Origin of the sequence: Micromonospora sp. DT63 (genome assembly GCF_049841615.1) — a bacterium.
Taxonomy (GTDB): Bacteria; Actinomycetota; Actinomycetes; order Mycobacteriales; family Micromonosporaceae; genus Micromonospora.
On sequence record NZ_JBNCKQ010000013.1, the window covers coordinates 1 to 54645 of the forward strand.

The 54645-nt window shown below is 71.9% G+C and carries 61 protein-coding genes and 1 riboswitch; of the genes, 24 read left to right on the forward strand and 37 right to left on the reverse strand.

The window, feature by feature from the left end:
- Positions 1-609: 609 nt before the first annotated feature.
- The 4 genes from dusB to ACLQ27_RS30635 form a co-directional block, all read right to left on the reverse strand.
- Positions 610-1782, reverse strand: a complete 1173-nt coding sequence (gene dusB / locus ACLQ27_RS30620; RefSeq protein WP_425870014.1) for a tRNA dihydrouridine synthase DusB — start codon at positions 1780-1782, stop codon at positions 610-612.
- A 64-nt stretch (positions 1783-1846) separates the two neighbouring features.
- Positions 1847-3226, reverse strand: a complete 1380-nt coding sequence (locus ACLQ27_RS30625) for a glycine--tRNA ligase (RefSeq protein WP_357498458.1) — start codon at positions 3224-3226, stop codon at positions 1847-1849.
- Between the two features lie 114 nt (positions 3227-3340).
- Entirely contained in the window at positions 3341-3820 is a 480-nt protein-coding gene (locus ACLQ27_RS30630; RefSeq protein WP_234587280.1) for a hypothetical protein, read from the reverse strand.
- 24 nt (positions 3821-3844) lie between these two features.
- The gene (locus ACLQ27_RS30635; protein WP_357498456.1) at positions 3845-4186 is read right to left on the reverse strand and encodes an antibiotic biosynthesis monooxygenase family protein; all 342 of its coding nucleotides are present in this window, start codon (positions 4184-4186) and stop codon (positions 3845-3847) included.
- Between the two features lie 29 nt (positions 4187-4215).
- On the opposite strand from ACLQ27_RS30635, the gene ACLQ27_RS30640 reads away from it, so the two are divergent.
- The 9 genes from ACLQ27_RS30640 to ACLQ27_RS30680 all read left to right on the forward strand — a co-directional run bounded on the left by ACLQ27_RS30640 (position 4216) and on the right by ACLQ27_RS30680 (position 9446).
- Positions 4216-4473 (forward strand): hypothetical protein, encoded by a 258-nt coding sequence (locus tag ACLQ27_RS30640; RefSeq protein WP_234587274.1) that lies wholly within the window; start codon positions 4216-4218, stop codon positions 4471-4473.
- A gap of 54 nt (positions 4474-4527) precedes the next feature.
- Positions 4528-5478 carry a metal ABC transporter substrate-binding protein gene (locus ACLQ27_RS30645; protein WP_357498454.1) on the forward strand — a complete coding sequence of 317 codons (951 nt, stop codon included), beginning with the start codon at positions 4528-4530 and terminating at the stop codon, positions 5476-5478.
- Positions 5475-6236 carry a metal ABC transporter ATP-binding protein gene (locus ACLQ27_RS30650; RefSeq protein ID WP_425870018.1) on the forward strand — a complete coding sequence of 254 codons (762 nt, stop codon included), beginning with the start codon at positions 5475-5477 and terminating at the stop codon, positions 6234-6236. The genes ACLQ27_RS30645 and ACLQ27_RS30650 overlap by 4 nt, the downstream gene beginning before the upstream one ends.
- A gap of 2 nt (positions 6237-6238) precedes the next feature.
- The gene (locus ACLQ27_RS30655; RefSeq protein ID WP_425870019.1) at positions 6239-7105 is read left to right on the forward strand and encodes a metal ABC transporter permease; all 867 of its coding nucleotides are present in this window, start codon (positions 6239-6241) and stop codon (positions 7103-7105) included.
- Positions 7106-7147: 42 nt separating this feature from the next.
- Positions 7148-7447: an ArsR/SmtB family transcription factor gene (locus tag ACLQ27_RS30660; RefSeq protein ID WP_007463903.1), complete on the forward strand. Its 300-nt coding sequence runs from the start codon at positions 7148-7150 to the stop codon at positions 7445-7447.
- The gene (locus tag ACLQ27_RS30665; protein WP_203150761.1) at positions 7444-7842 is read left to right on the forward strand and encodes a Fur family transcriptional regulator; all 399 of its coding nucleotides are present in this window, start codon (positions 7444-7446) and stop codon (positions 7840-7842) included. Before ACLQ27_RS30660 ends, ACLQ27_RS30665 begins: the two co-directional genes overlap by 4 nt.
- Before the next feature lie 13 nt (positions 7843-7855).
- On the forward strand, positions 7856-8305 hold the full coding sequence (locus tag ACLQ27_RS30670; protein ID WP_357498450.1) for a GNAT family N-acetyltransferase: 450 nt from the start codon (positions 7856-7858) through the stop codon (positions 8303-8305).
- A gap of 97 nt (positions 8306-8402) precedes the next feature.
- On the forward strand, positions 8403-9011 hold the full coding sequence (locus tag ACLQ27_RS30675; protein WP_357498448.1) for a hypothetical protein: 609 nt from the start codon (positions 8403-8405) through the stop codon (positions 9009-9011).
- A 267-nt stretch (positions 9012-9278) separates the two neighbouring features.
- Entirely contained in the window at positions 9279-9446 is a 168-nt protein-coding gene (locus ACLQ27_RS30680; RefSeq protein ID WP_234587259.1) for a hypothetical protein, read from the forward strand.
- A gap of 226 nt (positions 9447-9672) precedes the next feature.
- Here ACLQ27_RS30680 and ACLQ27_RS30685 read toward each other — a convergent pair whose 3' ends face one another.
- From ACLQ27_RS30685 to ACLQ27_RS30705, 5 genes are all read right to left on the reverse strand, one after another.
- On the reverse strand, positions 9673-11715 hold the full coding sequence (locus ACLQ27_RS30685) for an acyl-CoA dehydrogenase family protein (protein ID WP_425870023.1): 2043 nt from the start codon (positions 11713-11715) through the stop codon (positions 9673-9675).
- A gap of 120 nt (positions 11716-11835) precedes the next feature.
- On the reverse strand, positions 11836-12339 hold the full coding sequence (locus ACLQ27_RS30690; protein WP_357498444.1) for a DUF6328 family protein: 504 nt from the start codon (positions 12337-12339) through the stop codon (positions 11836-11838).
- A 263-nt stretch (positions 12340-12602) separates the two neighbouring features.
- Positions 12603-13352: a sugar isomerase domain-containing protein gene (locus ACLQ27_RS30695; protein WP_425870025.1), complete on the reverse strand. Its 750-nt coding sequence runs from the start codon at positions 13350-13352 to the stop codon at positions 12603-12605.
- Complete coding sequence (locus tag ACLQ27_RS30700) at positions 13349-14155, reverse strand: aminoglycoside N(3)-acetyltransferase (protein WP_425870027.1); 807 nt, start codon at positions 14153-14155, stop codon at positions 13349-13351. Before ACLQ27_RS30700 ends, ACLQ27_RS30695 begins: the two co-directional genes overlap by 4 nt.
- 53 nt (positions 14156-14208) lie before the next feature.
- On the reverse strand, positions 14209-15039 hold the full coding sequence (locus ACLQ27_RS30705; RefSeq protein WP_357576060.1) for an alpha/beta fold hydrolase: 831 nt from the start codon (positions 15037-15039) through the stop codon (positions 14209-14211).
- Positions 15040-15146: 107 nt separating this feature from the next.
- A riboswitch (TPP riboswitch) is annotated at positions 15147-15251 on the forward strand.
- A gap of 77 nt (positions 15252-15328) precedes the next feature.
- On the opposite strand from ACLQ27_RS30705, the gene ACLQ27_RS30710 reads away from it, so the two are divergent.
- From ACLQ27_RS30710 to ACLQ27_RS30720, 3 genes are all read left to right on the forward strand, one after another.
- Positions 15329-15916, forward strand: coding sequence for an ECF transporter S component (locus tag ACLQ27_RS30710; RefSeq protein WP_234587245.1), 588 nt, complete (start codon positions 15329-15331; stop codon positions 15914-15916).
- 138 nt (positions 15917-16054) lie between these two features.
- Positions 16055-17470 carry an ABC transporter ATP-binding protein gene (locus tag ACLQ27_RS30715; protein ID WP_357498436.1) on the forward strand — a complete coding sequence of 472 codons (1416 nt, stop codon included), beginning with the start codon at positions 16055-16057 and terminating at the stop codon, positions 17468-17470.
- A 70-nt stretch (positions 17471-17540) separates the two neighbouring features.
- Complete coding sequence (locus ACLQ27_RS30720) at positions 17541-18341, forward strand: energy-coupling factor transporter transmembrane component T family protein (RefSeq protein ID WP_357498434.1); 801 nt, start codon at positions 17541-17543, stop codon at positions 18339-18341.
- A 111-nt stretch (positions 18342-18452) separates the two neighbouring features.
- Here ACLQ27_RS30720 and ACLQ27_RS30725 read toward each other — a convergent pair whose 3' ends face one another.
- Positions 18453-18821, reverse strand: a complete 369-nt coding sequence (locus ACLQ27_RS30725; RefSeq protein WP_425870031.1) for a hypothetical protein — start codon at positions 18819-18821, stop codon at positions 18453-18455.
- A 290-nt stretch (positions 18822-19111) separates the two neighbouring features.
- Between ACLQ27_RS30725 and ACLQ27_RS30730 the strand changes: the two genes are divergently transcribed.
- Together ACLQ27_RS30730 and gndA are read left to right on the forward strand one after the other, a co-directional pair.
- The gene (locus tag ACLQ27_RS30730) at positions 19112-19408 is read left to right on the forward strand and encodes an MTH1187 family thiamine-binding protein (RefSeq protein WP_357498432.1); all 297 of its coding nucleotides are present in this window, start codon (positions 19112-19114) and stop codon (positions 19406-19408) included.
- Between the two features lie 145 nt (positions 19409-19553).
- Positions 19554-20996, forward strand: a complete 1443-nt coding sequence (gene gndA, locus ACLQ27_RS30735; protein WP_234587233.1) for an NADP-dependent phosphogluconate dehydrogenase — start codon at positions 19554-19556, stop codon at positions 20994-20996.
- 126 nt (positions 20997-21122) lie between these two features.
- Here the strand turns inward: gndA and ACLQ27_RS30740 are convergent, their stop codons facing one another.
- The 5 genes from ACLQ27_RS30740 to recO all read right to left on the reverse strand — a co-directional run bounded on the left by ACLQ27_RS30740 (position 21123) and on the right by recO (position 24367).
- Positions 21123-21884: a pirin family protein gene (locus ACLQ27_RS30740; protein ID WP_425870033.1), complete on the reverse strand. Its 762-nt coding sequence runs from the start codon at positions 21882-21884 to the stop codon at positions 21123-21125.
- Positions 21885-21912: 28 nt separating this feature from the next.
- A complete protein-coding gene (locus ACLQ27_RS30745; protein WP_234587228.1) occupies positions 21913-22113 on the reverse strand; it encodes a thioredoxin reductase in 201 nt (66 codons plus the stop codon).
- A 314-nt stretch (positions 22114-22427) separates the two neighbouring features.
- On the reverse strand, positions 22428-22613 hold the full coding sequence (locus ACLQ27_RS30750; RefSeq protein WP_234587226.1) for a hypothetical protein: 186 nt from the start codon (positions 22611-22613) through the stop codon (positions 22428-22430).
- Positions 22614-22682: 69 nt separating this feature from the next.
- On the reverse strand, positions 22683-23483 hold the full coding sequence (locus tag ACLQ27_RS30755; RefSeq protein ID WP_234587293.1) for an isoprenyl transferase: 801 nt from the start codon (positions 23481-23483) through the stop codon (positions 22683-22685).
- 8 nt (positions 23484-23491) lie between these two features.
- Entirely contained in the window at positions 23492-24367 is an 876-nt protein-coding gene (gene recO, locus ACLQ27_RS30760) for a DNA repair protein RecO (RefSeq protein ID WP_355067065.1), read from the reverse strand.
- A 102-nt stretch (positions 24368-24469) separates the two neighbouring features.
- Here recO and ACLQ27_RS30765 point away from each other — a divergent pair, with 102 nt between their 5' ends.
- The gene (locus tag ACLQ27_RS30765; RefSeq protein WP_234587222.1) at positions 24470-25276 is read left to right on the forward strand and encodes a DUF4097 family beta strand repeat-containing protein; all 807 of its coding nucleotides are present in this window, start codon (positions 24470-24472) and stop codon (positions 25274-25276) included.
- On the opposite strand, the gene ACLQ27_RS30770 is transcribed toward ACLQ27_RS30765, so the two are convergent.
- The 8 genes from ACLQ27_RS30770 to ACLQ27_RS30805 all read right to left on the reverse strand — a co-directional run bounded on the left by ACLQ27_RS30770 (position 25263) and on the right by ACLQ27_RS30805 (position 32652).
- Positions 25263-26399, reverse strand: a complete 1137-nt coding sequence (locus ACLQ27_RS30770) for an acyltransferase family protein (protein WP_357576055.1) — start codon at positions 26397-26399, stop codon at positions 25263-25265. The two genes, ACLQ27_RS30765 and ACLQ27_RS30770, sit on opposite strands and share 14 nt — an antisense overlap.
- Positions 26400-26553: 154 nt before the next feature.
- Entirely contained in the window at positions 26554-27459 is a 906-nt protein-coding gene (era, locus tag ACLQ27_RS30775) for a GTPase Era (RefSeq protein WP_234587218.1), read from the reverse strand.
- Complete coding sequence (locus ACLQ27_RS30780; RefSeq protein ID WP_234587216.1) at positions 27456-27842, reverse strand: cytidine deaminase; 387 nt, start codon at positions 27840-27842, stop codon at positions 27456-27458. The genes era and ACLQ27_RS30780 overlap by 4 nt, the downstream gene beginning before the upstream one ends.
- A complete protein-coding gene (locus tag ACLQ27_RS30785; RefSeq protein WP_357498473.1) occupies positions 27835-29259 on the reverse strand; it encodes a hemolysin family protein in 1425 nt (474 codons plus the stop codon). The genes ACLQ27_RS30780 and ACLQ27_RS30785 overlap by 8 nt, the downstream gene beginning before the upstream one ends.
- The gene (ybeY, locus tag ACLQ27_RS30790) at positions 29235-29708 is read right to left on the reverse strand and encodes an rRNA maturation RNase YbeY (RefSeq protein ID WP_007463954.1); all 474 of its coding nucleotides are present in this window, start codon (positions 29706-29708) and stop codon (positions 29235-29237) included. The genes ACLQ27_RS30785 and ybeY overlap by 25 nt, the downstream gene beginning before the upstream one ends.
- 15 nt (positions 29709-29723) lie before the next feature.
- Complete coding sequence (locus ACLQ27_RS30795; protein ID WP_234587214.1) at positions 29724-30779, reverse strand: PhoH family protein; 1056 nt, start codon at positions 30777-30779, stop codon at positions 29724-29726.
- Positions 30780-30910: 131 nt separating this feature from the next.
- Positions 30911-32296 carry a serine hydrolase domain-containing protein gene (locus ACLQ27_RS30800; protein ID WP_425870038.1) on the reverse strand — a complete coding sequence of 462 codons (1386 nt, stop codon included), beginning with the start codon at positions 32294-32296 and terminating at the stop codon, positions 30911-30913.
- On the reverse strand, positions 32293-32652 hold the full coding sequence (locus ACLQ27_RS30805; RefSeq protein WP_007463963.1) for a histidine triad nucleotide-binding protein: 360 nt from the start codon (positions 32650-32652) through the stop codon (positions 32293-32295). Before ACLQ27_RS30805 ends, ACLQ27_RS30800 begins: the two co-directional genes overlap by 4 nt.
- Positions 32653-32699: 47 nt before the next feature.
- On the opposite strand from ACLQ27_RS30805, the gene ACLQ27_RS30810 reads away from it, so the two are divergent.
- A complete protein-coding gene (locus tag ACLQ27_RS30810; RefSeq protein ID WP_234587209.1) occupies positions 32700-33461 on the forward strand; it encodes an SDR family NAD(P)-dependent oxidoreductase in 762 nt (253 codons plus the stop codon).
- 220 nt (positions 33462-33681) lie between these two features.
- On the opposite strand, the gene ACLQ27_RS30815 is transcribed toward ACLQ27_RS30810, so the two are convergent.
- The 3 genes from ACLQ27_RS30815 to hrcA all read right to left on the reverse strand — a co-directional run bounded on the left by ACLQ27_RS30815 (position 33682) and on the right by hrcA (position 36659).
- A complete protein-coding gene (locus tag ACLQ27_RS30815) occupies positions 33682-34416 on the reverse strand; it encodes a 16S rRNA (uracil(1498)-N(3))-methyltransferase (RefSeq protein WP_357498414.1) in 735 nt (244 codons plus the stop codon).
- A 1-nt stretch (position 34417) separates the two neighbouring features.
- A complete protein-coding gene (dnaJ, locus tag ACLQ27_RS30820; RefSeq protein WP_172899204.1) occupies positions 34418-35563 on the reverse strand; it encodes a molecular chaperone DnaJ in 1146 nt (381 codons plus the stop codon).
- 73 nt (positions 35564-35636) lie between these two features.
- Positions 35637-36659, reverse strand: a complete 1023-nt coding sequence (hrcA, locus tag ACLQ27_RS30825; RefSeq protein WP_234587205.1) for a heat-inducible transcriptional repressor HrcA — start codon at positions 36657-36659, stop codon at positions 35637-35639.
- Between the two features lie 225 nt (positions 36660-36884).
- On the opposite strand from hrcA, the gene ACLQ27_RS30830 reads away from it, so the two are divergent.
- Positions 36885-37523 carry a DUF4870 domain-containing protein gene (locus ACLQ27_RS30830; protein WP_357498411.1) on the forward strand — a complete coding sequence of 213 codons (639 nt, stop codon included), beginning with the start codon at positions 36885-36887 and terminating at the stop codon, positions 37521-37523.
- A 108-nt stretch (positions 37524-37631) separates the two neighbouring features.
- On the opposite strand, the gene hemW is transcribed toward ACLQ27_RS30830, so the two are convergent.
- Positions 37632-38855: a radical SAM family heme chaperone HemW gene (hemW, locus tag ACLQ27_RS30835; RefSeq protein WP_425870109.1), complete on the reverse strand. Its 1224-nt coding sequence runs from the start codon at positions 38853-38855 to the stop codon at positions 37632-37634.
- A 19-nt stretch (positions 38856-38874) separates the two neighbouring features.
- On the opposite strand from hemW, the gene ACLQ27_RS30840 reads away from it, so the two are divergent.
- Positions 38875-39684, forward strand: a complete 810-nt coding sequence (locus ACLQ27_RS30840; RefSeq protein ID WP_357576051.1) for an enoyl-CoA hydratase-related protein — start codon at positions 38875-38877, stop codon at positions 39682-39684.
- Positions 39685-39735: 51 nt separating this feature from the next.
- On the opposite strand, the gene ACLQ27_RS30845 is transcribed toward ACLQ27_RS30840, so the two are convergent.
- Positions 39736-40500, reverse strand: coding sequence for an SDR family NAD(P)-dependent oxidoreductase (locus ACLQ27_RS30845; RefSeq protein ID WP_357498409.1), 765 nt, complete (start codon positions 40498-40500; stop codon positions 39736-39738).
- A 269-nt stretch (positions 40501-40769) separates the two neighbouring features.
- Between ACLQ27_RS30845 and ACLQ27_RS30850 the strand changes: the two genes are divergently transcribed.
- The 3 genes from ACLQ27_RS30850 to ACLQ27_RS30860 all read left to right on the forward strand — a co-directional run bounded on the left by ACLQ27_RS30850 (position 40770) and on the right by ACLQ27_RS30860 (position 44117).
- Positions 40770-41630, forward strand: a complete 861-nt coding sequence (locus tag ACLQ27_RS30850) for a hypothetical protein (RefSeq protein ID WP_357498407.1) — start codon at positions 40770-40772, stop codon at positions 41628-41630.
- Between the two features lie 221 nt (positions 41631-41851).
- On the forward strand, positions 41852-42754 hold the full coding sequence (locus tag ACLQ27_RS30855; RefSeq protein ID WP_357576050.1) for a phytanoyl-CoA dioxygenase family protein: 903 nt from the start codon (positions 41852-41854) through the stop codon (positions 42752-42754).
- Between the two features lie 160 nt (positions 42755-42914).
- On the forward strand, positions 42915-44117 hold the full coding sequence (locus ACLQ27_RS30860; RefSeq protein ID WP_357498404.1) for a low temperature requirement protein A: 1203 nt from the start codon (positions 42915-42917) through the stop codon (positions 44115-44117).
- A 29-nt stretch (positions 44118-44146) separates the two neighbouring features.
- Here ACLQ27_RS30860 and ACLQ27_RS30865 read toward each other — a convergent pair whose 3' ends face one another.
- The 6 genes from ACLQ27_RS30865 to ACLQ27_RS30890 form a co-directional block, all read right to left on the reverse strand.
- Complete coding sequence (locus tag ACLQ27_RS30865) at positions 44147-45340, reverse strand: low temperature requirement protein A (protein ID WP_425870043.1); 1194 nt, start codon at positions 45338-45340, stop codon at positions 44147-44149.
- Positions 45341-45495: 155 nt separating this feature from the next.
- On the reverse strand, positions 45496-46293 hold the full coding sequence (locus tag ACLQ27_RS30870) for an ABC transporter permease (protein ID WP_425870045.1): 798 nt from the start codon (positions 46291-46293) through the stop codon (positions 45496-45498).
- Positions 46293-47213, reverse strand: a complete 921-nt coding sequence (locus ACLQ27_RS30875; RefSeq protein ID WP_357576048.1) for an ABC transporter ATP-binding protein — start codon at positions 47211-47213, stop codon at positions 46293-46295. The genes ACLQ27_RS30870 and ACLQ27_RS30875 overlap by 1 nt, the downstream gene beginning before the upstream one ends.
- Positions 47210-47581, reverse strand: a complete 372-nt coding sequence (locus tag ACLQ27_RS30880; RefSeq protein ID WP_425870047.1) for a hypothetical protein — start codon at positions 47579-47581, stop codon at positions 47210-47212. The genes ACLQ27_RS30875 and ACLQ27_RS30880 overlap by 4 nt, the downstream gene beginning before the upstream one ends.
- A complete protein-coding gene (locus ACLQ27_RS30885) occupies positions 47581-48177 on the reverse strand; it encodes a helix-turn-helix domain-containing protein (RefSeq protein ID WP_425870111.1) in 597 nt (198 codons plus the stop codon). The genes ACLQ27_RS30880 and ACLQ27_RS30885 overlap by 1 nt, the downstream gene beginning before the upstream one ends.
- Positions 48178-48268: 91 nt before the next feature.
- Positions 48269-48907: an MOSC domain-containing protein gene (locus tag ACLQ27_RS30890; RefSeq protein WP_425870049.1), complete on the reverse strand. Its 639-nt coding sequence runs from the start codon at positions 48905-48907 to the stop codon at positions 48269-48271.
- A 72-nt stretch (positions 48908-48979) separates the two neighbouring features.
- Here ACLQ27_RS30890 and ACLQ27_RS30895 point away from each other — a divergent pair, with 72 nt between their 5' ends.
- Genes ACLQ27_RS30895 through ACLQ27_RS30905 form a run of 3 tightly spaced genes read left to right on the forward strand, consistent with a single transcriptional unit; the run spans position 48980 to position 51363 of the window.
- Positions 48980-49777: an ABC transporter ATP-binding protein gene (locus ACLQ27_RS30895; RefSeq protein WP_425870051.1), complete on the forward strand. Its 798-nt coding sequence runs from the start codon at positions 48980-48982 to the stop codon at positions 49775-49777.
- Entirely contained in the window at positions 49774-50535 is a 762-nt protein-coding gene (locus ACLQ27_RS30900) for an ABC transporter permease (RefSeq protein WP_425870053.1), read from the forward strand. The genes ACLQ27_RS30895 and ACLQ27_RS30900 overlap by 4 nt, the downstream gene beginning before the upstream one ends.
- Before the next feature lie 45 nt (positions 50536-50580).
- Positions 50581-51363: a MerR family transcriptional regulator gene (locus ACLQ27_RS30905; RefSeq protein ID WP_357498390.1), complete on the forward strand. Its 783-nt coding sequence runs from the start codon at positions 50581-50583 to the stop codon at positions 51361-51363.
- Positions 51364-51379: 16 nt separating this feature from the next.
- On the opposite strand, the gene ACLQ27_RS30910 is transcribed toward ACLQ27_RS30905, so the two are convergent.
- Genes ACLQ27_RS30910 through ACLQ27_RS30920 form a run of 3 tightly spaced genes read right to left on the reverse strand, consistent with a single transcriptional unit; the run spans position 51380 to position 54476 of the window.
- Complete coding sequence (locus tag ACLQ27_RS30910) at positions 51380-52210, reverse strand: carbohydrate ABC transporter permease (RefSeq protein ID WP_234587171.1); 831 nt, start codon at positions 52208-52210, stop codon at positions 51380-51382.
- A complete protein-coding gene (locus tag ACLQ27_RS30915; RefSeq protein WP_234587169.1) occupies positions 52207-53193 on the reverse strand; it encodes a carbohydrate ABC transporter permease in 987 nt (328 codons plus the stop codon). Before ACLQ27_RS30915 ends, ACLQ27_RS30910 begins: the two co-directional genes overlap by 4 nt.
- Positions 53190-54476, reverse strand: a complete 1287-nt coding sequence (locus ACLQ27_RS30920; RefSeq protein ID WP_425870056.1) for a sugar ABC transporter substrate-binding protein — start codon at positions 54474-54476, stop codon at positions 53190-53192. The genes ACLQ27_RS30915 and ACLQ27_RS30920 overlap by 4 nt, the downstream gene beginning before the upstream one ends.
- Between the last annotated feature and the right edge of the window lie 169 nt (positions 54477-54645).

The window sequence follows — 54645 nt, forward strand, 5'->3', positions numbered from 1 at the left end:
CTACCAGGTCACCGTCGACCACCTCGCCGACTGGATCGCCACCCGCGGCTACGCCACCAGCTGACCCACACACCAACGCACCAACCGACAAGGGCCGGACCCCGATCGTGGGGTCCGGCCCTTTCGGTGTGCCCGGGGGTCATTCGGGCGCGAAGCGCGCCTCCGCCCCGCGCCGAACGGCCCGGTTCCTCAGCCCACTTACCCAGGGCATGAGCAGATCTTGGACAGTTTCCGTTAGCGCTAACGGAAACTGTCCAAGATCTGCGGCGTTACGGTTGGACGACCGAGCCGACCCGAGGCGGCCGCGGGTAGGGAAGTCCCCCTTGGCCACCGGAGCCAGATCAGCGCCGGCGTCGGCACGCACGACCGGTGGCTCGTGGCGCATGGCCCGACCGGGGCTTCGGTAGGCCACCCGCGGCCACGGCCCAGCCCGTGCGACGCAGCCCGTGCGGCCCAACCGGTAGGCCACTCGCGGCCACGGCCCAGCCCGTGCGGCCCAGCCCATGCGGCCCAGCCCATGCGGCCCAGCCGGTAGGCCACTCACGGCCACGGCGCAGCCCGTGCCGCCCAGCCCGCGCGGCGCAGCCCGCGCGGCCCAGCCCGTGCGGGTCAGCCGCCGGAGTCGTCCATCTCGGCGCCCTCGGGGACGGTGTCGTCGTCGCGGCTGGCCAGCCAGCCGTCCGGCAGGGCGACCTTGCCCGGCGAGTTGGTACGCCCGCGCGGCTGACCCAGGGCGGCCACCGGGAACGGCTCGGTCGGGTCGAGCTTGCCGAGCAGGTCGTCGAGTTGGGCCAGGCTCTCGATCATCGCCAGCGAACGGCGCAGCTCGCCGCCCACGGGGAAGCCCTTCAGGTACCAGGCGACGTGCTTGCGGAAGTCGGTGCAGCCGTCGCGCTCACCCCGCGCGGGGTTGCGGGCGCCGGCCACGAATTGGTCGACGAGCAGTTCGGCGTGCCGGCGCATGGTCACCGCCACCTCGCCGAGGGTGGGCAGACGCCGTTCGGGCCGGCCGGTGAAGGCGGCTTCCAGGTCGGCGAAGAGCCACGGCCGGCCGAGGCAGCCCCGACCGATCACCACGCCGTCGACCCCGGTGTGCGCGACCATCCGGAGCGCGTCGTCGGCCTCCCAGATGTCGCCGTTGCCGAGGACCGGCACGTCGAGGGCCTGCTTCAGGGTGGCGATCGCGTCCCAGTCGGCGGTGCCCGAGTAGCGCTGCGCGGCCGTACGCCCGTGCAGGGCCACCGCGGCGACGCCGGCGTCCTGGGCGGCGAGCCCCGCTTCGACGTACGTCAGGTGGTCGTCGTCGATGCCCTTGCGCATCTTCACGGTGACCGGCACCCCGGAGGGTGCGGCGGCGTCCACCGCGGCCCGCACCAGGCGGGCGAAGAGCCGGCGTCGCCACGGGAGCGCGGCGCCGCCGCCCCGCCGGGTGACCTTGGGGACCGGGCAGCCGAAGTTGAGGTCGATGTGGTCGGCCAGGTTGCGCTCGACGACGATCCGCACGGCGGCGGCGGTGACCTCCGGGTCGGTGCCGTAGAGCTGGAGGCTGCGCGGCTGCTCGTCGTCGCCGAACGCGATCATGCGGAGCGTCTTCGGGTTGCGCTCGACAAGAGCACGGGTCGTGATCATCTCGCAGACGTAGATGCCGCCGCCCTGCTCGCGGCAGAGCCGGCGGAACCCGACGTTCGTGATGCCTGCCATCGGCGCGAGCACCACCGGTGGCGACACCTGGTACGGCCCGAGGGCCAACGGGCGCAGCACGGGAACGGTCGAGGCGGTCACCGCACAAGTGTACGGGGCCCCGACCGGCGCTTTCCGCGTCGGCCGGGGCCCCGTGCCCACCGTCTCAGCAGCCGGGGAGGCGCTCGATCAGGTAGCGCTCGACCTGGTCCAGCGAGACGCGCTCCTGGCCCATGGTGTCCCGGTTCCGCACCGTCACGGCGTTGTCGTCAAGCGTGTCGAAGTCGACTGTCACGCAGAACGGGGTGCCGATCTCGTCCTGCCGGCGGTAGCGGCGGCCGATCGCCTGCGAGTCGTCGAACTCGACCACCCAGCGCTTGCGCAGCAGCGCGGCGAGGTCCTTGGCCTTGGGCGACAGCGCCTCGTTACGCGACAGCGGCAGCACTGCCACCTTCACCGGGGCGAGCCGCGGGTCGAACCGCATCACGGTGCGCTTGTCCACGCCGCCCTTGGTGTTCGGCGCCTCGTCCTCGTCGTACGCCTCCAGCAGGAAGGCGAGCACCGCCCGGGTCAGACCGGCGGCCGGCTCGATGACGTACGGCATCCAGCGCTCGCCCTTGGTCTGGTCGAAGTACGACAGGTCGACGCCGGAGTGCTTGCTGTGCGTGGAGAGGTCGAAGTCGGTGCGGTTGGCGACACCCTCCAGCTCGGCGAACTCGGTGCCGCCGAACTGGAAGCGGTACTCGATGTCGACAGTGCGCTTCGAGTAGTGCGAGAGCTTCTCGGCAGGGTGCTCGTACAGGCGCAGGTTGTCCGCCGAGAGCCCGAGGTCGAGGTACCAGTTCCAGCGCTCCTGGAGCCAGTACTCGTGCCACTCTTCGTCGGTGCCCGGCTCGACGAAGAACTCCATCTCCATCTGCTCGAACTCGCGGGTCCGGAAGATGAAGTTGCCCGGGGTGATCTCGTTGCGGAACGACTTGCCGGTCTGCGCGATGCCGAACGGCGGCTTCTTGCGGGCGACCGTCTCGACGTTCTTGTAGTTGACGAAGATGCCCTGCGCGGTCTCCGGGCGCAGGTAGTGCAGCCCCTCGTCGCTCTCCACCGGGCCCAGGTACGTCTTCATCAGGCCGTTGAACATCTTCGGCTCGGTGAAGGTGCCCTTGTTGCCGCAGTTGGGGCAGTTGACCTCGGCGAGCGAGGTGGGCGCGTGGCCGTGCTTGGCCTCGTACGCCTCCTCGATGTGGTCGGCCCGGAACCGCTTGTGGCAGAACTGGCACTCGGTGAGCGGGTCGACGAACTCGGCGATGTGGCCGGACGCCTCCCACACCTTGCGGGCCAGGATCACGGCGGAGTCGAGGCCGACGACGTCGTCGCGCTGCTGGACCATGGTCTTCCACCACTGCCGGCGGACGTTCTCCTTCAGCTCCACGCCGAGCGGACCGTAGTCCCACGCCGATCGGGTGCCTCCGTAGATCTCGCTGGAGGGGAAGACGAAGCCTCGGCGCTTGGCGAGGCTGACGACGGCGTCGATACGGTCGGCTGGCATGTTTCCTCCTACGCCGGCTGGCGGTCGGCGGGGGCGAGATGTGGATGGATCGGTCGGTTCGGGCCAACGGTACGACCACCGGCGTCCCGAGCCCAGCAGAATACCGGTGGCGGGTCAGCTCACCCCGCAGACCTCCATGCCGCCGGTCTGACCGTCCTGGCCCAGGCTGACCTGCTGCCGCTCCCGGTCGCCGCCGTCGAGGGTCACGTCGACCGGGACCGTCAGGTTGGTGGTGTCCACCTCACCCACCCGGAACGCGGTGACCTGCGGCTCGGCGGCTGCCCGCCGCTCGAACTCGGGGCGGGACTCGCGCCGCTGCGCGTCGTCGCAGAGCTGGTCGTACGCCCGGCCGTAGTTTCGCTCGACGAGCGCCTGGTAGTAGTCGCCGGTCACCGTGCGGCCCTGCTCGCGTACCGCCTGCACGCCGCTCACGGCCAGGCCGACGACTGCCGTGCCTCCGCCGCCGCAGCAGAGCAGCACGGCGAGGGCGCCGACGCCGAGGCCGATCCAGAGCCGGGTCCGGCGGCCCTCGGTGGGCGGCGCGGCGAACGGCGGAGCCACACCGGGACCGGGCGGCGGGGCGGGTGCGGTCATAGGAGCAGGGTAGTGCCCGGCGGCTCAGCGGTAAGGACCAGCGGCCCGATCACTCTCGGCTACCACCACTGCTCCCCCGGGCGCGGCAGTGGCCAGCGCCTCGTACGCGGACGGCTCGTCGACCGACTGGGCGAGCAACGGCACCGCGCTGACCTTGACTTCGAAGGCGCCGAGCGCCCGCCGGTAGGTGCCTACCGACTCCCACTCGGTGAGCAGCGTCCAGTACCGGGGGTCGTCCAGGGCCCGGACCAGTTGGCCGCGCAGGTAGCCGGGGCAGGCGGCCAGCGCGGTGAGGGCGGCGTGCGCCCGTTCGGTGAAGCCGTCGGCGACATCGACGTCGACCACGAACCGGTTGGTCACCAGCACCGGGGGTTCCTCCTCGTAGAGTCTGTGGGATGCAGCGTACGCAGCGCCCTCTGCTGGCCCGGTTGGCCGGGGCGAACCCGACGTCGGTGTTCCTGCTCACCCTGGTGGTGGTGCTGGTGGCGTTCTTCACGCCGGGGGTGGTCGGCGCTCTGCTGACGCTGGCCCTCGCCGCCGCCCTGATCGCCCTGTTGGCGACCACCTGGTCGGTTCAGGCGCCACAGACGCGGCTGATCCGGCTGCTGATGCTGACTCTCCTGATCACGGTGGGCCTGGCGAAGCTGCTCTGACATGCAAGCATGCGTTTTTGACAATCATTGTCGTTACCACGGACAGTTGGGGACATGACCAACCGCACCACGTCCCGCGTCCTGGCCGCCGCGACCGCCCTGCTCGCCCTGGGCGCCGTCGCCGGCTGCTCCACCGGCGGCGCGGCCGGCGCCGATCCCCAACGGGTCGACGTGGTGGCCGCGTTCTACCCACTCCAGTTCCTCGCCGAGCGCATCGGCGGTGACGCCGTCCACGTGACCAACCTGGCCAAGCCGGGCGCCGAGCCGCACGACCTGGAGCTGAGCCCCCGCCAGGTCGGTCAGGTCACCGAGGCCGAGCTGATCGTCTACCTGAAGGGCTTCCAGCCCGCGGTGGACGAGACTGTCGCGCAGGACGACGACGCCCCGGTGTTCGACGTGGCAGGCGTGCAGCCGCTGTTGGACGCGAGCGCCGGCGGCCACAACCACGAGGGCGAGGAGGAGCAGGGCGAGGAGCAGCACGCGCACGCCAAGGACCCGCACGTCTGGCTCGACCCGACCCGGCTTGCCGCCATCGGCGACCAGCTCGCCCAGCGGCTCGGCGAGGTCGACCCCGACCACGCGGCCGACTACACCGCACGGGCCACGGCTCTGCGCGCCGATCTGACGGCCCTCGACGGCGAGTTCACCCAGGGCCTCGCGACCTGCCAGCGGCGGGAGATCGTGACCAGCCACACCGCGTTCGGCTACCTGGCCGACCGCTACCGACTCGAACAGGTAGGCATCACCGGGCTGAGCCCGGACGTCGAGCCCTCGCCGCAGCGGCTCGCCCGGGTCATCGAGGACGCGAAGGCGCACCAGGCCAGCACGATCTTCTTCGAGGCGCTGGTCAGCCCGAAGGTCGCCGAGACCATCGCCGGCCAGGTCGGCGCGAAGACCGCGGTGCTCGACCCGATCGAAGGACTCGCCGCAGGCAGCGGCTCGGACTACCTTTCGGTCATGCGTACCAACCTGCAGACCCTGCGGACGGCGTTGAGCTGCTCGTGAGCACTCCCGTCATCACCGTCGAGCACGGCGCGGTCGGCTACGACGGCCGCCCGGTGCTCCGGGACGTCTCGCTCACCGTGACCGCCGGGGAGGTGGTCGCCGTGCTCGGCGCCAACGGCTCCGGCAAGTCCACGCTGATCCGCGCGATCCTCGGCCTGGTGCCGCTCAGCGCCGGCTCGATCACCCTCTTCGACCGGCCGTTGCGCCAGTTCCGCCAGTGGCAACGCATCGGGTACGTCCCGCAGCGCCTCGGCGCCGGCGGAGGCGTGCCCGCCACCGTCCGCGAGGTGGTGGCGTCCGGCCGACTCGCCCGCCGGGGGATCCTGCGCCCACCCGGCGCGGCCGACCGGGCCGCCGTCGACGCGGCCCTGCGCGCGGTGGGGCTCGCCGACCGGGCTGCCGACCCGGTGTCCACCCTCTCCGGCGGTCAGCAGCAGCGCACCCTGATCGCCCGTGCGCTGTCCGGCCGGCCGGAGCTGCTGATCCTCGACGAACCCACCGCCGGGGTGGACGCGGCCAGCCAGGAGGCGTTCGCGGGCGCGCTGCGCGACTTCGTCGCCGACGGCGGGACGGTGCTGCTGGTGGCACACGAGTTGGGCCCGCTGCGACCGGTGATCAGCCGGGCGGTAGTCGTCCACCAGGGCGGCATCTGTCACGACGGTCCGGTTCCGGACCCGGCCGGCCACCACGCGGAGCCCGACCACGACCACGTGCACCCGCACGGTCCCGACGAGCCCGCCGGGCTGTGGAGCAACTGACCATGGAACTCTTCCAGTACCCCTACATGCAGCGCGCCCTGATCGGCGCGCTGGTGATCGGCCTGGCCGCGCCGGCGCTCGGCATCTACCTGGTGCAGCGCCGACTGACGCTGATCGGCGACGGCATCGGCCACGTGGCGTTGACAGGCGTCGGCGCCGGCCTGCTCCTCAACCGCTCGCCGGTGCTGGTGGCGGTGATCGTCGCCACGGTGGGCGCGATCGCCATCGAGGTGGTCCGCGCTCGCGGGAGGACGTCCGGTGACCTGGCCCTGGCGCTGCTCTTCTACGGCGGCATCGCCGGCGGCGTACTGCTGGTCGGCCTCTCGGACGCGACAAGCGCCAACCTCAACGCCTACCTCTTCGGGTCGCTGCTCTCCACCTCGATGGCCGACCTGGTCACCGTCGGAGTGCTCGGCGCGGCGATCCTGATCACCATGATCGTGCTGCGGCCGGCGCTCTTCGCGATCAGCCACGACGAGGAGTACGCCCGCGTGTCCGGCCTGCCGGTACGCACCCTCAACCTGCTGATCGCCGTCACCACCGCGGTCACGGTGACCATCGCGATGCGGGCCGTCGGGGTGCTGCTGATCAGCGCGCTGATGGTGGTTCCGGTGGCCACCGCCCAGCAGGTCACCCGGGGCTTTCGCAGCACGATGACCGCCGCGATGGCGCTCGGGTTCTTCGCCGCCGGCTCCGGCGTCTGGGTGGCGGCCACCGCCGACACCCCGCCCGGCGCCTCGGTGGTGCTGCTGGCGATCGCCTCGTTCCTGGTGGTGGCCGTGGCTGGCGCCCTCTGGCGGGCGGTGCGCCGCCGCACCGCACCGACCCCCGTACCGGCGCCGGAACCACACGAGGTAGTCCTGCACTGAACCTGATCGGCGGATGTCGGTGGTATTGGTTACCGTTGCAAGATGACCAGCGCAACAGGCTACGAGGGTTTCGACGGAGCCAGCGAGTTGCTCCGGGCCCTGTCGGCGCCCATCCGGCTGGCCATCGTCAGCGAGCTGGCCGGCGGCGAGCGGTGCGTACACGAGCTGGTGGAGAAGCTGGGCGCGGCACAGCCGCTGGTGTCCCAGCACCTGCGGGTGCTGCGCGGCGCGGGCGTGGTGCGGGGCTCCCGCCGGGGCCGGGAGATCGCGTACAGCCTCGTCGACGAGCACGTCGCGCACATCGTGGCGGACGCGGTCAGCCACGCCGGGGAGGGATCATGAGCGAGAGCGGCGCCGCGGTGCGCAACACCCGGCAGCGCTCGGCGGTGAGCGCGCTGCTGGGCGAGATGGAGGGCTTCCACAGCGCCCAGGACCTGCACGCGATGCTCCGGCAACGCGGCGAACGGGTCGGCCTCACGACTGTCTACCGCACCCTGCAAGGGTTGGCCGACGCGGGCGAGATCGACGTGATGCGCCCGCCGGGCGGCGAGCACCTCTACCGCCGGTGCAGCGAAGGGCACCACCACCACCTGGTCTGCCGGGCCTGCGGGCGTACGGTCGAGGTGGCCGGCCCTGCCGTGGAGAGCTGGGCCGACCGGGTCGCCGCGCAGCACGGCTACGCCGACGTCAGCCACACCCTGGAAATCTTCGGCACCTGCCCGGCCTGCGTCCGGTGACTAGCCTGGGGCCGTGTCAGACCTTCAGTTCAGGCCGGTGCAATCGGTAGGTAACGAAGCAGCCCTGCTCGACTGGCAGTACATCCACAATCTGATCATCCCCACGGCCGCGCTGTCGGTCGACGAGATCGTCGTCCGCGCCCAGCGGAACATCCTCGAGGTCGCGTACGTCGAGGGCTCGCCGGTGGGGTGCTCGACGGTACGACCCCCGGAATCCGACGCGGCGGCGGCGACCGTGATCGCACGGGTTCTGCCTGGACATCGCCGGCGCGGCTACGGGGAGCAGGTCTACCAGCGAGGGCTGGCGAGGGCACGCGATCTGGGCGCAGAGGTCATCGACACTGTCGTCCTGGCCTCCAACGACGACGGCCTGCGGTTCGCCCGACAGCACGGCTTCGTCGAGATCGAGCGGTACGTCCTGCCCGGTGACACCGTGCCGTTCGTGGACCTCCGGCTCGCCTGATCGCGGCGTGACAGGTGATCGCACCGTTCCCGTGCGATCCTCGGGCAGCTGATCCGGCGGGTGCCGGTCGCGGCGCGTTCGTGGCACGCTGTCCGGCGTGAAGATCTACGCCGATCGGTTTCCGACCGCCGTCCGACAGTTGATCACCGACCTGCTCGTCGTCGCCTGGGTGTACGTCGCGATCCGCGCCGCGCTCTGGCTGCACGACCTGGTGCAGAAGCTCGCCGTACCCGGACAGAAGCTGGAGGGCGCCGGCGGTGGCCTCGCCGACAACCTCGCCGACGCCGGCGGCAAGGTCCGGCGGGTGCCGCTGGTCGGTGACGAGCTGACCGCGCCCTTCCAGCGGGCCGCCGACGCCGCCCGCGGGCTCGCCGACGCCGGCCGGGAGCAGCAGCACCTGGTCGACCAGCTCGCCCTCGCCCTCACCGTCGCGGTGCTGATCTTCCCGCTCGGGCTGGTGCTCTTCGGTTGGCTGCCGCTGCGGCTGCGGTGGATGCGCCGGGCCGGATCGGCCGCGAAGCTGGCTGCCGGGCCGGCCGGGCGGGACCTGCTCGCGCTACGCGCGCTGGCCACCCAGCCGCTGGGCCGGCTGACCCGGATCGCGCCCGACGTCGCCGAGGCGTGGCGACGCGGCGACGACGAGACCGTCGAGGCCCTGGCCGCGCTGGAGCTACGCCAACTCGGCCTGCGCAACAAAGGCCGCTAACCCACCCACACCCCGCACCCCGCACCCCGCACCCCGCACCCCGCACCCCGCACCCCGCACCCCGCACCCCGCACCCCGCACCCCGCACCCGCGATCTTGCAGATTCTGTCGCGGCATAAGGGGCAGAACAGGACAAGTCAGCGACCGAAAGTGCAAGATCGACGAGATCGGTCGCGCCCCTCGGGACGACGTTCCGCGTGGGGTGTGCCGTGCGGTGGCGCCGCGCCGACTCGGGACCTGCGGCGATCGGGCCGTTAAGGTCTTCGGGTGTTCTACTTCCTGATCGTCATCGCCGTACTGCTGCTCGGCTACGCCGCCGTCCTGGTCTCCCTCGTCCGCCGGGGCAGGAAGATCCCACCCGCGGCGTACCTCGCCTTGGCCGGGCTCAACGGTCTGATCCTGGCCGGGGTGCTGGCCTGGGCGGTCGCCCGCTGAAACCCCACGCTGTGCCAAGCGACGCCGTGCCGAGCCACACCACGCCACGCCACGGCACGCCACGCCACGCCACGCCACGCCACAAGATCGTGCTCGAAGCATGAAGTAGTGGCCTCGCGGTTGGAGGGATGCCACTACTTCCAGGATCGAGCGCGATCTTGCGGTGCGATCGACACCACCAGCGCGGCGAGGATCGACGGCGACGCAGCGGGCGGGTCGGGAAGGGCTACGGCTTCGGCGGGATGCGGCGGCGGACGTCCTCGGCGGTGGACGGGCCGGGCGACCAGCGGGCCACCCAGGGCAACTCGTCGGACGGGGTGATGACCCCCTCCTCCAGGCCCGCGTAGCGGCCGGCGAGGATCCGCTTGGCGGCTGCGGTGTCGACGGAGTCGGTGTTGTCCCAGAGTGCCGTGAACAGGGCGTCCACCCGAACCCGGGCCTGCCGGCAGAACAGGTCGGCCAGCTCGACGTTCTCCGGTCGCGTGTCCCGCTCGGCGGACGCCCGGACGCAGACGGCGGACATCGCGAACAACTCCGCGCCGATGTCCACCACGCGCCCGAGGAACGCCTGCTTGCGCTCCATCTTTCCCTGCCAGCGGGACATCGCGTAGAACGTCGACCGGGCCAGCTTGCGCGACGACCGCTCCACCTGGCGCAGGTGCGCGGCCAGGGGGCCGAACTCGGCGTACGACGACGGGCTCTGGCCCTTGCCGACCGCGAGGGTCGGCAGCCACCTCGCGTAGAACGCGCCCGCACGGGCGCCGGCGCGGGCCTTGCGGCCGAGCCCCGCCTCCGGGTCGATGATGTCGCCGGCCACCGAGAGGTGGGCGTCGACCGCCTCCCGGGCGATCAGCAGATGCATGATCTCGGTCGAGCCCTCGAAGATTCGGTTGATCCGCAGGTCGCGGAGCACCTGCTCGACGTTCGCCGGGCGTTCGCCGCGGGCGGCCAACGAGTCGGCCGTCTCGTAGCCGCGCCCGCCCCGGATCTGGATCAGCTCGTCGGCGATCTTCCAGGCCATCTCGCTGGCGTACAGCTTGACCAGCGCCGCCTCGATCCGGATGTCGTTACGGTCGTCGTCGGCGAGCAGGCAGCACAGGTCGAGCATGGTCTCCATGCCGTACGTGGTGGCGGCGATGAAGGAGAGCTTCTGGGCGACCGCCTCGTGCTCGCCCACCGGCCGGCCCCACTGGACGCGGTCGGCGGCCCAGCCCCGGGCGACGTTCAACGACCACTTGCCGGCGCCCACACACATGGCCGGCAGGGAGAGCCGGCCCGTGTTCAACGTGGTTAGGGCGATCTTGAGGCCCTTGCCCTCACCGCCGATGACGTTCTCCGCCGGTACGAACACGTCGTGGAACCGGGTCAGGCTGTTCTCCAGACCGCGCAGACCGACGAACTCGTTGCGCCGCTCCACCGTGATGCCCGCGCTGTCGCCGTCCACCACGAACGCGGTGATCCCGCCGCGCCGACCCTCGGCGGCGGGCACCCGGGCCATCACCACCAGCAGGGTCGCGACGATGCCGTTGGTGGCCCAGAGCTTGACCCCGTTGAGTCGGTAGCCGGTGCCGTCCTCGGTCGGCTCGGCGGTGGTGGCGAGCCGGGCCGGGTCGGAGCCCACGTCCGGCTCGGTGAGCAGGAAAGCGGAGACCTCGCCCGCGGCGAGCCGGGGCAGGAAGCGCTGCTTCTGCTCGGCGGTGCCGAACATCTTCAGCGGCTGCGGCACCCCGATCGACTGGTGCGCCGAGAGCAGCGCGCCGATCGCCGGGCTGACCGAGCCGGCCAGCATCAGCACCCGGCAGTAGTGCAGGTTGCTCAGACCGAGGCCGCCGTACTTCCGGTCGATTTTCATGCCGAACGCGCCGAGGTCGGCGAGCCCGTGGAAGACGGAGTCCGGAATGGAGGCGTCGCGTTCGATGGCCGCGCCGTCCACTTCGGAGGTGAGGAAGGCGCGGAACCGACCAAGGAACTCCTCGGCGCGGGCCACGTCGTCCGGGTCGGAGCGCGGCCACGGGTCGATGAGGTCGAGCCGGAACCGGCCGAGGAACAGCTCCTTGCCGAAGCTGGGCCGATCCCAGGTGGACTCCCGGGCGGCCTCGGCGACCTGCCGGGCCTCCTTCTCGGAGACCTGCCCCGCCTCCGCCGGCAACGGCGCGGCACTACCGGCCACAGTGCTGCCGGGCGCGGCGCTAACGGGCGCAGTGCTGCCGGGCGTGGCTTCGGAGTCGGGGCCGTCCGGTGCCGTTCGGCCGTTCTGCGTCGTGGTCACGGCTGCCCCCTCGAACCTCGGTTGCGGCTGCGTCAACGTGCGCGACTACCGTCACGCTACCCCCGGTTGTTACCCAGGGGTAGCGCTGCGCACGGATCGATGTAGGCCGCTCCGGCGAGGTCAGCGGCCGGTGAGCGTGTCCGGGTCGTCGTCCTCGTCTTCGATGTCGTCCTCACCCCAGCTGCGGCGGGCGAACGGCAGGATCATCCAGAAGGTGAGGAACCAGAGCCCGGTCAGCGCACTGAGCAGGAAAGCGACCGGCCGGTCCAGCACGAAGTCGGTGATCAGCAGCACCGAGCTGACCATCGCGATCAGCATGAAGGCGAGGCCGCCGGTGGCCATCCGGTGGGCGAAGCGGACCAGCTCCGGCTTGCGCCCCTGACGGAACAGCGCCCGGTGGAACGCCACCGGCGAGATGATCAACGCGGTGGCGGCGGCCGCGGCGAGCAGCGCGACGATGTAGACGTCCCGCTGGAACTCGCTGGTCCGGGTGAACCCGTTGCTGAACGGCAGGGTGAGCAGGAAGGCGAAGAGGATCTGCACACCGGTCTGGGCGACCCGCAGCTCCTGCAACAGGTCGGCGAAGTTGCGCTGCCAACGCTGCTTCTCGGTCTCCTTGGACACGCGCTACCTCCGGTCAGACGGTACTGCCGGCGGTCCCGGCCGCCGGCAGCAACGCCAATGCCCCACCCGGCCGAGCGCGAAACAGACTCACGACATGTTCCGGCCATCTCCCGGTCGCCCGCCGGTCATCGCCCGGTCGCCACACCGTCGCCGCCCCACCCGCGTCGGGCCATCGCCCGCGCCACGCCGCCAACCCCGCGCCCGGCCGCATACCCGGGTGCGTGCCGTCGCGCCGTCGGCCGCCCGCGCCGCCGGGGAGGGGGTCAGGAGCCGCGGCGGATCCGGCCGGCGTACCGGGCCTCCAGCGCCGTGTTGTGCGCGTCGCCGTCCGGGATGTTCGCCGACAGGTAGACCGGAGGCCGCTCCCCCGCTGCCAACAACCGGGCGACGACCTCCACGGTGACCTGCTGCGCCAGCAGCGCCGCAGTGATCGAGGAGACCGCGCCGACCGCGCCACCGCCGGGCAGCGGCAGCGTCGCGTCGCCGTACGGTGCGCCGTTGTTGAGCACCACGTCGGCGAGGTCGGCCAGCTTGTGCCCGGACGGGTGGCGGGACGTCATCCGCCCGGAGTGCTGCGCCGAGGTGATCGCCACCAGAGGGTGGCCGTGCTCCTTGACCAGCGTGGCGAACTCGACCATCGCGCCGTTGACCCCGGAGTTCGAGGCGAGCACGAAGACGTCGGCGGGGCGTACGGGGGCCAGCTCCCAGAGCCGGTGCGCCACCGCCGGGTCCCGCTCCAGCAGCGGCCCGAGACGATCGGCCGGTTCGCCGCCGAGCAGCACCAGGTCACGCAGCGCGATCCGGTTGGTGGGCACCAGGCCACCCGCCCGGCCGGCGATCTCCATGGCGAGGGCCTCCGAGTGCCCGGTGCCGAAGGCGTGCACCACCCCGTCGGCGCGTACCGCTTCGGCGATCAGATCGGCGGCCCGCCCCACCGCGTCCCGTTGGCTGGCGGCCACCCGGCCGATCGTCTCGGTCACCACGGCCAGGTAGTCCTCGGCGCTCACACTCATGCGTCCTCCGTCGTCCGGTTGCGGGCCATCCACTGCACGGCGAAGTCGACAGCTGCCCGCTGGCGTACCAACCTCCCCGTCCCGGCGCCCACCGGGCCGGAACGCACCGCCCCGGTGGCCTCCAGGTCCCGGCCCAACGCGCCGAAGTCGCCCGCGTCGAGCCGGACGTCCTGCCACCACACCCACTCGCGGCCACCGTCGGCCGTGCGTGCCGCCGCGCCCAGTCGCTCGCGCACCGGCTTGGGACTGCGGTACTCGGCCAGGTGCAGCGACGTGTTGACGCTGTGGTCCACACCGATCAGGAGCACGTCGGCGTCCAGGTCGTAGAGCCGGGCCAGCGGCGAGCCCTCGCCGAGCATGTCGGCCAGTTCGTGCCCCGCCACCACCTGCTCGGCCGTCGGCCCGAGCGCGGCGAACGACACGTGGGGATGCGTGCTGCGCATCGCCGCGGGCCAGCAGCGGACCGTCTCGGCGAACACGCCCATGTGCCGGCTCGGCGTGACCGCCGGGTCGAAGCCCGGCATCTCGGCGCGGATCAACTGCCACCAGTCCACCGGCACCGGCGGGTTGCGCCACTGCGCCGGGTCACTGTTGTCGGGGTTGTGGGTGGGCACCACGATCGTGCCGTCCGGGCCGAGCGCGTCGCGCAGGGCGAGCACCAGCGCCTGCGGCCCACCGCAGACGAAGCCCAGCGGGCGCATCCCGGCGTGCACCAGCACTGTCGAGCCGGGGCGTACACCCAGAAGGCGCAGCTGCGCGGCGATCGAGCGACGGGTGCCCAGCCCGCCGGCGGGCGCCGTCACGGCGCTTCTCCCCCTGCCGCCGGCCCGCCCGGCGCCCGTCGGCCCGGCACGGCTCAGGCCGTCCCGGCGATCCGGGCCAGGACCGCCTCGGCCAACGCGGCGGGTGCGGCGTCCGGAATCCAGTGGCTCACCCCGGGCAGCGGTACGAAGCGGTAGTCGCCGGTGACGTTGGCGGCGCACGCCTCGGCGGCGGGTCGTCCGATGGCGATGTCCCGGTCGCTCCAGACGTACGTGGTGGGTACGGCGACCGGACCGACAGCGGCCAGGTCGGCGCGGGACATGGCCCGGTACCAGTTCAGGGCGGCGGTGAGCGCGCCCGGCGCCCGCATCGGGTCGGCGTAGCGGTCCACCCGGGAGGCGTCGCCCACCCCGCCGAGCATCTTGCGCAGCGCCGTCGCGTGCCACGCGAGCAGCACCTTCTCGGCCTTGCCCGGCTTGCGGAACAGCGCGATGTACGACGAGCGGGCCTTCTGTTCCCGGTCGGTGCTCAGGGCGTGCGCCATGGCCGCCGGGTGCGGCACGGACACCGCGGTCAACGTACGGACCCGCTCGGGGTGCGCGGCGGCCACCGCCCAGGCCACGATCGCGCCCCAGTCGTGGCCGACCAGGTGGACGGCGTCCACACCGAGCGCGTCGAGCACCGCCACCACGTCGGCGACCAGTTCGGGAACCCGGTACGCGGACACCGCCTCCGGCCGGGCACCCGGCGAGTAGCCCCGCTGGTCCAGCGCGTACGTGCGCAGCCCGGCGGCGTGCAGTGCCGGCACGACCTCGTCCCACTCCCCGCTGTGCTGCGGGAAGCCGTGCAGCAGGAGGACGGGGACGCCGTCGGAGGGGCCGCCGGTGCGTACCTCGAACGTGAGACCTCGCGCGTCGACCTGCATGATCGTCAGCCTACCCAGGCGGCGGGACGCCGGCCCGGCTGCGCGGGCGGTCGGATGCCCTGCTGGGCTGTTACCCCTGGTCGGTGCTAGCGTCAGCGAGACAACTTCACATCCGACAGGGGAGCGCACAGCGCTGAGAGTGCGGGCACGCCCGCAGACCCTCGAACCTGATCTGGGTAATGCCAGCGCAGGGAGTTCGGTCGACCTCCAGCCGCGCCGTGGGTCCGGTGCCACCGGACGCGCGGCGTGCGTCTTCTCCTGGTTCGTTCCACTGAACTGGGAGCACAGCATGGACAACACCACAAGCCGTTGGCGCACCATCGACATCGTGGTCGCCTCGGTGATCGCGGTCGCCTTCGGCGTCATCTTCTGGGCCTGGGGCCTGGTCTGGAGCGCCACCGAGGGCGCGTTCGCCTTCTTCCCGCCGGCACAGACGCTGATCTACGGTGTCTGGCTGCTGCCGGCCGTGGTCGGCGGCCTGGTCATCCGCAAGCCCGGCGCCGCGCTCTACTGCGAGACGGTGGCCGCGGTCGTCTCCGCGCTGCTGGGCAGCCAGTGGGCCGGCACGGTGATCCCCCAGGGCATCGTGCAGGGCATCGGGGCCGAGCTGGCGTTCGCCGCTTTCCGGTACCGGTCGTTCCGGCTGCCGACCGCCGTACTGGCCGGCGCGTTGACCGGTCTCAGCGCGGCGCTGTTCGACTTCTTCGTCTGGAACGTCGACTACGCGCTGGGCGACTACCGCATCCCGTACGCCCTGCTCACCATCGTCAGCGCCACGATCATCGCCGGCGTGGGCGGCTGGTTGCTGACCCGCGCCCTGGCCAACACCGGTGCGCTGGACCGCTTCCCGGTAGGCCGGGACCGCGCCCTCATCTGAGGGCGCAACCGTCCCCGTGATCAAGAGGTTCGCGTCAATGGAAGCCGGATTTCTGCCGCAAACCTCTTGATCACCGGCGGGAAGACGGCCGGGAAGAGCCGGGGAAGACGGCCGGGAGTGGTTGGAAGGGGGTGTCGGGTGGGCGGGGTGCTGCTGCGGGGGTTCGGCTGGCGGCATGCCGGGCGGCGGGCCTGGGCTGTGCGCGGAGTGGATCTGCGGGTCGAGGCCGGGGAGCGGGTGCTGCTGCTCGGGCCCTCGGGGGCCGGCAAGAGCACACTGCTCAGCGCGCTGGCCGGGCTGCTGCCCGACGATTCCGGTGAGCAGGAGGGCACCGTCGAGATCGACGGGCTCGACCCCCGCAAGGCGCGGGAACGGGTCGGCATCGTCTTTCAGGACCCGCAGACCCAGTTGGTGATGGCGCGCAGCGGCGACGACGTCGCGTTCGGGCTGGAGAACCGGGGCGTACCGACGGACGAGATCTGGCCCCGGGTCGACGAGGCGCTGCGGCGGGTCGGTTTCCCGTATCCCCGGGACCGCAGCACTGCCGCGCTCTCCGGCGGCGAGCAGCAACGCCTGGCTCTGGCCGGCGCGTTGGCCCTGCGGCCCGGGCTGCTGCTGCTCGACGAGCCGACCGCCAACCTCGATCCGGACGGAGCCGCGCTGGTCCGGGGCGCGGTGACGGGCGCGTTGGACGCCGACACCACAGTGATCCTGGTCGAACACCGGGTCGCCGAGGCACTGCCACTTGTGAACCGGGTGGTCGTCCTGGAGCCCGGCGGCGGGGTCCGCGCGGACGGGACGCCCGACGCGGTCTTCGCCGCGCACGGCGCCGCCCTCGCCGCCGAGGGCGTCTGGGTGCCCGGTCACTCCATCGCGCCCCGCACGGCCGCCGCCACCCCCGGCGACCTGCTGCTCACCGCCGACCGGCTCGGCCTGCCGCCCCGGCTGGGCCCCACCGACCTGGCGGTACGCGCCGGAGAGGCACTCGCCGTACGCGGGCCCAACGGCGCCGGCAAGTCCACCCTGGCGCTGCTGCTCGGCGGTCTGCTCAAACCGGGCGTCGGCCGCGTCACCGCCTCGGCCGAGTTGGCCGGCGCGGACCACCGCGCTCCCCCGCACCGCTGGCGAGCGCCCGCGCTGGCCCGACGGATCGGGTCGGTCTTCCAGGACCCGGAGCACCAGTTCGTCACGAGCACCGTCTTCGACGAGCTGGCGCTCGGGCCACGCCGGACGGGTCAACCCGAGGCCGCCGTCCGGGAGACCGTGGCGGAACTGCTGGAACGACTGCGGCTGACCCGACTCGCGGCGGCCAACCCGTACACCCTCTCGGGTGGGGAGGCACGGCGGCTGAGCGTGGCGACGGCCCTGGCCACGGCACCCCGCCTGCTGATCTGCGACGAACCGACCTTCGGGCAGGACCGGCGGACCTGGCGGGAGCTGGTCGACCTCTTCGCCGACCTGCGGGACGCCGGCCACGGCGTGGTCACGGTCACCCACGACCTCGATTTCGTCGCCGCGCTCGCCGACCGCACGGTCACCCTGGAGCGACAGTGACCGCCCGGAGCACCAACGTCGGCGGCGCTGCCGGGTCGCGCGGGACCGCGTCCACCCGAGGTGACCTCCGATGATCAGCATCGAGCCGGTCGCCGCGCCCGGCGCCCCGCTGGCCCGGCGGAACCCGGTGGCGAAGGTGGCCGCCGCGCTGGTCTTCTCGTTCGTCCTGCTGGCGACGCTCGACCCGGTGGCGCCGGCGATCGCCATCGCTGTCGAACTTGCCGTCCTGCCGCTGTTCGGCGTCCGCTACCGGGTGCTGGCCCGGCGGGCCCTGCCCCTGCTGCTCAGCGCCACCGGCATCCTGGTCACCCTGGTGCTCTTCGCCGCCGACCAGTCCGGCCGGGTGCTGCTGGAGGCCGGGCCGGTGCTGGTGAGCACCGGCGTGCTGCGCACCGCTCTCGGCCTGGTGCTGCGGATCTTCGCGGTGGCCCTGCCCGGCGTGATCGTCTTCGCCACCACCGACCCGACCGACCTGGCCGACGCGCTGATCCAGAACGCGAAGGCGCCGGCACGGTTCGCCGTCGGGTCGCTTGCCGCGTTCCGGCTGGTGCCGCTGCTCGGTCAGGAATGGCAGATGATCAGCATGGCCCGGCGGGCACGCGGCGTCGACGCCGGACGCAATCCGGTGGCGAAGCTGCGGCTGTTCACGTCCACGGCGTTCGCGCTGCTGGTCGGGGCGATCCGTCGGGGCACCCGGCTGGCCGTCGCCATGGACGCGCGCGGCTTCGACGGCGACACACCCCGTACCGTCGCCCGACGCCAGCGCTTCGGCCTCGCCGACGCGCTGCTGATCGCCGGGGCGGCCGCGCTGGCCGGAGCGGCCCTGACGACGAGCGTGCTCCTCGGCACCTTCCGTCCCCTGATCGGCTGACGCCAACCCCCGTCCCCGCGATCTTGCAGTTACTGTCGTTGATTCACCCCGAATGCGTGGGTATGTAGCGACAGAAAGTGCAAGATCGCGGGGGCGGGGGCGGGGGCGAGCTCAGCTGCGTCGGTAGGCGTAGCGGCGCGGCTGCCCGGCTCGCTGGCTCTTGCCGTCGAACGAGCGGGCTCGGCCGGCCTGGGGTGGCCCGGCCTGGGGCGCCTCAGGTCGTCCGGTCACCGACGAGTCGGCAACCGGAGGCACGGCTGGGGCCGCCAAGGCCGGCAGCACCGGTTCCACTGCCGGTGCCGGCAGGGCGGACTTGACCGCCCGGGCCGGCGCCTCGGGACGAGCCGGCAGGTCCGCCCCGGTCGAGCCGGCAGACTCGACCGGCGGCGCCGGGGCTGTGCCGTGGCCGGCCGCCGGGTCGATGCCCAGCGGCGTCGGGGCGGGGGTACGGGTCTTTCTCGGATTGCGCCTGGCGGGCATCCGGGCCTCCTTCGGTGCCGACCGTCCCGGCGGTCCCGCGCTCCCGCGGTCGGTCGGATCGGCTGGTGACCGTGGCAACGCGACGGTCGAACGGGAAGGACTGCTCACCGGGGATCGGGCCGAATCAACACCGCCGAACGGTGCAGGAGGACGCGCGACGCCCGGGAGCGCACGGACCGCGATCGCGGGGAGGCGGGCCGGCTCGGGAAGTGGGGCGTCAGTTGCGCATGCCCGAACCCTAACCACCGCCCGATAAGACGCGCACCCGATTTTCCTGGCACGATCGGCGCATGCTGATCGCGTTCTCGATCACCCCGCTCGGCGCCGGCGACTCCGTGGGTGACCTGGTTGCCGAGGCGGTACGGGTGGTCCGCGAGTCCGGATTGCCCAACCGGACCGATGCCATGTTCACCACCGTGGAGGGTGAGTGGGACGAGGTGATGGCGGTGGTGAAGCGGGCGGTCGACGTGGTGTCCGCGCAGGCGCCCCGGGTGAGTGTCGTCCTGAAGGCCGACGTCCGACCCGGGGTCACCGACGCGCTCACCGCGAAGGTGGCGCGTGTGGAGGATCGACTGTCCCAGGGGTGAGCGGGGCCGCCGGTCAGGGTGTGGCCACGCCGGGCGGACGGGCCGCGACCAGGCAGTGACCCGCCGTGGGACGACCCGCCCACGATGCCGCGCGCCGCGATACGGTCGCAGCAGGATAGTTCGACGGCGAGAGGTGGCGGCACGAATGGCTGAGCAGGCGACGGCGCAGATCGGCGTGACCGGGCTGGCGGTGATGGGCCGGAACCTGGCCCGCAACCTGGCCCGCAACGGCTTTACCGTGGCGGTGCACAACCGGTCACCGGAGCGCACCCGCAGCCTCGTCGCCGAGCACGGTGACGAGGGCACCTTCGTGCCCGGTGAGTCGATGGCCGACTTCGTGGCGTCGCTGGAACGGCCCCGCGCGGTGATCGTGATGGTCAAGGCCGGTGCGCCCACCGACGCCGTGATCGACGAGCTGGTGCCGCTGCTGGAGGAGGGCGACATCATCGTCGACTGCGGCAACGCCCACTTCGCCGACACCCGTCGCCGGGAGGAGTCGCTGCGCGCGCAGGGGCTGCACTTCAGCGGCACCGGCGTCTCCGGTGGTGAGGAGGGCGCGCTGCTCGGGCCGAGCATCATGCCGGGCGGCTCGGAGGAGTCGTACGCCAAGCTCGGGCCGATGTTCGAGAAGATCGCCGCCCACGTCGACGGCGAGCCGTGCTGCACGCACGTCGGGCCGGACGGCGCCGGGCACTTCGTCAAGATGGTGCACAACGGCATCGAGTACGCCGACATGCAGCTCATCGCCGAGGCGTACGACCTGCTCCGGTCGGGCCTGGGCGCGAAGCCGGCGGAGATCGCGGAGATCTTCCGCGACTGGAACGGCGGCGAGCTGGAGTCCTTCCTCATCGAGATCACCGCCGACGTGCTCGCGCACACCGACGCGGCGACCGGCCGCGCGTTCGTCGACGTCGTACAGGACCGGGCCGAGCAGAAGGGCACCGGCCGGTGGACGGTGCAGAGCGCCCTCGACCTGGGCATCCCGATCACGGGCATCGCCGAGGCGACGTTCGCCCGCTCGCTGTCGGGTCACGTCGACCAGCGCGAGGCCGCCCGCCGGGCGTTCCCGGACGCCGGTGAGGCGTGGCAGGTCGCCGACCGGGACGCGTTCGTCGAGGACGTGCGCCGGGCGCTGCTCGCTTCCAAGATCGTCGCGTACGCGCAGGGCTTCGACCACATCCGGGCCGGCAGCCAGGAGTTCAACTGGGACATCGACCTCGGCGGCACGGCGACCATCTGGCGGGGCGGCTGCATCATCCGCGCCCGCTTCCTGAACCGCATCCGCGAGGCGTACGACGAGCAGCCCGACCTGCCGACGCTGCTCGTGGCACCGTACTTCGCCGAGGCGGTCGCGGCAGGTGTGCCGAGCTGGCGGCGGGTCGTGGCCGACGCGGCCCGGGCGGGGGTGCCGACGCCGGCGTTCTCGTCGTCGTTGGCGTACTTCGACGCGCTGCGCGCCGAGCGGCTGCCCGCCGCGCTGATCCAGGGCCTGCGGGACAACTTCGGCGCGCACACCTACCAGCGCGTCGACCGCGAGGGTTCGTTCCACACCACCTGGGCCGGCGACAAGACCGAGTCCCCGGCGTAACCAGGATCGCCCCGCGCGCCGCGCTCGGCAAGATCGTGCTTGATCCAGGATGTAGTGGCCTCCCGCGCCAGGGAGGCCACTACATCCATGTTCGAGCGTGATCATGGGAGCCGACGCGGGCACCCGTCAGGCGACCGTGGCGTGCATCTCCCAGACGAGGATCTCGGCCGGCTCGTCGGCGGTCACCCGCCGGCCGCCGGTCATGGTGAGCCGGGCGGCGTCGCCGGTGCCGAGCGGGCCGCTGTCCTCCAGGGTCACCGTGCCGTTCGGCACGTACAGGTGCACGAAGGGCGCGTCCGGGAGGGTGACCTCGTCGCCCGGGCCGAGTCGGGCGGCGTGCAGGGTGGCGTACCGGTTGCGGATCCGGATCGCGGACGCCCCGTCGTAGCGGTCCATCCCGGAGGCGACCGGCACCAGGCCGCCGCGCAGCAACTCGTCCTCGATCTCCAGCTGCTCGTAGCCGGGGTCGACGCCCTGCTCATCGGGGAGCACCCACATCTGCACGAAGTGCACGGGGTCGCTGTGCGGCTCCTGGTTGTTGAGCCGCCAGGCGTCGTTCTTCTCCGAGTGCAGGATGCCGGTGCCGGCGCTCATCCGCTGCGCCAGGCCCGGGTAGATCACCCCGGAGTGGCCGGTGGAGTCCTGGTGCACGAGGGAGCCGCGCAGCACCCAGGTGACGATCTCCATGTCCTCGTGCGGGTGGGTCTCGAAGCCGGCGCCCGGCCGGACCACGTCGTCGTTGTTCACCAGCAGCAGCCCGTGGTGGGTGTTGGCCGGGTCGTAGTGCCGGGAGAACGAGAAGGAGTGCTTGGAATCCAACCAGGAGATCCGGGTGGCGAACCGGTCCTCGGCACGACGCAGGTCGACCGCCGGCGCGGGTGCGGTCACCAGGCACGCTGCCCGGTCTCGGGGGCGGTCACCAGGCACGCTGCCCGGTCTCGGGGGTCGACGGCGCCCAGGTCAGGGCCGGCTCACCGGTGACCAGCTCGGCGATCTCACCGGTACGCAGCTGCGGCGTGTGACCGAACTCCGCGCAGTGCTGCTCGGCGATCTCGGCGCAGATCTCGGCGACCTGTTCGCAGATCGGGTCGCCCAGATCCGCCGCGTTCAGCGCCATGATCATCTTGTACCGGAGATCCCGCATATCCCCCCCAACCGCATCATCCCGCCACCTCCGGACCCTACCTGCCCCCACCTCCCCGAACCCCGAAACAACCAACCCCACCCACCCTCCCCGGCCACCTCCCCGGCCGCGTCGATCATGGAGTTGTGGTGGCGAACGAAAGTCGCGAATGCGGCCGAACCGGCCACCCCAACTCCATGATCGACCGGGGCGTGCTGCACCGATTTGGCTTCCTGGACGCGCCGACCGGGTGAGACGCCAGCGCCGCCCCGCACGTCGTGTGCGGGGCGGCGCGGGAGAGTCGGGGACTACCAGAACCGGCGGCGCTTGGCCTTCTGCGGGCGGATCAGATCCGCACCCTTGGTCAGCAGCCGGGTCGCCCCGGAGGGACCACGCCGGGCCTCCAGGGTGTGGCTGAGGCGGCGGGCGCCGGCCGCGGCCACTGGCACCGCGATCGCCATCACCGCCCACTGGGCAATGCGCTTCTGGATCATGTGGGTTCACCTCCGTCAGTGGCTTCTGACGTAGCTGGTACCCAGAGTGACCGTCGGGTAAGCCTCCGCTCAGACCGTCGGGGCCACCGGGTTGGGCAGCGCGCCGCCGAACCGCCGGTCCCGCTGGGCGTACAGCTCGCACGCGTACCACAGGTGGCGGCGGTCGAAGTCCGGCCAGAGCGTGTCCAGGAAGACCAGCTCGGCGTACGCGGTCTGCCAGAGCAGGAAGTTCGAGATCCGCTCCTCGCCGGAGGGCCGCAGGAACAGGTCCACCTCCGGGATCTCCGGGTGGTACAGGTATTTCGCGACGGTCTTCTCGGTGACCTTCGACGGGTCCAGTCGACCGGCCGCCACGTCCCGGGCGATCGCCGCGGCGGCGTCGCCGATCTCGGCCTGCCCGCCGTAGTTCACGCAGAACTGCAGGGTCAGCGTCGAGTTGCCCCGGGACATCTCCTCGGCGGTCTGCAACTCGGAGATGACGCTCTTCCACAACCGCCCCGACCGCCCCGACCAGACCACCCGGACGCCGAGGTCGACCAGCTGGTCGCGGCGTCGACGGATCACGTCCCGGTTGAAGCCCATCAGGAACCGGACCTCGTCGGGCGAGCGCCGCCAGTTCTCGGTGGAGAACGCGTACGCCGACAGGTAGGGGATGCCCATCTCGATCGCGCCCTCGATGGTGTCGAAGAGGCTGTGCTCCCCCGCCTCGTGGCCCTTGGTGCGGGGCAACCCGCGGTCCTTGGCCCACCGGCCGTTGCCGTCCATCACGACGGCGACGTGCTTGGGCACCGCCTCGCTCGGCAGCGCCGGCGGCCGGGCACCGGACGGGTGCGGGGTCGGTGGCGTCGGCTCCCGCCGGCCGGACCTCATCGATCGGATCACTCGGCTCTCTCCCTGCTCGTGCCGTCCGCACCGGCCTCGACGTCACCGCGCGGCCGGAGCATCGCAGCCCCACCGCCGCCCGGCGGCGGGACCGTGCCGGCGACCGAGGGACCCCGGTCGACCAGCGGCAGCGAGCGTAGCGCGCGTTCCAGATGCCACTGGAGGTGCGCCGCGACCAGCCCACTGCACTCCCGGCGTACTCCCGTCTCGGTGGCGTCGGCGACCACCCAGTCGCCGGTGGTCAGCGCGGACATCAGGTCGATGGTGGCCGGCGCGGGGTGGGCCGCGCCGGGCGGCCGGCAGTCCGGGCAGACCGCGCCGCCGGCCGGCACGGAGAACGCGCGGTGCCGCCCGGGGGTGCCGCAGACCGCGCAGGCGATCAGCGCCGGCGCCCAGCCCGCGAGAGCCATCCCGCGCAGCAGGTACGCGTCGAGCACCAGCGTGGTCGCGTGCTCGCCCCGGGACAGCGCCTTCAGCGCCCCCACGGTGAGCTGGAACAGCCGCAGCGACGGCTCCCGCTCGACAGGCGTCAGCCGCTCGGCGGTCTCGGCGATCGCGCTGGCCGCCGTGTAGCGGGGATAGTCGCCGAGGAACCGCTTGCCGTACAGCTCGATGCCCTCGACCTGGCTGACCGTGTGCAGCGAGCTGCCGTGGTTGCCCTTGGGGTCGCCGGCGAGTTGAAGGTCGACGTGACCGAACGGCTCCAGCCGGGCGCCGAACTTGCTCATGGTGCGCCGGACCCCCCGGGCGACCGCCCGCAGCCGGCCGTGCCGGCGGGTGAGCAGCGTGATGATCCGGTCGGACTCGCCGAGCTTCTGCACGCGCAGCACCACCGCGTCGTCGCGGTAGAGCTGTCGGCGGTACCCGGCCATCGGACCATTCTCCCTCGGGGTCTGAAATCAGGGTCGGTTCGGGGTGGATGCGCGGACGAACCCCGATGCGCCAGGCTCGCCACCGGCCGTAGCGTGCTCGCCATGGCACTGCACCAGATGACCGCCGCCCGTCGTCGCCGCGCCGCCGCGCCCGTCGCGTTGGGGCTGGCCACGGGCCTCATCCTGCTCGCCGGGTGCGACAACCTGTCCTTCCGCCGGCTCGACTACGACAACACCGAGGCGGTGAAGATCAGCACCATCCGGGTGCAGGGGGGCTCCGGAGACGTGATCGTCCGAGGCGGCGGCACGGCGGGCGAGGCACGGATCAAGCGGGTCGTGCGCTACCAGGGCGGCGAGCCCAAGGCCCGGTACGAGATCAAGGACAGCGAGCTGGTGCTGGACACCGACTGCGGCGACAGGTGCAGCGTCTCGTACGAGGTGACAGTCCCCGAGGGCGTGACCGTGCAGGGCGAGAGCGGCTCGGGTGACGTCGAGCTGACCAAGGTCGGCGCGGTGAAGCTGCGGCTGGGCTCGGGCGACGTGCGGATCAGCGACGTCGCCGGGGCGATCGACGTGGAGACCGGCTCCGGCAACATCGAGCTGAGCGAGGCCCGTTCGGCAGTACGACTGCGCGCCGGCTCCGGTGACATCACGGCTCGCCGGGTGGACGGGACGACGGACGCCGAGGCCGGCTCCGGCAACGTCACCGTCGAGCTGGAGACCGCCGCCTCGGCGCGTGTGCACGCCTCCAGCGGGGACGTCTCGCTGGTGGTGCCGGCCGGCAGCTACCGGGTCCGCTCCAGCACCGGCTCCGGCGACGCCCGGATCACCGTCGCCGACGACCCGGCCGCGTCCCTGGTGCTCGACGGCTCGGCCGGCAGCGGAGACGTGTCGATCAGCCAGCGTTGACCTCGACGGTCACCGGCGCACCGGGCACCCGCTGCGCCGGCACGGCCGCCCGTACGGCGGTCTCGCCGACGTCGGGACGACCCGCCGGGCCACGGTCGGAGGGGGCCGGCGGGCCGGTCGGGCGCGACGAGCCGGCGGGAATCAGCTCCGGGCGGCGACGGGCGGCGACGTCCTCGACCCAGCCGACGGCCAGGGTGACCAGACCGACAAGTGCGAAGACCAGCAGCACCCGGACGGCCAGCCCCACCGGGTCCTGGTGCGACCAGCCGACCACGTCGACCAGCGGGGTGAGCGCCACCACGAACGGCATGTGCCAGAGGTAGATGGTCAGCGCCCGCCGGTTGAACACGGTCACCAGCCGGTCGGCCAGCCGGCTGCGCTCCAGCCAGGCCACCCCGGTCGGGGCCCGACCCAGCACGACCAGGATGAACGCGGCCGACCAGAGCGCGTTGCCGAGGTGGTTGTCGTTGAGGTCGTACCCGCGGGGGCCGGGATGCGTGACGATCCAGGCCCCGCCGACGACCGCGAGGGCCAGCGACAGCGGGTACAGCACCCGGCCGGTGAGTCGACGCAGCATTCCGGCGTGGTGGGCGAAGCCGAGCAGCCAGGCGCCGAAGTACAGCCCGAACTCGCGCACCACCGGCGGCGCCGGGTAGATCCCCACCTCGATCGTCACCAGCACCACGTACGGGGCGAGCAGGGTGGGCAGCGGGGCCCGGCGGAACAGCCAGAGCGCGACCGGCGAGGCGAGCACGAACCACAGGTAGTCGCGCAGGTACCAGATGATGCTCAGCGCCAGGGCGCCCCAGTTGTTCGCCGGCGGATCGGTGATCGGGAACAGCCACAGCAGCACCCGGGGCGACAGCGCCAGCCCGGTGAGCAGCATGGCCGGCACGAAGACCGCCGCCAGCACCCACAGCGACGGCAACAGCCGGCGCAACCGGCGGCCGACCGCTCTCGGGCCGGACCGGGCGAGCGAGGCAGCCATCAACGAGCCGGCCAGCGCGAACATCACCGACATGGCCGGGAAGACGAGGGTGAGCGTCGCCCAGCCGGTGACGTGGTAGACGACCACCCGGACGATGGCCAGGAAACGGAGCAGATCGAGGTATCTGTTGCGCATCAGCCTGCATCTGGATCGGGGACGCGGTGCTTCCTCCCCTACCCTTCGCGGCCCGTGCGCCAAACGACGCCGACCCCGGCCGATCGTGAAGCTGCCCACGGCCCCGACCGGGAACGATCAGGCCGCCCCTCAGCAGGGCGGCCGGATGGCGCTCTTAGAAGCCCAGCTTGCGCAACTGCCTCGGGTCGCGCTGCCAGTCCTTCGCGACCCGCACGTGCAGGTCGAGATAGACCCGGCTGCCCAGCAGCTCCTCGATCTGCCGGCGGGCGGTCGTGCCGACCTCCTTGAGCCGGCTCGCCTTGTGACCCAGAACAATGGCCTTCTGGCTGGGCCGTTCCACGTACAGGTCGGCGTAGATCTTGATGACCTGACCCTCGGGGATCATCTCCTCGACCACCACGGCGATGGAGTGGGGCAGCTCGTCGCGGACGCCCTCCAGGGCCGCCTCCCGGATCAGCTCCGCGACCATCACCTGCTCCGGGTCGTCGGTGAGCATGTCGTCCGGGTAGAGCTGGGGCGACGGCGGCAAATATTTGGTCATCACGTCGACGAGCGTGTCCACCTGGTGCCCGGAGACGGCGCTCACCGGCACGATCTCGGCGAACTCGCCCAGCTCGCTGACCGCGAGCAGCTGCTCGGCCAGCCGGCGCTTGTCCACCAGGTCGGTCTTGGTGACCACCGCCAGCACCGTCGCCTTCAGCTCGGCCAGCTCGCCGGTGATGAACCGGTCGCCGCGCCCCACCGGCTCGTCCGCCGGGATGCACAGGCCGATCACGTCGACCTCGGTCCAGGTCGAGCGGACCAGGTCGTTGAGGCGCTCGCCGAGCAGCGTACGGGGGCGGTGCAGACCCGGCGTGTCCACCAGAACCAGCTGCGACTCCGGACGGTGCAGCACCGCCCGGATGACGTGCCGGGTGGTCTGCGGCTTGTTCGAGGTGATCGCGATCTTGGTGCCGACGATGGCGTTCGTCAGGGTGGACTTGCCGGCGTTGGGCCGCCCCACGAAGCAGCCGAACCCGGCCCGGTACGGACGCGGCTCCGGATCCCGGACGGGGCTCACTGGGTCACCGTGCCGAGCACGGTGCCGTCCGGCGCGGCCACGTGGATCGGCGCGTCCACGGCGAGGTCGCGGACCGCGGCGTGCCCGGCGCCGTCCAGCGTCGACGCCTCGGTCACCACCACCGCCGCCTCCAACCGGCCCGCACCGGCGGCCACGGCGGAGGCCACCGCCAACTGCAGCGCCGTGAGGGTCAGGGAGGGCAGCGCGACGCTTGCCGCCGCGTACGTCCGGCCGTCGGAGTCCCGGACCGCGGCCCCCTCCACGGCACCGACCCGCCCGCGGGCGCCCCGGGCCAGGACGACGAGCTTGCCGTCCTCGGCGCTCAGCGGACCCGGCGCGGTGGGGGTGGGCCGGGCGGCGGGCGCGGCGGGTGTCTCAGGCATCGGCGGCTTGCCTCTCCTCGTCTCGGTAATGATCCGGGTCGTCCCCGGGGCCGGCATTGTCGCCGCGCCCGGTGCTGTCCTGCTCGTCGCCCGACTCCACCCTGCTGACCAGGACGGTGTCGATCCGGTTGCGCCGGCCCGTGGTGCCCTCGGCGACCAGCCGGAGGCCGGCCACCTCGGCCTGCGCTCCGGGGATCGGCACCCGCCCCAGCGACTGGGCGAGCAGGCCACCGACCGTCTCCACCTCGTCGGTGGGCAGATCGGCGCCGAACATCTCGCCCAGGTTCTCCACCGGCAGGCGGGCGGTCACCCGCACCGAGGAGTCCGCGAGGCGTTCGACCGGCGGGCGTTCGACATCGTACTCGTCGGTGATCTCACCGACGATCTCCTCCAGGATGTCCTCGATGGTGACCAGACCACCGGTGCCGCCGTACTCGTCGACAACGATGACCAGGTGGTTGCGGGCCGCCTGCATCTCCGACAGCAGATCGTCGACCGGCTTGGACTCCGGGACGAAGGTGGCGGGGCGCATCAGCTCCGCCACCGGCAACTGCTCGGCGTCCGGGTCGCCGCCCCGCGACCGCCGGATCAGGTCCTTGAGGTAGAGCACCCCGAGCACGTCGTCGACGCTCTCCCCGATCACGGGGATGCGGGAGAAACCCGAGCGCAGGAAGAGCACCAACGCCTGGGCGAGGGTCTTGCCCTCCTCGATCCACACCATCTCGGTACGCGGAACCATCACCTCGCGGGCGATGGTGTCGCCGAGCGCGAACACCGAATGGATCATCTGACGCTCGCCGTGCTCCACGACGCCGCGCTGCTCGGCCAGGTCCACCAGCTCCCGCAGCTCCACCTGGCTGGCGAACGGCCCCTCGCGGAAGCCGCGCCCCGGGGTGACCGCGTTGCCGATCAGGATGAGCAACGAGGCGAGGGGGTTGAGCGCGCGGCCCAGCCAGCGGACCAACGGCGCGACCGCCCGGCCCACCGCGTACGCGTGCTGCCGGCCGATGGTGCGCGGCGCGACGCCTACCACCACGAAGCTGACCACTGTCATCGCGCCGGCGGTGACCAGCGCGGCACGCCACCCGGCGCCGAAGCTGTCCACCGCGACCAACGCCACGAGCGTGGTGGCGGTCAGCTCGGCGAGCAGCCGCAGCAACAGCAGCAGGTTGAGGTGCCGGACGACGTCCGCGGCCACGACCTGGAGGGTCCGTGCGCCGCGCACACCGTCGCGGGCCAGCTCGGCGGCCCGGGCGGGCGAGACCGCGGCGAGCGCCGCCTCGGTCATGGCGATCACACCGGCCAGCACCACCAGGCCCGCCGCGAAGACGATCAGTTGCAGGTCGGGAAGGCCGGCCGTGGGGCCGACCGCGAGTAACAAGGGAGTGGACATCACTGGGTGCGGGTCGACCGCCAGCTCGCCAGCAGTCGAGCCTGCAGAGCGAACATCTCGCGCTCCTCCTCCGGCTCGGCGTGGTCGTAGCCGAGCAGGTGCAGGACCCCGTGCACGGTGAGCAGGTGCAGCTCGTCGGCCGAGGCGTGCCCGGCGGTCGCCGCCTGCTTGGCCGCGACCTCGGGGCACAGCACGATGTCACCGAGCAGGGCCGGCTCGCCGCCGGCGGGGGCGCTCTCGCCCGGACCGTGGTCGACGCTCCCCTCGTCCATCGGGAAGGCGAGCACGTCGGTCGGGCCGTCCCCACCCATCCAGCGGTGGTTCAGCTCGGTCATGTAGTCGATGTCGACAAGCAGCACGGAGAGCTCGGCGAGGGGGTTGACCCCCATCTCGTCGAGGGCGTGCCGGGCGACGGCGAGCACGGCGTCGGTGTCGACCTCGACACCGGACTCGTTGGCGATCTCGATGGACAACTGCTTTCCTCTGCTTTAGCGGCGGCGGCCGGACCGGCCGCCCTGGGCGGGTCGCCCGGGAACGGCGTGGACGCCCTGCGCCTGCTGGTTCTCCCGCTCGTCCCAGCGGGCGTACGCGTCGACGATCTCCCCGACCAGCCGGTGGCGAACCACGTCGGAGCTGGACAACTGGGAAAAGTGCACGTCGTCGACGTTCTCCAGGATCTCCCGGACCACCCGCAGGCCGCTGCTCGTCCCGCCGGGAAGGTCCACCTGGGTGATGTCACCCGTCACGACGATCTTGGAGTTGAAGCCGAGTCGGGTGAGGAACATCTTCATCTGCTCGGGCGTCGTGTTCTGCGCCTCGTCGAGGATGATGAACGCGTCGTTGAGGGTGCGGCCCCGCATGTACGCCAGGGGCGCGACCTCGATCGTCCCGGCGGCCATCAGCTTCGGGATCGACTCCGGGTCGAGCATGTCGTGCAGCGCGTCGTAGAGCGGGCGCAGGTACGGGTCGATCTTCTCGTTGAGCGTGCCGGGCAGGAAGCCCAGCCGCTCCCCCGCCTCGACCGCCGGTCGGGTCAGGATGATGCGGTTGACCTGCTTGGCCTGCAACGCCTGGACGGCCTTCGCCATCGCCAGGTAGGTCTTGCCGGTGCCGGCCGGGCCGATGCCGAAGACGATGGTGTTCGAGTCGATCGCGTCGACGTACCGCTTCTGCCCGAGCGTCTTGGGGCGGATGGTGCGCCCGCGACGGGAGAGGATGTCGAGGGTCAGGACCTCGGCGGGTCGCTCGGCGCTGCCCTGCTCGAGCATGCCGACGGTACGCCGGACGGCGTCAGTGGTCAGGGTCTCGCCTTTCTCGATGAGTTCGAGCAGTTCACTGAAGACCCGCTCGGCGAGGGCGTTGTCCGCGGGGGCGCCGGTGATCGTGATCTCGTTGCCCCGGACGTGCACGTCACTGGCGACCGAGCGTTCGACGAGTCGCAGGATCTCGTCGCCCGCGCCGAGCAGATTGACCATGATCTTGGAGTCGGGCACGGTGATCCTGGTCTGCACCCGGGGCGGGCCGGGAGGTGGGGTGCCGGTCATAGGTCGGGCCGAAGGGCCCTGCGCACCTGCTCTCGATCTCGGCGCCGGCCCTGCTGGCACGGCGTGCGGACGTTACACCCATCGTATCGGTTCAACGCGGGCCGCATCGCGCCCATTTCCGCTGGCCGCGATCAACTACCGGCCCGGAAGTCGTACCCGTCGAAGGTCTCCTGGTGGCGGGTGAACCGGTAGGTCGCCCAGTGCATCCGGACCACCGTCCGATCCTCGTCGCGGGTCAGCCGCAGCAGCTCGCCGACCTCCCGGCCGGAGACCGTCCGGAACACGTCCGGCCGGTCCGGCAGCGGTGCGAAGACCGCCGGCGGGCGGCCCGCCTGGTCCCCGGCCCCGCGCGCCCGCAGGGCGCCGTCGTGCCAGGAGAAGACGTACTCGGAACCCTCGCCCCACCACCGGCCGAGCACCCCCCGCAGGGCCGCCGGAGCGGGTGCGCCCGGCGTCCACGGCTCGATGTCGGCGGGATCGTGCTCGACCGCCTCGGTGAGCAGCCGGTGCGGCAGTTCGAGCACCTCGCTGGCCGTGCCGGACGAGCCGAGCACCGCGGCGCCCATCGCGCCGGCCGTGCCGTCGCCACCCCGCCGGCCGTACACGCCGGCCAGGAAGCCGGGCATCGCCCCGTCGTGCCCCACGTGCACCACCCGTTCACCCTGCGGGACGAGGATCAGGCCGAGCCCGAAGCCGGCGCCCCAGAGCGTCTCGTCGGTGGTGGTCAGCGGCCAGCGCATCTCGTCCAGGGTGCCCGGGGCGAGCACCGCGCCGGCCGGGTCGAGCGCCGCCGGGTCGGCGAGGAACGCCGCCCAGCGGGCCATGTCGCTAGCGGTGCTCCAGAGCTGGGCGGCCGGGCCCACCGCGCCGAAGTCGGTCGGCGGCTCCGGGTGCGCCTCGTCGGAGTACGCGTCGACCAGGTAGCCGGTGGCCGCCGAGGGCCGCGGGGTCACTGTCGTGTCGGTCAGCCCCAGCGGAGTCAGCACCCGCTCGGCGAGCACCTCCGCCCAGGTGCCCCCACGCAGCCGGCCCACCAGCAGGCCGAGCACGGCCAGGCCCAGGTTGGAGTAGTGGAAGCGCCGACCGGTGGGCAACACCCGCTCGGCACGGTCGAGGCCGGCCACCAGCTGCTCGACGTCCGGCGCGTTCAGGGTGTCCCAGACGTCACCGAACGGCTCGCGTTGCAGGCCGCCGGTGTGCGACAACAGCCGGCGCACGGTCAGCTCGCCGTGCGCGGGAAGGTCCAGGTGCCGGCCCACCGGGTCGTCCAGGTCCAGCAGCCCGTCGTCGCGGCACTGGAGGGTGAGCACCGCCGTGAAGGTCTTGGTGACCGAGCCGATCCGGAACTGGGTGCCCGGCCCCAACGGACTGTCGGTGCCGGTGCCCCCGACAGTGCACGTCCACAGCTGTCGGTCGGCGCGGTGCAGCGCCGCCGACACCGCCGGCACCCGGGCGTCGGCCTGCACCCGGCGGACCAGCCGACCCAACCGGTCGTACGCGTCGGGGCCGGCCGTCACGCCAGGTCCCGGGCGAGCATCGGACCGAGCGGGGCGCCACCGAGCAGGTGCGCGTGCGCGTGGAAGACCTCCTGCCCGCCGTACGCCCCGGTGTTGAACATCAGCCGGAACCCGTCGCCGAGCAGCCCCTCGTCCTCGGCCACCGCGGCGGCCGTGGCGAGCACCGCACCGGCCAGCGCCGGGTCACCCTCGGCGAGCGTGGCGACGTCGGCGTAGTGCTCCTTCGGAATGACCAGGACGTGCACCGGGGCCTTCGGGTCGATGTCGCGGAAGGCGAGCGTGGTGGCGGTCTCCCGGACCACGGTGGCCGGGATCTCCCCGGCGACGATGCGGCAGAACAGGCAGTCGGATCCCATCGGGGCAGTGTAAGGAGAGGATGCACGGTTGAGGCAGGATGGCCGGCATGACGGATCGGGCGGTACTGGTGACCGGCTCCTCGCGTGGCATCGGCCGCGCGGTGGTGGAGGCGTTCGCCGCCAGCGGCGACCGGGTGGCCATCCACCATCGCGACTCCGGCGACGCGGCCGAGAAGCTGCGCGCGGGGCTGCCCGGCTCGGGACACGTGGTGGTCCGCGCGGACCTCACCGACCCGGACGCGGTCCGGGCCATGGTCGACCGGGCCGCCGAACTGCTCGGCGGGCTGGACGTGCTGGTCAACAACGCCGGGACGTACGGCGACCGGGACGTCCCGCACCCGATCTTCGGCACGTCGTACGACGAGTGGCAGCAGCGCTGGCGGCAGGTGCTGGAGACCAACCTGACCGGGGCCGGCAACGTCATCTGGTGCGCCGCCCAGCACCTGCGCGAGCGCGGCGGCCGGATCGTCAACGTGTCGTCCCGGGGCGCGTTTCGGGGTGAGCCGGACCAGCCGGCGTACGGCGCCAGCAAGGCGGGGCTGAACGCGTTGGGGCAGTCCCTCGCCGTGGCGCTCGCGCCGTACGGCATCACGGTGGCCACCGTCGCGCCGGGCTTCGTGGCGACGGACATGACGACCGAGCACCTGCGCGGTGAGCGGGGCGCGGCCATCCGGGCGCAGAGCCCGTTCGACCGGGTGGCCCGGCCGGAGGAGATCGCCGCCGCCGTGCACTGGCTGGCCTCACCCGAGGCGGAGTGGGCGTCGGGCACCATCGTCGACCTCAACGGCGCCTCCTACCTGCGCAGCTGACCGCGCGGGCAGCACGGGCAGCGCGGGCAACAACGGGCAGCGCGGGCTACAACGGGCGTGATGCCTGTGAGTCATCAAGATGACTCACAGGCATCAGGTTCAACCGGGGGTGCGGCTCGACCGCAGCCGACAGCGACCGCCTGGCACGGCCCGGCTCGCCCCTGTCGCACCTGACGGGGCTACGGCGAGCGGCGGGCTACCAACGGCCGAGGGGGGTGGGCTACCAGCGGCCGAGGCGGGTGGCGAGCACGGCGAGCGCCGCGACCCCGGCCGTCGAGGTGCGCAGCACGGCTGGTCCGAGTCGGACCGGCCGGCCGCCGGCCTCGCGGAAGGCGGTCAACTCGGCCGGGGCGATGCCGCCCTCGGGGCCGACGACCAGGACGATCTCACCGCCGGTCGGCAGGTCGGCGGTGGTGAGCCGCTCCTGCGCCTCCTCGTGCAGGACGAACCCGGCGGCGGCGCCGGCGATCCGGCGGGCGACGGTCGCGGTCGACTCGTCGGGCGCACCGGCCACCACCGGCAGCCAGGGCCGGCGGGCCTGCTTCGCCGCCTCGCGAGCCGTGGCGACCCACTTCTGCCGCGCCCGTACGCCCCGGTCGCCGCGCCACTGGACCACCGAGCGCGACGCCGCCCAGGGCACGATCTCGTCCACCCCGACTTCGGTCATCGCCTGCACGGCCAGCTCGCCCCGGTCACCCTTGGCGATGCCCTGCACGGTGACGATCCGGGGTACGGGCGCGTCCGCGTACTCCCGGTTGGTGACGCTGACCTCCAGGCTGCCCCTGCCGACGGCGGTGACCACTGCGGCGGCCGTGCCACCCCGCCCGTCGGCGAGCAGCAGCTCCTCGCCGACGCGCAACCGCTGCACGGTGGCGGCGTGGTGCCCCTCGGGCCCGTCGAGGGTCAGCGCGTCGCCGGTGGGCAGCGCGTCGACCAGGAAGAGCGGCGCGGACACGTCAGGCGTGGCCGTTGAACGCGTCGCGCATCCGGGAGAAGAAGCCGCCCTGCTTGGTCAGCTCGGCGACCTCCTCGCCCCGGGTCTTGGCGAAGTCGCGCAGCATCTTCTCCTGGTCGGGGTCGAGCTTGGTGGGCGTCCGGACGTCGAGGTGCACGTAGAGGTCGCCCCGGCCGGTGCCGCGCAGGTGCGGTACGCCCCGGGCGCGCAGCCGCAGCGTGCTGGCCGGCTGGGTGCCGGCCTTGACGTCGACGGTCTCCTCGCTGTCCAGCGTCTTGATGGTGAGCCGGGTGCCCAGCGCGGCGGCCGTCATCGGCACGGTGACGCGGCAGTGCAGGTCGTCGCCCTTGCGGGAGTAGACGTCGTGCGGCCGCTCGTGGATCTCCACGTAGAGGTCGCCGGCGGTGCCGCCACCCGGGCCGACCTCGCCCTGCTGGGCCAGCCGGATCCGCATGCCGTCCTCGACACCGGCCGGGATCTTGACGGTGAGCGAGCGGCGGGTGCGCACCCGGCCGTCGCCGGCGCAGGTGGGGCAGGGGTGCGGGATGGTCGTGCCGTAGCCCTGGCAGACGGTGCACGGCCGGGCGGAGACCACCTGGCCGAGGAAGGTGCGCTGCACCGACTGCACCTCGCCCCGGCCGCCGCACGCCTCGCAGGTGGCCAGGTGGGTGCCGGCTGCCGTGCCGGCGCCCGAGCAGGTGGTGCAGAGCACCGCGGTGTCGACGGTGATCGGGGCCTCGACGCCGAACGCCGTCTCGTGCAGGTCGAGTTCGAGGCGCAGGATCGCGTCGGCGCCCGGCCGGGTCCGCGGCCGTGGGCCACGGGCGCCACCTGCCGCGCCGCCGAAGAACGCGTCCATGATGTCCTGGAAGCCGACGAACGGGCCGGCCCCGCCGGGGCCACCCGGACCGCCCGCGCCGCCGCCTCCCGGGGCGAGCGGGTCGCCACCCAGGTCGACGATCTGCCGCTTGCGGTCGTCCGAGAGGACCTCGTACGCGGCGTTGATGTCCTTGAACTTCTCCTGGGCCTCCGGGTCCGGATTGACGTCCGGGTGGAACTGGCGTGCCAGCTTGCGGTAGGCGCGCTTGATCTCGTCATCGGAGGCTTCCCGGCTGACACCGAGGATGCCGTAGTAGTCCCTGGCCACTGCGTTCCGTGTCCTCATGTTCGTCTCGCGTTACGCCGACCGGCGGCCGCAGCCGGCCGTCGGCCCTGACTGGTCAGTTCTGGGCCAGCAGCTCGCCCACGTAGCGTGCCACGGCGCGCACCGTGGCGATGGTGCCGGGGTAGTCCATGCGGGTGGGCCCCAACACGCCGAGGCCGCCCACGATGGTGGCCCCCGGGCCGTACCCGGTGCTGACCACCGAGGCGGCGCGCAGGTTGTCGAACTCGTTCTCGTCGCCGATCAGGACCCGGGTCGTGCTGGGCTCGGTCTCGCCGATGAGCTTGAGCAGTACGACCTCCTCCTCCAGCGCCTCCAGGATGGGCCGCAGCGAACCCTGGAAGTCGAGCAGGCCGCCCCGGGTGAGGTTGGCGGTGCCGGCCAGGGCGATGCGTTCCTCGTGCCGCTCGACGAGCGTCTCCAGCAGGACCGTGGAGAGGGTGGTCATCGCGCCGCGCAGCTCCGACGGCACCTCCTCGACCAGCGCCTGCACCAGCGGCGGGGTGTCGGACAGGCGGGCGCCGGCGAGCTTCTCGTTGGCGAGCCGGCGCAGGTCGGTGACGTCGTCGGCGGGCACCGGCGCGGGCAGCTCCACCAGCCGCTGCTCGACCCGCCCGGTGTCGGCGATCATGACGAGCATCAGCCGGGTGGTGGAGATCGGCACCAGCTCCAGGTGGCGCACCGAGGAGCGGGCCAGGCTCGGGTACTGCACGACGGCGACCTGCCGGGTGAGCTGGGCGAGCAGGCGTACGGTGCGGTGCACCACGTCGTCGAGATCGACCGCGCCGACGAGGAAACGCTCGATGGCCCGGCGTTCGGCCGGACTGAGCGGCTTGACCCGGGACAGCCGGTCGACGAACAGGCGGTAGCCGCGGTCGGTGGGCACCCGGCCGGCACTGGTGTGCGGCTGCCGGATGTAGCCCTCCTCCTCCAGCACGGCCATGTCGTTGCGGACCGTCGCCGGGGAGACCCCGAGCTGGTGGCGCTCGACAAGCGCCTTGCTGCCGACCGGCTCCTGGGTGGAGACGTAGTCCTCGACGATGGCGCGGAGCACGGCGAGCTTGCGGTCGTCCAGACCCATCCTCCGCACCTCCTGTCGCACGTCGGCCGGCAGCCCACCCGGGCCGTCGGCCGTCCTGGCACTCGACTGTAACGAGTGCCAGTCTACGTCGGCGCCCCCGCCGACGCGATGATCAACGACAGGCCGTCGGTGCGGCCCGCGCCACCCCGAGCGGGCCGATCGGCCCACGCGACCGGGCGGTGTCGCTCTGGTGCGACGTTGCCGCCGACACCTACCGTGACAGTCATGACTGAACCACCTCGCCCTCCCGGCGCGGGAGACCCCGGCAGTTACCCGCCGGAGCCGACTCCCCCGGGCTCGCCCTACGCGGCCGAGCCGCCCACCGCACCACTGTCGGGGGCACCCGACCCGGCCGGGTATCCCCCGGCCGGTGGCTATCCGCCGCCCACCGGTGACCAGCCGCCGTCGGGTGGCTACCCTCCGCCAGGTGGCTACCCCCCGCCGGGCGGTTATCCCCCGGGCGGCCCGACTGGCGGCTATCCGACCGGCGGCGCCTACGGCGGCCCCGGCGGCGGCTACGCCAACAACGAGGACAAGACCTGGGCGCTGGTCGCGCACTTCGGCGGCGCGGCCGGGATGATCGTCAGTGCGGGCGTGCTCGGCTGGATCGCCCCGCTGGTGGCGATGCTGGCCCGGGGCACCCAGTCCCCGACGGTCCGGGCGCACGCCGTCGCCGCGCTCAACTTCCAGCTCATCTGGTCGATCGTCGGCCTGGTCGGCTGGGTGCTCTCGTGCATCCTGATCGGCTTCATCGGCGTCGGCGCGGCCGTCATCCTCGGTGCCGTGTTCGGCATCCTCGCCGGCATCAAGGCCAACGAGGGCAGCCTCTACCGCTACCCACTCTCGGCCAACCTCGTCAAGTGATCCGGGCCGGCCGCTCCCCCGGCCGGTCCGGCGCACCGCCCGCCCGCCGGCAGGGGTGTGGGGTGAGCGGCGACTGTCGCACCGCCGGCCGGGGCGGCGCGTCCCGGGTCAGGGCAGCAGGTCGCGGACGACCGCGTCGGCGAGCAGCCGCCCGCGCAGGGTGAGCACCGCCCGGCCGGCGGCGTAGTCCCCGGCGACCAGCAGACCGTCGGCGAGGGCCCGCTCGGCGCCGGCCCGGCCGGCCGCGTCGAGCACTGCCAGCGGCAGCCCGCTGGAGAGCCGCAGCCGGAGCATCACGTCCTCCATGTGGGCCTCGTCGACAGTGAGCACCTCACGGGCCAGGCCGGGGGACGCGCCGGAGGCCAACCGCTGGGCGTACGTCGTGGGGTGCTTCACGTTCCACCAGCGCACCCCGCCGACGTGGCTGTGCGCCCCGGGGCCGAGCCCCCACCAGTCCGCGCCGGTCCAGTAGAGCAGGTTGTGCCGGCACCGGGCGTCGTCGGTGCGCGCCCAGTTGGACACCTCGTACCAGGACAGGCCGGCCGCGTCGAGGGCGGCCTCCGCGGCCAGGTAGCGGTCCGCGGCCACGTCGTCACTGGGGTACGCCAGCTCGCCGCGCCGCATCCGGGCGGCGAGCCGGGTGCCGTCCTCCACGATCAGGGCGTACGCGCTGACGTGGTCCACCCCGGCGGCGACCACCTGCTCCAGCGTGGCGGCGAAGTCCTCGGGCCGCTCGCCCGGCGTGCCGTAGATCAGGTCCAGGTTGACGTGCTCGAACCCGGCGTCGCGCGCCTCCAGGGCGGCGGCGGTGGCCCGACCGGCGCTGTGTGTGCGGTCCAGGATCGCCAGCACCCCCGGGGAGGCGGACTGCATGCCCAGCGAGATCCGGGTGTAGCCGGCCGCCCGCAGCCGCCGCAACGACTCCGGGGTGACCGACTCCGGGTTGGCCTCGGTGGTCACCTCGACGTCGGCGGCGAGCCCCCAGGTGCGGTCGATGCCGTCGAGGATGCGGGCCAGGTCGTCGGCGGGGAGCAGGGTGGGGGTGCCGCCGCCGACGAATACCGTGTCGACCCGCGGCGGCGGGCTGTCGCCGAGCACGCGGGCGGCGAGCGCCAGCTCGGCCAGCACGGTGTCGGCGTACGCCTCCCGGCTGGCGCCCCCGCCCAGCTCGGCTGCCGTGTAGGTGTTGAAGTCGCAGTAGCCGCAGCGGCTGGCGCAGAACGGAACGTGGACGTACACGCCGAAGCCGCGCGCGCCGACCGCCGAGGTGGCGGTGGCGGGCAGCGATCCGTCGACGGGGACGGTCTCACCATCTGGAAGGACGCCGGGCATGGCCACTAGTGTGCCCGGCATGACCTCTCCCGACGTCCTCGTGCGGGTCGCCACGGCCCGTGGGGTGACCACCCTCACCCTGGACAGCCCCCACAACCGCAATGCGCTCTCCACCGCCCTGATGACCCAGTTGCTGGCCGGGCTTGCCGAGGCGGTGGCCGACGACGCGGTCCGGGTGATCGTGCTGGACCACACGGGCCCGGTGTTCTGCGCGGGCGCGGACCTGAAGGAGACCGCCGCGGCGTACGCCAGCGGAACGGTGCCGGCCGGGATGCTGGGCGATGTGCTGGCGGCGCTCTGGGACTGCCCGAAGCCGGTGCTCGCGCGGGTCGCCGGGCCGGCCCGGGCCGGAGGGCTGGGCCTGATCGCGGCCGCCGACCTGGCGGTCTGCGCCGACGAGGCGACGTTCGCCTTCACCGAGGTGCGGATCGGGGTGATCCCGGCGGTGATCTCGGCGACCGTGCTGCCCCGCCTGCACCCGCGTGCCGCCGCCGAGCTGTACCTGACCGGCGACACCTTCGACGGCCGACGGGCCGCCGAGATCGGCCTGGTCACGGCCTCCGTGCCGGCGGACGGGCTGGACGACGCGGTACGGCGCTACTGCGACTCGCTGGTGCGCGGGGCACCCGGCGCGCTGGCCGGCGCGAAGGAGCTGCTGCGCCGGCCGGGCACCGCCGAGCTGCGGGCGGATCTGGCGCGGCTGTCCGCCCTCTCGACCGGGTACTTCCTCTCCGACGAGGGGCGCGAGGGCGTCCTGGCCTTCCGGGAAAAGAGATTGGCTCGATGGGCGGCCGTTCTGGACGGCGGTTCCGCTGATCATGCCGGGTAGGGCCGGGACGCCACCGTCGCCCGGTGGCGCCCCGGCGTCCGTCCGGTCGGGTCACCAGGCGGTCGCGCCGCCGTCGACGGGGTAGTTGGCCCCGGTGATGTACGACGCCCGGTCGGACGCGAGGAAGACCACCAGCTCGGCGACCTCCTCCGGACGGGCGAAGCGCTTCAGGAGCGTCTTGGCCGTGATGGCGTCCCGGGCCGCCTGGTTGTCACCGAGGTCCCGCTCACTGGCGGGGGTGAGGATCGGGCCGGGGCTGACGGCCACCGCGCGGATGCCATGGGGTGCGCCTTCGAGCGCGAGCTGCCGCGTCAGCCCGATGACGCCGGCGTTCGCGGCGGTGTGGCCCACCATCGGGGGGACCTGACCGGCGATCATGCCGGCCATCGAGGCGGCGTTGATGATGACGCCACCGCCGCGCCGGACCAGGTGCGGCCAGGCGAACTTCGACACGAGGTACGGGATGTCGAGTTCTCCGGCGATGGTGTAGCGCCAGTCCTCGACCGAGAAGTCCGGCATCGGGCCGAACCGCAGCGCGGCGGCGTTGTTGTAGACCACGTCGAGCCCCCCGTGGACGGCTACGGCGTCCTCGACGAGTTTGCGGGCCTGTTCCGGGTCGGTCAGGTCGACCGGAGCGATGCTCGTCATCTCCCCACCGGCCGCCCGGACGAGGTCGACGGTCTCGTTGTTGCCGTCGATCTGGATGTCGGCCCCGACGACCTTGGCGCCCTCCCGGGCGAAGGTCAGCGCGGCGACGCGGCCCAGACCGCCGCCGGTGCCGGTGATGAGTACGACCTTGCCGTCCAGCGTGCCCATCGGACTCCTCCTTGCCTGGTCGGGGCCGTTTCGCGGCCCCTGATTGACGTGTCAATCGCTCAAGTCCCTGAGCCGGTCAATCGCTTCCCGGCGTCCGCGGTCGGGTGATCCGGCAGACAGCCCCGAGCCCGGTCGGCGCGGCAGGTGAGTTCGGCCCCGGAGCGGGAACGTCCCGATCGGGTACGCGGCGGCAGCGCGGACCCCGAACCGGTCGGACGACCCGGACGACGCCGACGGGGACGTACGCTTGTCGAACTGTCGTTCAGGGGGTGTGGGTGCGAACTCGGGCAGCCGTGGCGGGTGGAGTGGTGCTCATCCTCGTCGCCGTGATCGCGATCTGGCTCGTCGTCCGGCAGGTCGGGGATCAACTGCGGCTGCCGCTGGCGGGGCGCACCTGCACGGTCCAGGCCGACGGCCGGGTCGCGCTGGACGTCGAGCAGATGGCCAACGCGGCGACCATCGCGGCGATCGGCGCCCAGCGCGGGATGCCGGAGCGGGCCGTGGTGATCGCGCTGGCCACCGCCTACCAGGAGTCGGGTCTGCGCAACCTCGCCGACGGCGACCGGGACTCGGTAGGCCTGTTCCAGCAACGCCCGAGTCAGGGCTGGGGCACGTCGGCGCAGATCCGCGACCCCCGCTACGCGGCCAACAGGTTCTACGCGGCGCTGAAGAAGGTGCGCGGCTGGGAGAAGATGCGGGTCACCGATGCCGCCCAGCGGGTGCAGCGCTCGGCGTTTCCCGAGGCGTACCAGAAGTGGGCCGACGACTCCGAGGTGCTCAGCAGGGCCCTGCTCGGCGATGTCACCGGCGCGGTGGCCTGCACTGTGGGGCGTACCCCGGTGATGCACGGCGCGGCGGCGGCCGCCCAGCTGACCCGCAACCTGGTGCTGGACTGGGGGGTGTCGGGCGCCGACCCGGCCAGCCAGACCGGCCTGGCGGTGACTGCCGACGACCAGCGCGACGGGTGGCGGTACGCGCACTGGCTGGTCTCGCACGCCCAGGACCACGGGGTGAAGCGGGTCCGCTTCGGTGACCTGGAATGGACCGCCCGCAACGGCACCTGGGGCCGGGTAACCGGCGGGCAGGGCCCGGCGGATCGGGTGGTGGCCGAGGTCTTCGCCGAAGGCTGACGACCCGGATCTCTTAACCGGCAGTGACCGCACAATCGGACATAAGCCCGCAGAACCAGCCGGCCATCAGGTGAATGTGACTCTACGCACCCGTACCGCTGCGTGCGGTCCGACCCGGAGCCGCACCTGCACCGCTCGCCCTCCCACCGCATAGGCACTCGCGTTACGATCGGCGGCCTGTGCCAGAAATGGTTTCACCTCATGGGGAGGGGTACGACGCGGTGTTCGATTACGGCGACCGGACCGGCTACGAACCGATCAGCGACACTGACCGCAAGGAGTTCCACGAGCAGGGGTTCCTCCTGCTGCGCAACGTCCTGACGGAGGACCACCGGGCGGCGCTGGAGGCGGCTGTCGACCGCGTCTACGCGGAGGAGCAGGCCAAGGGCAACACCAAGAAGGACGGCACGCTGCACCTGCTGGGCTTCCTGGAGCGTGACGAGCTCTTCGGCGAGCTGCTCACCCACCCGATCGCCTTCCCGTACATGTGGGGGCTGGCCGGCTGGAACATCTACACCCACCACAACCACCTGGACGTCACCCCGCCGGCCGCCGAGCCGGAGAAGCCCTACTGGGGCTGGCACCAGGACGGGTACCGGCAGAACTCCGACCCGGAGACGATGGACCCGAACCTGCCCCGGCCGATGTTCTCGCTGAAGGTGGCGTACGTGCTCTCGGACCTCTCCGAGACCGGCCGCGGCGCCACCAAGGTCATCCCGGGCAGCCACCTGTGGAACTCGCTGCCCCGGCCGAAGGACCTCAGCGTGCACAACCCCGACCCGGAGGGCACGGTGGAGATCACCGCCAACCCGGGCGACGCGTTCATCTTCGACCGCCGGCAGTGGCACTCGCGCTCGACGAACCTGTCGACGATCACCCGCAAGATGCTCTTCGTCGGCTACACCTACCGGTGGATCCGGCCGCTCGACGAGCTGCACCCCGACCTGAACGGCGAGTGGTACCGCAACCGCACGCCCGTGCAGCGCCAGCTGATCGGCGAGGGCACCCACACCGCCAACTACTGGGGCATCAACTGGGACGGGTACGTCGACGACGAGATCCCGCTGCGCAAGGAGCTCAAGGAGCGCGGCCTGCTGGACCGCAACATCCCCTGGCTGCGCTGATCACCTGCGGCTGAAAACGGCCCCCCGCCACCGTTGGCGGGGGGCCGTTCCGTATCCGCTTCCGGTCCACCGGCTGCCGCACTGTCGGTAGCGTGACGGGTAGGCAGAGCCGGGGCGCAGCGCCTGCCCGGGGCGCGGGGTGGCACAGGAGGCAGCCGCGATGACGTCCGCCCCGCTCCCCCGGATCCTCCGCCGGCGCGGCGAGCCGGAATATCCGACCTTCCTGGAACTCTTCTTCGACCTGGTCTACATCTTCCTGCTCTCGCGGCTCTCCGCCAGTCTGGGCGAGAGCCTCACCGTGCGGAACGCGGCGCAGACCGCCGTCCTGCTGCTGGCCGCCTGGTGGGTCTGGGTGCTCACGGCGTGGCTCACCGACCTGTTCAACCCCCGACTGCCGATCATCCAGGCGACAGTCCTGCTGGTCATGCTCGGCACCCTGCTGATGGCGATCGCGACCCCGTACGCCTTCGGCCGGTACGGGTGGCTCTTCGTCGCGGCGTACTTCGGCATCCACCTGATCCGTGACGCCGTCCTGATCCCCGGCACCCGCGTCAATCGTCCGATCCAGGCCCGGAGCATCCGGGTCTTCTTCTGGTTCGGCATCACCGTGACGCCCTGGGTTGCCGGGGTGTTCGTCGACGAGACGGCTCGACTGGTGCTCTGGTCGCTCGCGGTGGCGGTCGATCTCGGCTCGGCACGGTTCGGCTGGCCGACGCCGGGGCTGGGCCGCACCGAGCTGGCCAGCCAGATCTTCACCGGGGTGCACCTCTCCGAGCGGCACCGGGCGATCTTCATCGTCGCGCTCGGCGAGTTGATCCTGAGCACCGGCACGGGGCTGGCCGGCAGCGGGTTCACCGCCGGTCAGGTGACCGCCAGCGCGGTCGCGTTCGTCAGCGCGGTCCTGCTGTTCCAGCTCTACTTCCAGCGCGTCCAGCGGATCCTGGCCCCACCGAGCGTCACGACTGTGGAGCGGGTCCGCTCCGGCACCTCCACCTCGTACACCCATCTGGTGATGGTGGCCGGGGTGGTGCTGGTCTCGACCGGCACCTCGATGGTCATTGCTCGGCCGTCCGGTCACACCCCGGTGGATGTGATGGTTGCCATCCTCGGCGGACCGGTGCTGTTCCTGTTCGGCAGCGTGCTGTTCGACGCCGTGGTGACGGCGCGGATTCTCTGGTCCCGGGTGCTGGCGATCGTGCTGCTGGCGGTCGTGCTGCTGTGCGCGCTTGTCGCGCCCGGCACGTTCCGTCTGCCGCCGTTGACCGTTCTGGTGGTGGCGAACCTGGTCCTGCTGCTCACCCTGGCCGGGGAAGGGCTGGCCGCCCGTCGCAGGCGGGCCGAGGTCACCGCGCCGGCCCGGTGAGGGGTCGCCCCCACCCGCCGCGCGGAGTCTCACCCCAGCATCGGCGGCGCCGGCGTACGCGTGTGTCGTCGGGTGCTGGCCAGGTTCGCCACGGCGATCAGGGCCAGCACGATCATGGCGAGCAGCGCGACAAGGATCGGCGGAAGCACGGGCGTGGCCGGCGCCAGGCACCCCAGCAGCACCACGCCGGCCAGCCGGGACCGCGAGATGCGTCCGAACACGGTGAAGTCGAGCAGGCCCCGGCCGATCAGGTACAACGCGGGGCTGCCGAGGATGACCGCGGCCCACGACGGCGGGGTCTCGCCCAACGGTCGATTCACCACGAGGTCGCTGGTGACCGCCGCCCCGGCGATGCCGGCCACCATGATCAGATGGGTGATCGCGGCGGACTGGGTGAGCAACGCCGGGTCGGTCGACCTGACGATCGCGTCGGTCAGCAGCTCACCGGCGCGGTAGATGTAGATCCGCCACATCAGCACCACAGTGCTGAACACCACGAGCAGAGCCCAGGCCCTCTCCAGCGTGTAATCGCTCCGGCTGAAGGTCGTCCCGGTCACGAAGATCGACACCCCGAGCGCGATGATGACGAACTGCCGGTAGCGCTCGGCCACCCGCGCGTGGACCAGCCGCCAGTCCCCCGGTCGTGAGCGGCCGATCCGGGGCAGCGGCCAGCCGCACACCGCCCCGACGTACTCGACGATGATCGCGAGCGCCCAGATCGACAACTGGCCCGAGCCGCCGACGAGCGCTCCGGCGATCCAGCCGACGCCGGTGACGCACTTCCAGGTCTGGATCCGGATGGTCGACCGCCGCAGGGGCCGGCCCTTCGAGACGACAACTGCGTAGTAGGCGGTGGTGCTGAGGGGAATGAACACGAAGGTGATCGCGAAGAGCAGCGCGCGATCGCCGTACGCCTCGGCCGCGACCGCCGCCAACAGCAGGCTGGCCGCCGCCACCGAGGTGAGATGCCCCTGCCCGGATGGACTGGTCAGGTCGATGGTGTCCGCGGTCCACACGCTCAGCGCCCAGACCATCGCGAACGCGAGCAGCAGCACCAGCACCTTGGCGACGCCGGTCCAGGTCAGGTCGTTGGCCAGGATGGTCGCCAAGGTGACCAGCGCGAAGACGTAGACGAGGTCGAAGAAGAGCTCCAGGAACGCCGGACGCTCCAGCGCCGGATCGGGTGCCGCTGCCGTGGCGCCGCCGTCCGTGGCCATCGACATCGCGCTTCACCCGGCCTCCACCGCATGCCCTCAAGGGGGACGATACGGGCAACCGCTCGCGTCCAACCCCGTCATCCGGTTCTTACCGGCCGCTCGCCACCCCCAACGCTGGCGTGTCGCCTCGGCAACGCGGTCAGCCCCGCGCCTTCAGCCGGTCACGTGACGTCTCGACGCAGGGGCAGCAACAGGGCGATCGCCGAGGCGGCCACCGCGTACGCGGTGAGCAGGAGAGCGCCGGCCGCCGGTGGGAGCAGGTTGACGGTGCCGCTGCCGAGTTCCGTGGAGATGGCGTCGGCGACGTAGGTGAAATCGGTCAGCGCGGCGGTGGCTCCGCCGGGCAGGATCGGGTAGAGCGTGTTGAGTCCCGGGATCATCATCAGCACCGGCTCCCCCACGTACAGATAGCCGATCACGACGCACAGCGCCGCGACCTGGTGGTGGATGAGAGCGCCCATCCCGGCCCCGAGGAGCAGGTAGACCACCATCGCGACGGCGATACGGCCGAGCAGCGCCAGCACCGTGGAGGCTGGCAGACCGAGTGGGACATCGCGGGCGGCGGCGACAGCGAACAGCGCCACCGCGGCGGTGCCCGCGAGAACGAGCCCGTACGCGAGGCCAACGGCCGCGTACGTGGCGAGTTTGGCGGCGAGCACCCGCCCACGGCGCGGAGCGAAGAGAAAGGTGACCGCGGCGGTGCGGTGTCGGTACTCGGAGGTGACCGCCAGGGCCCCGGCGGCGGCCGGCACGAACGCGGTGTAGCCGAGAATGCCGAGGATCGCGCGGAGGCCGGCCTCGGTGTCCAGACCGGGCATCGGTGGATCGAAGTTCTCCGGTCCCGCCAGCGCCATGGCCCCGAACATGCCCCCGCCCAGCACAGCTGCGGCGAGCAGCAGGCCGCCCCACATGCGGGTGGCCAGCAGCCGGCGGAACTCCGCTCTGATCAGGTGGTTCATCAGCTGACCGCCTTGTCCGTGGTGAGGTGGAGGAAGAGTTCTTCGAGACTGGGAGTCTCGACGACCAGCTCGTGCACCCGAACGTGGTGGGCGGCGGCGAGATCGGCGATGCTCGGCGCGTCCAGCCCTCGCACCCGCAGCCGATCGGGCCGGACGGCTTCGACGTGCGGTGCCGTGCCGCCGTTGGGGGGGTCGGCCGTCAGAACGGCAGCGAGCGCGTCCGCGTCGGGTGAGGTGACCAGCACCGCTGGCGGGCCGGCGAGCCGGGAACAGGGCCCGGCGGCGACGAGTTCGCCACGCCGGATCACCACGACGTCATCCACGAGCTGCTGGATCTCGCCGAGCGCGTGGCTGGAGATCAGGACGGTGCGGCCCTCGTCGGCGAACTGACGCAGAAAGCCGCGCAGCCACGACACGCCTTCCGGGTCCAGGCCGTTGCCGGGCTCGTCCAACAGCAGTACGCGGGGATCGCCGAGCAACGCCGTGGCGAGGTTGAGCCGCTGCCGCATGCCCGTGGAGAATCCTCGGGTGCGACGGTGCGCGGCCTCGGCGAGGCCGAGCAGGTCGAGCAGGGTGGTGACCCGGCTGTCCGGATATCCGCCCATCGCGGCGTAGACGCGCAGGTGGTCGCGGGCGGTGTGTCCAGGGTGGAACGCGTTGGCGTCGAACACGGCGCCGACAGTGCGCGAGGGCCGGGCCAGTTGGCCGTACGGCAGGCCCCCGATCGTGGCGGTGCCACTGGTCGGCGACACCAGCCCGGTCATCATGCGCATCGTGGTGGTCTTGCCGGCGCCGTTCGGGCCGAGGAATCCGGTGACGACACCGGGCTGCACGGTGAAGCTCAGATCATGCACGGCGGTCACGTCACCGTAGCGCTTTGTCAGGCACGACACCTCGATCGCGAGGTGGTCGCCGGTCACGCGCGGGCCGCCATGGCACGCGTGATCGTCTCCACGAGGCCTGGCGCGGCCGGGCTGGAGAGCACTACCTCGTCGAACTCGCCGCCTGCCGACGCCCGGTCCAGAACGAGGTGCAGCCCCGGTTCCGCACGGCGGGCCGCCACGAGCTGCCGAGGACCGCCGTACAGGCCCCATACTCCGATCTTGGCGAAGCCAGACACCACGTATCCCCGGCGGGCGCCACGGGCCAGACGGAGCGGGTTGTCCACCAGGGCGACGTGCCGCACCGCGGTGAGGGGCAGTGCGAACTGCTCCCGCCCGACCCAGACCCGCTCCCATCCGGTGAACCGAATGTCGATCACTTCGTTGGTCACCATGACCGATGCCATCAGTCATCCCCTTTCGTCGTGTCGGAGTCGTCCGTCGGCGCAGGCGCACGCCTGTCGGTCGTCGGCAGATCGGTGGGCAGCAGAACTGTCGCCAACAGTCGCGGTATCCGTTCACCGCCGGGCTGGTTGCCGAGCAGCGGGCCCACCAGTGCGGTGAGACCGGCGGCGAACTCGCCCAGTTCGGCGTCGGTCAGGTGCAGCACGAGTTGCTGATAGCCCACACCGTCGGCGGTGAAGTCGATCCGCTCCCGGGCGAGATAGCGGGAGAACTCCGACAGTAGGCTCGACATGAACGCCGTGAAGTACCGCGCATGGTCCTCCCGCGTAGCCGTGGCGAGGGCCGCCGGGTCGAGCGTCGCGCCGTGCGCGGGCAACGCGTACACCCGCTCGACGGTGCCGCGAACCCTGCGTTCGTCAACCACCTCGACCAGCCCTGCCTTGACCAGGATCGCCAGGTGCCGGTACATCGTGGCCTGCGGGACATCGGGCAGCAGCTCAAGCAGCCCTTGTGTGGTCAGGCGTGTGCCCGCGACCGCACGCAGGATCCGGATCCGCACCGGATGCAGCGCCAGGTCCGCCCAGCGCTCTCTCGACATCTCCACGACCGAACGGTATCACTCTCGATAATGAGAATGGAAGACCGTGTTCCACAACGAACGGCTGGGCGCTCGCGCCCCCCGACGTCGGCTAACGGGCGGCGAGACGGCGGCGGACCTTGTCCCGGATCGGCTCCGGCAGGTCGTCCGCGTCGAGCAGGCGGGGCAACAGCTCCGGCTCCAGGCTGGTCGCCCGGAACACCTCGCCGATGGTCACCCCGTGCGCGGGCCGCTCCACCACCTCGACCGGGTCGCCGGCACCCACCTCGCCCTCGCGCAACACCCGCAGGTACGCCCCCGGGGAGGCCCGCACGGTGAAGCGCCGGATCAGGTCGGGCACGCCCCAGAAGCCCGCGAACGTCGTGCAGGGGGTACGCGGCATCGTCACCTGGAGCAACGCCGTGCCCACCGCCCACTGTTCGCCGATGACCGCGCCGGTCACGTCGACGGCGTACGTGGTCAGGTTCTCCCCGAAGCCCCCCGAGCGGATCGACCGGCCGATCTCGGCCGACCACCACGCGGCGTCCTCCTCGGCGTACGCGTAGACGGCCTTGTCCGGCCCGCCGTGCACGGACCGCTCGCCGATGAAGTCACCGGCCAGGCCGCCGGCGAGCACCGCCACCGGCCCGTCGACCGATCGCTTGTCGATGCCGCTGCGACCGCTCGCGTCGCCCGCCCACGCCGCCTCGGTCACGATGCCGAGATTCACCGCTGCCACCCTGCCCGTCATGGCGGACAGCCTAGGTGAATCCGCGGTCCGGGCTTGACCTTGACGCTGCGTCAACCCTCCATGCTGACTGCCATGAGCATCCCGCCAACAACCGACCAGGTCGAGCAGACCGTGATACACGTGCAGGGCCTGGAGAAATCGTTCAAGCAACTGAAGGTGCTGCGCGGCGTGGACATCGACGTCGCGCGCGGCAGCATCTTCGCCCTGCTCGGCTCCAACGGGGCAGGCAAGACCACTGTGGTGAAGATCCTGTCCACGCTGCTCAAGGCCGACGGGGGAACCGCCCGGGTCAACGGTTTCGACGTCGCGACGCAGGCCGCCGAGGTGCGCGAGTCGATCAGTCTCACCGGGCAGTTCGCGGCGGTCGACGAGATCCTCACCGGACGGGAGAACCTCGTCCTGGTCGCCCGGCTCAGGCACCTCAAGGACCCGGGCGCCATCGCGGACGACCTGCTGCGGCGCTTCTCGTTGACCGAGGCGGGCACCCGGAGGGTGGCGACGTACTCCGGTGGCATGCGCCGCCGGCTGGACATCGCGATGAGCCTCATCGGCAACCCACCGGTGATCTTCCTCGACGAGCCGACGACCGGGCTGGACCCGGAGGCACGCATCGAGGTGTGGCAGGCCGTCAAGGATCTGGCCGAGGCGGGTACGACAGTCCTGCTCACCACCCAGTACCTCGACGAGGCGGAGCACCTGGCCGACCGGATCGCGATCCTGCACGACGGCCGGATCATCGTGAACGGCACCCTCGACGAGCTCAAGCAGCTCCTCCCACCCGCGACGATCGAGTACGTCGAGAAGCAGCCGAGCCTGGAGGACGTCTTCCTCACCCTCGTCGGCGCCCGAACCCACAAGGAACAACGATGAACAGGCATTTCGTCGGCGACACCGCCGTTCTCCTCGGACGCTCGCTGCGCCACATCGCCCGCAGCCCGGACACCATCATCACCACCGCGATCATGCCGATCGCCTTCATGCTGCTGTTCGTCTACGTCTTCGGCGGCGCGATCGAGACCGGGTCCGACTCGTACGTGAAGTACCTGCTGCCCGGCATCCTGGTCATCACGATCGCCTCGGGCATCTCCTACACCGCCTTCCGGCTCTTCCTGGACATGAAGGGCGGCATCTTCGAACGGTTCCAGTCCATGCCGGTCGCCCGGTCATCCGTGCTGTGGGCGCACGTCCTGACCTCACTGGTCGCCAACCTGATCTCGCTCGTCGTCGTCGTCGGCGTCGCCCTGATCATGGGCTTCCGGACGGGGGCGGGGGTGTCGCAGTGGCTCGCGGTCGCCGGCATCCTGGTCCTGTTCACCCTGGCGCTGACCTGGATCGCCGTGATCCCCGGCCTCACCGCGAAGACGGTGGACGGCGCGAGCGCGTTCTCCTATCCGCTCATCTTCCTGCCGTTCGTCAGCTCCGCCTTCGTGCCCACCGGGTCCATGCCCGGCCCGGTGCGCGCCTTCGCCGAGCACCAGCCGGTGACCTCCATCGTCAACGCGATCCGGGACCTGTTCAGCCAACAGCCGGTCGGCACGGACATCTGGATCGCCCTCGCCTGGTGCGTCGGCATCCTCGTCCTCGCCTACCTGTTCGCCAACGTCACCTACCGTCGCAGGATCTCCTGAGCTGGCTGGCGTACCGGACAAGGTGAGTGAGAGCAGGATCAGAGCATGCTGACGATCAGTCAACTCGCGGCGTACGCCGGCGTCACGGTGCGGGCGGTGCGGCACTACCACCAGATCGGACTGCTGCCCGAGCCGGAGCGGGACGCATCGGGCTACCGGCGCTACGGCGCGACGGCTGTCGTGTCCCTCATCAAGATCCGCACCCTCGCCGACGCCGGCGTGCCGCTGTCGCAGATCAGTCGGATGCTCGACGCCGACCCGTCAGCCTTCGCCGAAGCGATCCGGACCATCGACGGCAACCTGCGCGACGAGATCGAGCGGCTGCAGACCAGCCGCACACACATCGCGCAGCTCACCGCCGGGGACAGCCTGGCGCTCCCACCGGAGGTCGCCGCCTATCTCGACCGGCTCCGGGCCATCGGGGCGTCACAGCGGATGGTGGAGGCCGAACGCGACGGGTGGATCCTGGTGGCGGCGCGCTGGCCCGACCGCATCGTCGAGTGGATGCCCGGCAAGAGCGCCGCTCTCGATGATCCGCAGGTCGTCCGGCTCTACCGGGTGCTCTCGGAGATCTTCGACGGTGACGAGCAGGACGACCCGCGGCTGGCCGAGGCCGCCGACATCATGGCCTGCCTGGCGGAGCAGGCGTACGCCGCCGGCGATTTCCTGCACGCCGAGGAGGCCGACGACGACATTCCGCACGACCTGATCGACGCCCTCGCCGACGAGGCGGACCCGCGGGCGCAGCGGCTGCGGGAGCTGATGCGCGAGCGGGGTTGGTCCGGTTGGAACCGGATGGAGCGGCTCGCCGAGCCGCCCCGCAAATGACCGCCGGCCGGCGCGGTCAGCCCTTGACGGCGCCGGCCACGAGGCCGGAGACCATCCGTCGCTGCACCAGCAGGAAGAAGATGATGACCGGCAGGGTGAACAGGGTGGAGGCGGCCATGACCGGCCCCCAGTTGGTGTCGTCGCGGCCGAAGAAGAACGTCATCGCCACCGGCAGCGTGTAGCGGCCCTGGTCGTTGATGAACGTCAACGCGAAGATCAGCTCGTTCCACGCGGTGATGAAGGAGAAGATGCTGGTGGCGACCAGGCCGGGCGCGACCAGCGGGAACAGCACCCGCCGGAACGTCTGGGCCCGGCTCGCGCCGTCGATCGCCGCCGCCTCCTCCAACTCCTTGGGCACGGCGGCGACGAACCCGCGCAGCATCCAGACCGCGAACGGCAGCGAGAAGCCGAGGTACGTGAGGATCAGGCTGGGCAGGGTGTTGTAGAGCCCGAGCCGCTGGATCATCAGGAACAGCGGGATGACCAGCGCCTCCAGCGGGATCATCTGCACCACGAGCAGCATGATCAGGAAGCTGGTCCGCAGTTTGAAGCGGAACCGGGCCACCGCCGTCGCGGCGAGCAGGGCGACCAGGCCGCTGAGCACCACAGTGGACACGGCGACGATCGCGCTGTTGACGAAGAAGTCCAGGAAGCTGACGCCGGGGATCAGGTTGCCGGTCAGGATCTCCCGGTAGTGCGCCAGCGTCGGGTGGGCCGGCACCGGCTGCGGGGTGGACGAGAAGATCTCGCTGCTCGGCTTCAACGAGGTCGAGATCATCCAGTAGACCGGGAACGCCGCGAAGAGCGCGACCAGCAGCCCGGCCGCGTTGAGGGCCACCTTCTTCACGACTCGTCCTCCTGCCTGAGCACCATCCGTACGTAGAAGCCGGTCACCACGAGCAGGATCAGCGTGAGGATCACCGCGATCGCCGCGCCGAGGCCGTACTTCGGCGGCGGGGAGAAGGCTTCGGCGTACGAGTAGATGGAGAGCATGAACGTCGGCCGGTCCTGGGTGCCGCCGGCCAGGACGAACTGCTGGGTGAAGACCTTGAAGTCCCAGATGGTGGAGAGCACGATCAGGATTCCGAAGACCGGCCGCAACAGCGGGAACGTGATCTTCCAGAAGACCCGCCACGGGCTGGCGCCGTCCACCCGGGCCGCCTCGTGCAGCTCACTCGGCACGCTCTTCAGGCCGGCGAGCACGCTCACCGCGATGAACGGGAACGAGTGCCAGACCACCACCAGGGTGAGGATGGCGAAGAAGAGCAGCGGCGAGTTGAACCAGCCGTAGCCGGTCCAGTCGCTGCGGCCGAACAGCGCCTGGGAGAACCCGTCCGGCAACGCGTTGAACAGCCAGGTGACCAGGCCACTGGTGTCGTCGAAGATCCACTTCCAGACGATCGTGCCGGTCAGCGCCGGGGTGGCCCAGGCGAGCATCACGCAACTGGCCACGAAGGTGGCCATTTTGCGGCCGAGCCGGTTGAGCAGCAGCCCGACCAGAGTGCCGAGCACCATCGTGAGCAGCACGTTCGCCGCGGCGAACAGCACCGTGTTGCGCAGCACCGTCAAGAAGAACGGGTCGGAGAGGATGTCGGTGTAGTTGCCGAGCCCCACCCACGGCCACTCCCGGTCGCCGCGCAACTGCCGGACGCTGTTGAGCCGGTAGAAGGACATCGCCACCACCTGGCCGAGCGGCCAGAGCAGCAGCACCCCGATGATGACGAGTGCGGGCAGGAGCAGCAGGTAGGGCAGGCGGTCCACCGGGCGACGCCGCCGCGCGGGGGTCTCCCGCGCGGCGGACGTCTCCGGCACCTCGGTCAGCGTGGTCACTTGGAGTTGAGGATGCTTTCCATCTCACCGGCCGCGTCAGCGGTAGCCTTCTCGACCGTCTTCTGACCCTTCATGACCGAGCTGTTCATCGCCTGGGTCACCGTCTTCGTCCGGCTGACCTCCACCCACTTCGGGGTGAGCGGCGTGAGCTTGGTGTTCTGCATGGTGGTGGCGAACGCCGCCATGACCTTGTCGTTGGCGTACGTGTCACCGGCGACGAGGTCCTTGTAGACCGGGAAGAAGCCGAGGCTGCTCGCGAAGCTCTGCGCGTTCTTCTTGTTCAGCAGCACGGTCAGGTAGTCCCAGGCCAGATCCTGGCGCTCGCTGTCCTTCCAGATCGCCACGTCCGAACCACCGGCGAAGCCGGGCGCTGCCTTGCCGTCCGGGCCGGGGATCGGGAACGTACCCCAGACCTTCTCGATCTCGGGGTTGTCCTTCTTGATGGCGCCCTGCTGCCAGCTACCGGCGAACGCCATGGCGGCCTTGCCGGTGGCGAACTGGGTACGCGCGTCGATCTCGTTCCAACCGGCGGCGGCCGGCGGGGCCACCTTGTGGACGGTCACGAGGTCGGTCCAGTACTTGACGGCCCGCTGCGCCTCCGGCGTCGTGTAGCCGGACTTCCAGGCGCCGCCCTGGTTGGTCGCGATCTCCGCGCCCGCGCCCCAGAGGAAGGAGTAGAAGGGCAGCTCGGAGTTGCCCGGCAGCGCGATGCCGTAGGTGCCCGGCTTCTTCGCCTGCACGGCCTTGGCCACCGTGACCAGGTCGTCCCAGGTCTTCGGCGGCTGGACACCGGCCTCGGCGAACCAGTCGGTGCGGTAGTAGATCGCCCGCACGCCCGCGTACCAGGGGACGCCGTACTGCTTGCCGTCGAGCTGCGCGTTGCGGACCAGGTCGGGCAGCAGGTCCTTGCCGTCGGCCCAGCCGCCCATCCGGCCGCTGACGTCGGCGAGCGCCTCCTGCGCGGCCCAACCCTGGGTCTCGGTGTTGCCCAGCTCGGTGATGTCCGGTCCCTCACCACCGGCGAGCGCGGCCTGGAACTTCTTGGGCGCCTCCAGCCAGGGGATGTACTGCACGACCACATCGGTGTCGGGGTGCTTCTGGCGGAACTCCGCCTCGACGCCGTCGAGGAACTTGTTCTGCGCGTCGCCGCCCTCGCCCATCATCCAGACCGTGAGCTTGCTGTCGTCGCCCGCCTTGTCGTCGGAGCCTCCACAGCCGGTCAGCACCATCGCGGCCGAGGCCACCACGGCGGTGACCGGGGCCAGCCGCTTCCACCTGTTCACGCCACTTCTCCCCTCGCGCCGCCTGGAACTTACCTTCTCCGCCGCACCTTAGTACGAAGAAATCCTTTACGACAGTGGGCGGGGAGGCCGAAGCGTCGCGACCGTACCGCAGGGAACCGACCCGACGGGTCGTGGCGTAGGGCCGAATCTGGGCACTTCACCACGAAAG

Coding starts and splice junctions, on each gene's coding strand:
- ACLQ27_RS30625 (WP_357498458.1), bottom strand. CDS start 3,226: ATGCCAGCCGACCGTATCGACGCCGTCGTCAGCCTCGCCAAGCGCCGA.
- ACLQ27_RS30630 (WP_234587280.1), bottom strand. CDS start 3,820: ATGACCGCACCCGCCCCGCCGCCCGGTCCCGGTGTGGCTCCGCCGTTC.
- ACLQ27_RS30640 (WP_234587274.1), top strand. CDS start 4,216: ATGCAGCGTACGCAGCGCCCTCTGCTGGCCCGGTTGGCCGGGGCGAAC.
- ACLQ27_RS30645 (WP_357498454.1), top strand. CDS start 4,528: ATGACCAACCGCACCACGTCCCGCGTCCTGGCCGCCGCGACCGCCCTG.
- ACLQ27_RS30655 (WP_425870019.1), top strand. CDS start 6,239: ATGGAACTCTTCCAGTACCCCTACATGCAGCGCGCCCTGATCGGCGCG.
- ACLQ27_RS30660 (WP_007463903.1), top strand. CDS start 7,148: ATGACCAGCGCAACAGGCTACGAGGGTTTCGACGGAGCCAGCGAGTTG.
- ACLQ27_RS30665 (WP_203150761.1), top strand. CDS start 7,444: ATGAGCGAGAGCGGCGCCGCGGTGCGCAACACCCGGCAGCGCTCGGCG.
- ACLQ27_RS30695 (WP_425870025.1), bottom strand. CDS start 13,352: ATGAGTGTGAGCGCCGAGGACTACCTGGCCGTGGTGACCGAGACGATC.
- ACLQ27_RS30705 (WP_357576060.1), bottom strand. CDS start 15,039: ATGCAGGTCGACGCGCGAGGTCTCACGTTCGAGGTACGCACCGGCGGC.
- ACLQ27_RS30710 (WP_234587245.1), top strand. CDS start 15,329: ATGGACAACACCACAAGCCGTTGGCGCACCATCGACATCGTGGTCGCC.
- ACLQ27_RS30720 (WP_357498434.1), top strand. CDS start 17,541: ATGATCAGCATCGAGCCGGTCGCCGCGCCCGGCGCCCCGCTGGCCCGG.
- ACLQ27_RS30725 (WP_425870031.1), bottom strand. CDS start 18,821: ATGCCCGCCAGGCGCAATCCGAGAAAGACCCGTACCCCCGCCCCGACG.
- ACLQ27_RS30730 (WP_357498432.1), top strand. CDS start 19,112: ATGCTGATCGCGTTCTCGATCACCCCGCTCGGCGCCGGCGACTCCGTG.
- gndA (WP_234587233.1), top strand. CDS start 19,554: ATGGCTGAGCAGGCGACGGCGCAGATCGGCGTGACCGGGCTGGCGGTG.
- ACLQ27_RS30745 (WP_234587228.1), bottom strand. CDS start 22,113: ATGGCGCTGAACGCGGCGGATCTGGGCGACCCGATCTGCGAACAGGTC.
- ACLQ27_RS30750 (WP_234587226.1), bottom strand. CDS start 22,613: ATGATCCAGAAGCGCATTGCCCAGTGGGCGGTGATGGCGATCGCGGTG.
- ACLQ27_RS30755 (WP_234587293.1), bottom strand. CDS start 23,483: ATGAGGTCCGGCCGGCGGGAGCCGACGCCACCGACCCCGCACCCGTCC.
- recO (WP_355067065.1), bottom strand. CDS start 24,367: ATGGCCGGGTACCGCCGACAGCTCTACCGCGACGACGCGGTGGTGCTG.
- ACLQ27_RS30765 (WP_234587222.1), top strand. CDS start 24,470: ATGGCACTGCACCAGATGACCGCCGCCCGTCGTCGCCGCGCCGCCGCG.
- ACLQ27_RS30770 (WP_357576055.1), bottom strand. CDS start 26,399: ATGCGCAACAGATACCTCGATCTGCTCCGTTTCCTGGCCATCGTCCGG.
- ACLQ27_RS30780 (WP_234587216.1), bottom strand. CDS start 27,842: ATGCCTGAGACACCCGCCGCGCCCGCCGCCCGGCCCACCCCCACCGCG.
- ACLQ27_RS30795 (WP_234587214.1), bottom strand. CDS start 30,779: ATGACCGGCACCCCACCTCCCGGCCCGCCCCGGGTGCAGACCAGGATC.
- ACLQ27_RS30805 (WP_007463963.1), bottom strand. CDS start 32,652: ATGGGATCCGACTGCCTGTTCTGCCGCATCGTCGCCGGGGAGATCCCG.
- ACLQ27_RS30810 (WP_234587209.1), top strand. CDS start 32,700: ATGACGGATCGGGCGGTACTGGTGACCGGCTCCTCGCGTGGCATCGGC.
- hrcA (WP_234587205.1), bottom strand. CDS start 36,659: ATGGGTCTGGACGACCGCAAGCTCGCCGTGCTCCGCGCCATCGTCGAG.
- ACLQ27_RS30830 (WP_357498411.1), top strand. CDS start 36,885: ATGACTGAACCACCTCGCCCTCCCGGCGCGGGAGACCCCGGCAGTTAC.
- hemW (WP_425870109.1), bottom strand. CDS start 38,855: ATGCCCGGCGTCCTTCCAGATGGTGAGACCGTCCCCGTCGACGGATCG.
- ACLQ27_RS30840 (WP_357576051.1), top strand. CDS start 38,875: ATGACCTCTCCCGACGTCCTCGTGCGGGTCGCCACGGCCCGTGGGGTG.
- ACLQ27_RS30845 (WP_357498409.1), bottom strand. CDS start 40,500: ATGGGCACGCTGGACGGCAAGGTCGTACTCATCACCGGCACCGGCGGC.
- ACLQ27_RS30860 (WP_357498404.1), top strand. CDS start 42,915: ATGACGTCCGCCCCGCTCCCCCGGATCCTCCGCCGGCGCGGCGAGCCG.
- ACLQ27_RS30865 (WP_425870043.1), bottom strand. CDS start 45,340: ATGTCGATGGCCACGGACGGCGGCGCCACGGCAGCGGCACCCGATCCG.
- ACLQ27_RS30870 (WP_425870045.1), bottom strand. CDS start 46,293: ATGAACCACCTGATCAGAGCGGAGTTCCGCCGGCTGCTGGCCACCCGC.
- ACLQ27_RS30880 (WP_425870047.1), bottom strand. CDS start 47,581: ATGGCATCGGTCATGGTGACCAACGAAGTGATCGACATTCGGTTCACC.
- ACLQ27_RS30885 (WP_425870111.1), bottom strand. CDS start 48,177: ATGTCGAGAGAGCGCTGGGCGGACCTGGCGCTGCATCCGGTGCGGATC.
- ACLQ27_RS30890 (WP_425870049.1), bottom strand. CDS start 48,907: ATGACGGGCAGGGTGGCAGCGGTGAATCTCGGCATCGTGACCGAGGCG.
- ACLQ27_RS30895 (WP_425870051.1), top strand. CDS start 48,980: ATGAGCATCCCGCCAACAACCGACCAGGTCGAGCAGACCGTGATACAC.
- ACLQ27_RS30900 (WP_425870053.1), top strand. CDS start 49,774: ATGAACAGGCATTTCGTCGGCGACACCGCCGTTCTCCTCGGACGCTCG.
- ACLQ27_RS30905 (WP_357498390.1), top strand. CDS start 50,581: ATGCTGACGATCAGTCAACTCGCGGCGTACGCCGGCGTCACGGTGCGG.